Annotated in this window: 51 protein-coding genes, 2 pseudogenes and 1 other annotated feature; of the genes and pseudogenes, 20 read left to right on the top strand and 33 right to left on the bottom strand. The window is 41.6% G+C overall.

The genetic code is table 11. From position 1 onward, the window contains the following. The 3 genes and pseudogenes from AACQ38_RS19100 to AACQ38_RS19110 form a co-directional block, all read left to right on the top strand. A pseudogene (locus AACQ38_RS19100) lies at positions 1 to 150 on the top strand (IS630 family transposase); the annotation flags it as partial. 546 nt (positions 151 to 696) lie between these two features. Beyond that, the gene (yiaY, locus tag AACQ38_RS19105) at positions 697 to 1,848 is read left to right on the top strand and encodes an L-threonine dehydrogenase (protein WP_011145860.1); all 1,152 of its coding nucleotides are present in this window, start codon (positions 697 to 699) and stop codon (positions 1,846 to 1,848) included. Between the two features lie 76 nt (positions 1,849 to 1,924). Then, positions 1,925 to 2,155 carry a hypothetical protein gene (locus AACQ38_RS19110; RefSeq protein WP_125026222.1) on the top strand — a complete coding sequence of 77 codons (231 nt, stop codon included), beginning with the start codon at positions 1,925 to 1,927 and terminating at the stop codon, positions 2,153 to 2,155. Here the strand turns inward: AACQ38_RS19110 and hisIE are convergent. The 9 genes and pseudogenes from hisIE to hisL all read right to left on the bottom strand — a co-directional run bounded on the left by hisIE (position 2,130) and on the right by hisL (position 9,404). Then, positions 2,130 to 2,735 (bottom strand): bifunctional phosphoribosyl-AMP cyclohydrolase/phosphoribosyl-ATP diphosphatase HisIE, encoded by a 606-nt coding sequence (gene hisIE / locus AACQ38_RS19115; RefSeq protein WP_011145861.1) that lies wholly within the window; start codon positions 2,733 to 2,735, stop codon positions 2,130 to 2,132. The two genes, AACQ38_RS19110 and hisIE, sit on opposite strands and share 26 nt — an antisense overlap. Then, positions 2,729 to 3,505, bottom strand: a complete 777-nt coding sequence (gene hisF, locus AACQ38_RS19120) for an imidazole glycerol phosphate synthase subunit HisF (RefSeq protein WP_165578824.1) — start codon at positions 3,503 to 3,505, stop codon at positions 2,729 to 2,731. Before hisF ends, hisIE begins: the two co-directional genes overlap by 7 nt. Continuing rightward, positions 3,487 to 4,224, bottom strand: coding sequence for a 1-(5-phosphoribosyl)-5-[(5-phosphoribosylamino)methylideneamino]imidazole-4-carboxamide isomerase (hisA, locus tag AACQ38_RS19125; protein WP_011145863.1), 738 nt, complete (start codon positions 4,222 to 4,224; stop codon positions 3,487 to 3,489). Before hisA ends, hisF begins: the two co-directional genes overlap by 19 nt. Before the next feature lie 5 nt (positions 4,225 to 4,229). Beyond that, on the bottom strand, positions 4,230 to 4,835 hold the full coding sequence (gene hisH, locus AACQ38_RS19130; RefSeq protein ID WP_165578825.1) for an imidazole glycerol phosphate synthase subunit HisH: 606 nt from the start codon (positions 4,833 to 4,835) through the stop codon (positions 4,230 to 4,232). Next, a complete protein-coding gene (gene hisB, locus AACQ38_RS19135) occupies positions 4,835 to 5,902 on the bottom strand; it encodes a bifunctional histidinol-phosphatase/imidazoleglycerol-phosphate dehydratase HisB (RefSeq protein WP_165578826.1) in 1,068 nt (355 codons plus the stop codon). Before hisB ends, hisH begins: the two co-directional genes overlap by 1 nt. Next, positions 5,902 to 7,005 carry a histidinol-phosphate transaminase gene (hisC, locus tag AACQ38_RS19140; RefSeq protein ID WP_165578843.1) on the bottom strand — a complete coding sequence of 368 codons (1,104 nt, stop codon included), beginning with the start codon at positions 7,003 to 7,005 and terminating at the stop codon, positions 5,902 to 5,904. Before hisC ends, hisB begins: the two co-directional genes overlap by 1 nt. After that, positions 7,006 to 8,325, bottom strand: a pseudogene (gene hisD / locus AACQ38_RS19145) (histidinol dehydrogenase); the annotation flags it as partial. A gap of 6 nt (positions 8,326 to 8,331) precedes the next feature. Continuing rightward, the gene (hisG, locus tag AACQ38_RS19150; protein WP_041380016.1) at positions 8,332 to 9,231 is read right to left on the bottom strand and encodes an ATP phosphoribosyltransferase; all 900 of its coding nucleotides are present in this window, start codon (positions 9,229 to 9,231) and stop codon (positions 8,332 to 8,334) included. A 27-nt stretch (positions 9,232 to 9,258) separates the two neighbouring features. After that, positions 9,259 to 9,381: a sequence feature (His leader region), on the bottom strand. Further along, a complete protein-coding gene (hisL, locus tag AACQ38_RS24170) occupies positions 9,357 to 9,404 on the bottom strand; it encodes a his operon leader peptide (protein ID WP_109791964.1) in 48 nt (15 codons plus the stop codon). (Overlaps the previous feature by 25 nt.) 268 nt (positions 9,405 to 9,672) lie before the next feature. Here hisL and AACQ38_RS19155 point away from each other — a divergent pair, with 268 nt between their 5' ends. Next, positions 9,673 to 10,500, top strand: a complete 828-nt coding sequence (locus AACQ38_RS19155; protein WP_011145868.1) for an SDR family oxidoreductase — start codon at positions 9,673 to 9,675, stop codon at positions 10,498 to 10,500. A gap of 6 nt (positions 10,501 to 10,506) precedes the next feature. On the opposite strand, the gene AACQ38_RS19160 is transcribed toward AACQ38_RS19155, so the two are convergent. Further along, positions 10,507 to 11,127 (bottom strand): glutathione S-transferase family protein, encoded by a 621-nt coding sequence (locus tag AACQ38_RS19160; RefSeq protein ID WP_113024906.1) that lies wholly within the window; start codon positions 11,125 to 11,127, stop codon positions 10,507 to 10,509. Positions 11,128 to 11,351: 224 nt separating this feature from the next. Continuing rightward, a complete protein-coding gene (locus AACQ38_RS19165; protein ID WP_165578827.1) occupies positions 11,352 to 11,531 on the bottom strand; it encodes a hypothetical protein in 180 nt (59 codons plus the stop codon). A gap of 26 nt (positions 11,532 to 11,557) precedes the next feature. On the opposite strand from AACQ38_RS19165, the gene AACQ38_RS19170 reads away from it, so the two are divergent. Then, the gene (locus AACQ38_RS19170; protein WP_165578828.1) at positions 11,558 to 12,763 is read left to right on the top strand and encodes a serine hydrolase; all 1,206 of its coding nucleotides are present in this window, start codon (positions 11,558 to 11,560) and stop codon (positions 12,761 to 12,763) included. A 216-nt stretch (positions 12,764 to 12,979) separates the two neighbouring features. Here the strand turns inward: AACQ38_RS19170 and AACQ38_RS19175 are convergent, their stop codons facing one another. The 3 genes from AACQ38_RS19175 to AACQ38_RS19185 all read right to left on the bottom strand — a co-directional run bounded on the left by AACQ38_RS19175 (position 12,980) and on the right by AACQ38_RS19185 (position 16,226). Further along, on the bottom strand, positions 12,980 to 13,834 hold the full coding sequence (locus AACQ38_RS19175; protein ID WP_011145871.1) for a hypothetical protein: 855 nt from the start codon (positions 13,832 to 13,834) through the stop codon (positions 12,980 to 12,982). Between the two features lie 587 nt (positions 13,835 to 14,421). Then, entirely contained in the window at positions 14,422 to 14,760 is a 339-nt protein-coding gene (locus tag AACQ38_RS19180; protein ID WP_011145872.1) for a hypothetical protein, read from the bottom strand. Between the two features lie 1,151 nt (positions 14,761 to 15,911). Continuing rightward, entirely contained in the window at positions 15,912 to 16,226 is a 315-nt protein-coding gene (locus AACQ38_RS19185) for a hypothetical protein (protein ID WP_011145873.1), read from the bottom strand. Between the two features lie 713 nt (positions 16,227 to 16,939). Here AACQ38_RS19185 and AACQ38_RS19190 point away from each other — a divergent pair. Further along, positions 16,940 to 17,761, top strand: coding sequence for a hypothetical protein (locus AACQ38_RS19190; protein ID WP_011145874.1), 822 nt, complete (start codon positions 16,940 to 16,942; stop codon positions 17,759 to 17,761). 77 nt (positions 17,762 to 17,838) lie between these two features. Here the strand turns inward: AACQ38_RS19190 and AACQ38_RS19195 are convergent, their stop codons facing one another. The 3 genes from AACQ38_RS19195 to AACQ38_RS19205 all read right to left on the bottom strand — a co-directional run bounded on the left by AACQ38_RS19195 (position 17,839) and on the right by AACQ38_RS19205 (position 21,460). Then, positions 17,839 to 19,137 carry an HAAAP family serine/threonine permease gene (locus AACQ38_RS19195; protein ID WP_011145875.1) on the bottom strand — a complete coding sequence of 433 codons (1,299 nt, stop codon included), beginning with the start codon at positions 19,135 to 19,137 and terminating at the stop codon, positions 17,839 to 17,841. Between the two features lie 906 nt (positions 19,138 to 20,043). Continuing rightward, positions 20,044 to 20,652: an undecaprenyl-diphosphate phosphatase gene (gene ybjG / locus AACQ38_RS19200; RefSeq protein ID WP_109791965.1), complete on the bottom strand. Its 609-nt coding sequence runs from the start codon at positions 20,650 to 20,652 to the stop codon at positions 20,044 to 20,046. Between the two features lie 547 nt (positions 20,653 to 21,199). Beyond that, positions 21,200 to 21,460 (bottom strand): GrxA family glutaredoxin, encoded by a 261-nt coding sequence (locus tag AACQ38_RS19205; protein WP_011145878.1) that lies wholly within the window; start codon positions 21,458 to 21,460, stop codon positions 21,200 to 21,202. A 190-nt stretch (positions 21,461 to 21,650) separates the two neighbouring features. Here AACQ38_RS19205 and AACQ38_RS19210 point away from each other — a divergent pair, with 190 nt between their 5' ends. The 3 genes from AACQ38_RS19210 to rlmC all read left to right on the top strand — a co-directional run bounded on the left by AACQ38_RS19210 (position 21,651) and on the right by rlmC (position 23,715). Then, entirely contained in the window at positions 21,651 to 21,953 is a 303-nt protein-coding gene (locus tag AACQ38_RS19210; RefSeq protein ID WP_165578829.1) for a YbjC family protein, read from the top strand. Positions 21,954 to 22,044: 91 nt separating this feature from the next. After that, positions 22,045 to 22,557: a YbjN domain-containing protein gene (locus tag AACQ38_RS19215; protein ID WP_011145880.1), complete on the top strand. Its 513-nt coding sequence runs from the start codon at positions 22,045 to 22,047 to the stop codon at positions 22,555 to 22,557. A 24-nt stretch (positions 22,558 to 22,581) separates the two neighbouring features. Then, positions 22,582 to 23,715 carry a 23S rRNA (uracil(747)-C(5))-methyltransferase RlmC gene (rlmC, locus tag AACQ38_RS19220; RefSeq protein ID WP_165578830.1) on the top strand — a complete coding sequence of 378 codons (1,134 nt, stop codon included), beginning with the start codon at positions 22,582 to 22,584 and terminating at the stop codon, positions 23,713 to 23,715. Between the two features lie 53 nt (positions 23,716 to 23,768). Here rlmC and artM read toward each other — a convergent pair whose 3' ends face one another. The 5 genes from artM to AACQ38_RS19245 form a co-directional block, all read right to left on the bottom strand. Beyond that, positions 23,769 to 24,437: an arginine ABC transporter permease ArtM gene (gene artM / locus AACQ38_RS19225; RefSeq protein ID WP_113024912.1), complete on the bottom strand. Its 669-nt coding sequence runs from the start codon at positions 24,435 to 24,437 to the stop codon at positions 23,769 to 23,771. After that, complete coding sequence (gene artQ, locus AACQ38_RS19230) at positions 24,437 to 25,153, bottom strand: arginine ABC transporter permease ArtQ (RefSeq protein ID WP_011145883.1); 717 nt, start codon at positions 25,151 to 25,153, stop codon at positions 24,437 to 24,439. Before artQ ends, artM begins: the two co-directional genes overlap by 1 nt. 14 nt (positions 25,154 to 25,167) lie before the next feature. Next, a complete protein-coding gene (gene artJ, locus AACQ38_RS19235; protein ID WP_011145884.1) occupies positions 25,168 to 25,902 on the bottom strand; it encodes an arginine ABC transporter substrate-binding protein in 735 nt (244 codons plus the stop codon). Between the two features lie 19 nt (positions 25,903 to 25,921). After that, complete coding sequence (artP, locus tag AACQ38_RS19240; RefSeq protein WP_011145885.1) at positions 25,922 to 26,650, bottom strand: arginine ABC transporter ATP-binding protein ArtP; 729 nt, start codon at positions 26,648 to 26,650, stop codon at positions 25,922 to 25,924. A gap of 303 nt (positions 26,651 to 26,953) precedes the next feature. Next, entirely contained in the window at positions 26,954 to 27,853 is a 900-nt protein-coding gene (locus AACQ38_RS19245; RefSeq protein WP_011145886.1) for a lysine exporter LysO family protein, read from the bottom strand. 320 nt (positions 27,854 to 28,173) lie between these two features. Here AACQ38_RS19245 and macA point away from each other — a divergent pair, with 320 nt between their 5' ends. Then, positions 28,174 to 29,286 carry a macrolide transporter subunit MacA gene (gene macA / locus AACQ38_RS19250; protein ID WP_165578831.1) on the top strand — a complete coding sequence of 371 codons (1,113 nt, stop codon included), beginning with the start codon at positions 28,174 to 28,176 and terminating at the stop codon, positions 29,284 to 29,286. Continuing rightward, entirely contained in the window at positions 29,286 to 31,229 is a 1,944-nt protein-coding gene (macB, locus tag AACQ38_RS19255) for a macrolide ABC transporter ATP-binding protein/permease MacB (protein ID WP_011145888.1), read from the top strand. Before macA ends, macB begins: the two co-directional genes overlap by 1 nt. Positions 31,230 to 31,309: 80 nt before the next feature. Here the strand turns inward: macB and cspD are convergent, their stop codons facing one another. Then, a complete protein-coding gene (gene cspD / locus AACQ38_RS19260) occupies positions 31,310 to 31,531 on the bottom strand; it encodes a cold shock-like protein CspD (protein ID WP_011145889.1) in 222 nt (73 codons plus the stop codon). A 342-nt stretch (positions 31,532 to 31,873) separates the two neighbouring features. On the opposite strand from cspD, the gene clpS reads away from it, so the two are divergent. Together clpS and clpA are read left to right on the top strand one after the other, a co-directional pair. Next, on the top strand, positions 31,874 to 32,194 hold the full coding sequence (gene clpS, locus AACQ38_RS19265; RefSeq protein ID WP_011145890.1) for an ATP-dependent Clp protease adapter ClpS: 321 nt from the start codon (positions 31,874 to 31,876) through the stop codon (positions 32,192 to 32,194). 32 nt (positions 32,195 to 32,226) lie between these two features. After that, positions 32,227 to 34,503, top strand: a complete 2,277-nt coding sequence (gene clpA, locus AACQ38_RS19270; RefSeq protein ID WP_165578832.1) for an ATP-dependent Clp protease ATP-binding subunit ClpA — start codon at positions 32,227 to 32,229, stop codon at positions 34,501 to 34,503. A gap of 99 nt (positions 34,504 to 34,602) precedes the next feature. Here clpA and infA read toward each other — a convergent pair whose 3' ends face one another. The 5 genes from infA to trxB all read right to left on the bottom strand — a co-directional run bounded on the left by infA (position 34,603) and on the right by trxB (position 40,291). Further along, entirely contained in the window at positions 34,603 to 34,821 is a 219-nt protein-coding gene (gene infA, locus AACQ38_RS19275; protein ID WP_002211347.1) for a translation initiation factor IF-1, read from the bottom strand. A 156-nt stretch (positions 34,822 to 34,977) separates the two neighbouring features. Continuing rightward, the gene (gene aat, locus AACQ38_RS19280) at positions 34,978 to 35,670 is read right to left on the bottom strand and encodes a leucyl/phenylalanyl-tRNA--protein transferase (RefSeq protein ID WP_041380764.1); all 693 of its coding nucleotides are present in this window, start codon (positions 35,668 to 35,670) and stop codon (positions 34,978 to 34,980) included. Between the two features lie 6 nt (positions 35,671 to 35,676). Further along, positions 35,677 to 37,425, bottom strand: coding sequence for a heme ABC transporter ATP-binding protein/permease CydC (gene cydC, locus AACQ38_RS19285; RefSeq protein WP_165578833.1), 1,749 nt, complete (start codon positions 37,423 to 37,425; stop codon positions 35,677 to 35,679). A gap of 2 nt (positions 37,426 to 37,427) precedes the next feature. Further along, positions 37,428 to 39,197 carry a heme ABC transporter permease/ATP-binding protein CydD gene (gene cydD / locus AACQ38_RS19290; RefSeq protein WP_165578834.1) on the bottom strand — a complete coding sequence of 590 codons (1,770 nt, stop codon included), beginning with the start codon at positions 39,195 to 39,197 and terminating at the stop codon, positions 37,428 to 37,430. Positions 39,198 to 39,331: 134 nt separating this feature from the next. Next, complete coding sequence (trxB, locus tag AACQ38_RS19295; protein ID WP_011145895.1) at positions 39,332 to 40,291, bottom strand: thioredoxin-disulfide reductase; 960 nt, start codon at positions 40,289 to 40,291, stop codon at positions 39,332 to 39,334. Between the two features lie 498 nt (positions 40,292 to 40,789). Between trxB and lrp the strand changes: the two genes are divergently transcribed. From lrp to serS, 6 genes are all read left to right on the top strand, one after another. Next, entirely contained in the window at positions 40,790 to 41,284 is a 495-nt protein-coding gene (gene lrp / locus AACQ38_RS19300) for a leucine-responsive transcriptional regulator Lrp (protein ID WP_011145896.1), read from the top strand. A gap of 130 nt (positions 41,285 to 41,414) precedes the next feature. Beyond that, a complete protein-coding gene (locus AACQ38_RS19305) occupies positions 41,415 to 44,741 on the top strand; it encodes a DNA translocase FtsK 4TM domain-containing protein (protein ID WP_165578835.1) in 3,327 nt (1,108 codons plus the stop codon). 218 nt (positions 44,742 to 44,959) lie between these two features. Next, the gene (gene lolA / locus AACQ38_RS19310) at positions 44,960 to 45,571 is read left to right on the top strand and encodes an outer membrane lipoprotein chaperone LolA (protein WP_011145898.1); all 612 of its coding nucleotides are present in this window, start codon (positions 44,960 to 44,962) and stop codon (positions 45,569 to 45,571) included. A 7-nt stretch (positions 45,572 to 45,578) separates the two neighbouring features. Continuing rightward, a complete protein-coding gene (locus AACQ38_RS19315; protein ID WP_165578836.1) occupies positions 45,579 to 46,922 on the top strand; it encodes an AAA family ATPase in 1,344 nt (447 codons plus the stop codon). Positions 46,923 to 46,941: 19 nt separating this feature from the next. Then, positions 46,942 to 47,187, top strand: coding sequence for a hypothetical protein (locus AACQ38_RS19320; RefSeq protein ID WP_158538151.1), 246 nt, complete (start codon positions 46,942 to 46,944; stop codon positions 47,185 to 47,187). Further along, positions 47,154 to 48,443, top strand: coding sequence for a serine--tRNA ligase (serS, locus tag AACQ38_RS19325; RefSeq protein ID WP_165578837.1), 1,290 nt, complete (start codon positions 47,154 to 47,156; stop codon positions 48,441 to 48,443). The genes AACQ38_RS19320 and serS overlap by 34 nt, the downstream gene beginning before the upstream one ends. Before the next feature lie 95 nt (positions 48,444 to 48,538). Here the strand turns inward: serS and AACQ38_RS19330 are convergent, their stop codons facing one another. The 3 genes from AACQ38_RS19330 to AACQ38_RS19340 form a co-directional block, all read right to left on the bottom strand. Then, the gene (locus AACQ38_RS19330; protein ID WP_165578838.1) at positions 48,539 to 49,339 is read right to left on the bottom strand and encodes a BPSS1780 family membrane protein; all 801 of its coding nucleotides are present in this window, start codon (positions 49,337 to 49,339) and stop codon (positions 48,539 to 48,541) included. A 1,706-nt stretch (positions 49,340 to 51,045) separates the two neighbouring features. Next, a complete protein-coding gene (locus tag AACQ38_RS19335) occupies positions 51,046 to 51,648 on the bottom strand; it encodes a BPSS1780 family membrane protein (protein ID WP_165578839.1) in 603 nt (200 codons plus the stop codon). Between the two features lie 8 nt (positions 51,649 to 51,656). Next, complete coding sequence (locus tag AACQ38_RS19340) at positions 51,657 to 51,968, bottom strand: hypothetical protein (RefSeq protein ID WP_165578840.1); 312 nt, start codon at positions 51,966 to 51,968, stop codon at positions 51,657 to 51,659. A gap of 371 nt (positions 51,969 to 52,339) precedes the next feature. Here AACQ38_RS19340 and AACQ38_RS19345 point away from each other — a divergent pair, with 371 nt between their 5' ends. Beyond that, positions 52,340 to 52,819: an Hcp family type VI secretion system effector gene (locus tag AACQ38_RS19345; protein WP_165578841.1), complete on the top strand. Its 480-nt coding sequence runs from the start codon at positions 52,340 to 52,342 to the stop codon at positions 52,817 to 52,819. A 345-nt stretch (positions 52,820 to 53,164) separates the two neighbouring features. On the opposite strand, the gene AACQ38_RS19350 is transcribed toward AACQ38_RS19345, so the two are convergent. Both AACQ38_RS19350 and AACQ38_RS19355 read right to left on the bottom strand, forming a co-directional pair. Then, positions 53,165 to 53,914 (bottom strand): DUF4225 domain-containing protein, encoded by a 750-nt coding sequence (locus AACQ38_RS19350; RefSeq protein WP_165578842.1) that lies wholly within the window; start codon positions 53,912 to 53,914, stop codon positions 53,165 to 53,167. A 316-nt stretch (positions 53,915 to 54,230) separates the two neighbouring features. After that, positions 54,231 to 54,493 (bottom strand): hypothetical protein (locus tag AACQ38_RS19355; RefSeq protein WP_207631924.1); only part of this gene is annotated, 263 nt, incomplete at its 5' end.

Raw genomic sequence — 54,493 nt, forward strand, 5'->3', positions numbered from 1 at the left:
TATTCACCCTGGCTGAATAAAATTGAGCGTCTGTGGCAATCCTTACATGAAACGGTGACACGAAATCATGGCTGTCAGTATATGTGGCAATTGCTTGAGAAAGTGAAAACGTTTTTAAATTCATGTCTCTACAGGAATAGCAGAGAATAAAAAGAGTGAGTGTATTATAATTATGAAAAGTTATTTATACCCTACGGATTTCAAGATGCATCGCGACGGCAAGGGAGTGAATCCCCGGGAGCATAGCAAACTATGTGACCGGGGTGAGCGAGTGCAGCTAACAAAGAGGCAACTTGAAAGATAACGGGTATATTAATCTCAGCGATTATTGTATTTATTATATTGCCAATGGAATATATTACCAAGAGGGAAAATTATCAAATATCTATTTTAATAAACCTTATCTAACTCTACCGAGATATATTTATATTTTTTGAATTATGTGGTTTAAATAGAGCTATTATTTATGTTTGTTGCAAGAGCAATGATCTGTAGTTCCATTAGGTGATTTTTCAAATTTTACTTTTTATACCTTAAGGATTTCAATATGGATCGCGACGGCAAGGGAGCGAATCCCCGGGAGCATAGATAACGATGTGACCGGGGTGAGTGAGTGAAACCAACAAAGAGGTAACTTGAAAGACAACGGGTATATATATTTTCATTCTAAAACTATTTTAATATAAGGAATTATCAATGATGACTACGACTTTTTTTATGACATCGGTAAATATGTTTGGTGCGGGTTGTTTGGTTGAAGCGGTAAATACGATGAAAGGTGATGGTTATAAGCGAGCATTGATTGTGACCGATCGTGTTTTAAATGAAATTGGGGTGGCAGCAAAAGTTCAAGCTTTATTATCTGATGTTGATATTGAGAGTACGGTTTATGATGGTACTAATCCGAATCCGACGACAATTAACGTTGAGGAAGGTTTGGATATTCTGCGTCAGCATAATAGCGATTGCGTTATTTCTTTAGGGGGTGGTTCGCCACATGATTGTGCAAAAGCTATTGTGTTGGTCGCTGCTAATGGAGGCGATATCCGGGATTATGTCGGTATTGGCCGTTCATCTAAACCGCATTTGCCATTAATCTCAGTCAATACTACCGCGGGTACTGCGTCAGAAATGTCACGTTTCTGTGTTATTACCGATACTGAAAGCCATATTAAAATGGCCATTGCTGACAAGAAAATAACACCTGTTTTGTCTGTGAACGATCCGGAATTAATGGTAGGAATGCCGAAAGGGTTAACCGCCGCAACTGGAATGGATGCAATGACTCATGCGGTTGAAGCCTATGTTTCTCCTGCGGCTAGCCCAATAACGGATGCTTGTGCATTGAAAGCAATCTCAATGATTAGTCACTCTTTACGCCAAGCAGTTGCAGATGGGAGCAATATAGAAGCACGTGAAAACATGGCCTATGCACAATTCTTGGCGGGGATGGCGTTTAATAGTGCATTACTGGGGTATGTACACGCCATGTCTCACCAATTGGGCGGTACTTATGATTTACCACACGGCATATGCAATGCTGTTTTATTACCACACGTTCAAGAGTTCAACGCTAAAGCGGTTGCGGGTCGTTTGAAAGATATTGCCGCTGCGATGGGGGTAGATGTAAGCGCTATGAATGATCAGCAAGGGGCTGCGGCATGTATTGCTGAAATTCGTAAGTTGTCAAAAGATATTGGTATTCCGTCGGGTCTAGCGGAACTGAATGTCAAATTAGAAGATTTACCAGAGTTAGCAACTAATGCCTTGAAAGATATATGTTGTTTGACTAATCCCACTCAAGCTACCCATGAAGAAATTGTTTCGATCTTTAAAGCGGCCATGTGATTTATAAACGTTCATTTCGTGTAGATACCTATGCCTAATTGGGCGGGGAGCTGTCAAAAAGGCGACGTAGACGTCTATGTCGCCTGATAGTCGTTTTTCGTATGATTGGTTTTTGCCTTTTTATCTACCGGAAAAGCGCGGTGGATCACGGGCATATACCCAATGGATTTCAAGTTGCATCGCGGCGGCAAGGGAGCGAATCCCCGGGAGCATAGCAAACTATGTGACCGGGGGGAGGGAGTGCAGCCAACAAAGAGGCAGCTTGAAAGATGACGGGTATATCATCTTTCCCGTAATCGACGAATGACACAACTCAGATCCAGCTCTTGATCCTGTAGTAGAACCATCAGGTGATACATCAGATCTGCTGCTTCATTCGTTAGCTCTTCTCTATTATTCACTGCCGCGGCTAAAGCGGTTTCTAACCCTTCTTCACCCACTTTTTGAGCGATTCGTTTAGTACCGCTGGCATATAACTTCGCTGTATATGAATGGTCAGGGTCGGCTGTTTTGCGACTTGCCAGCAATTTTTCAAGCTGATAGAGAAATCCCCATTCAGTTTGTGCCGGAGCAAAACAACTGTGTGTACCAAAGTGGCAGGTAGGGCCGATTGGGTCTGCGAGTGCCAACAGGGTATCGTTGTCACAATCAGGATAGATATTGACCAAATTAAGAAAATGGCCGGAGCTTTCACCTTTGGTCCATAGACGTTGTTTACTGCGGGAAAAGAAAGTGATTTTGCCTGAACTGATAGTAATATTCAGTGCTTCTTTATTCATATAGCCCATCATGAGGACATCGCCGGATATAGCATGTTGCACAATAACCGGCATCATATAAGCGACTTTTTCCCAATCCAGTTTTTCGATTTGTTGTGCGGTTAGCAAGTTCTTATCTCCACGCCTTGTTGTGAAAGGTACTGTTTTAATTCACCGATATTAATAATGTGTTTATGGAATACAGATGCAGCGAGTGCACCATCGACATTTGCCTGTTTAAAGGCATCAAGAAAGTGTTCTGGTGCGCCTGCACCACCAGAGGCAATGAGAGGAACATGACAAACGTCACGCACCTGTTTTAGTTGAGTCAGATCGTAGCCATTGCGGACACCATCCTGATTCATCATATTGAGTACGATTTCACCTGCACCACGGTGTTGCGCTTCTTTTACCCAATTGAGGGTTTGCCATTGAGTGGCCTTTGTGCGTTTTTCGTCGCCGGTAAACTGATAAACCTGATAGCGACCTGTACTTTCATCAAACCAGGTGTCAATCCCTACGACAATGCATTGAACACCATAACGATCGGCCAAACGAGTAATTAAGGTTGGATCAGTCAGTGCAGGGGAGTTGATAGAGATTTTATCTGCCCCAAATGAAAGGATTTGCCCTGCATCTTCGACAGTTTTAATACCACCAGCGACACAAAAGGGAATATCAATCACCTCCGCAACTTTGGTGATCCAACTTTTATCGACTACCCGTCCATCAGATGAGGCAGTGATATCGTAGAAAACCAGTTCATCTGCACCTTCTGTTGCATAACGTTGGGCAAGTGGCACAATATCGCCGATAATTTCGTGATGACGAAACTGAATGCCTTTAACCACTTGCCCGTCACGAACATCAAGGCAAGGAATTATGCGTTTTGCCAGCATTGAATTGCCTCCTTCAGGGTAAATTTCTCATCAAGTAATGCACGACCAATAATAACCCCGGCTACACCGCTGGTAGGCAGAGAAGCGATATCATTTAACGTGCCGATGCCCCCCGAAGCCTGAAATACGATTTGTGGATAGTATTGGCAAATTGCCCGATATAATTCGACATTTGAACCAGTTAGCGTGCCATCGCGGGAGATATCTGTACACAGTACATATTTCAACCCGCAAGGCAGATATTGCTCAATAACCTGTTCCAGAGTGACGGAGGAATTCTCCTGCCAGCCATTGATGGCAACCTGTTTCATGCCTGTATCATTGATACGAACATCCAGCGCCAGCACAATATTTTCGGCACCATAACGTTTAAACCATTGGGTAACGAGTGCCGGTTGTTTTATGGCGATAGAGCCAATCACTATCCGGTTGGCACCCGCATCAAGCAATGTTTTCACATCTTCTTCTGTACGGATGCCGCCGCCGACCTGAACAGGTATAGAAACTGCTGCAAGTAATTTGCGCAGTAAAGGGATCTGGCGGGCGGATGGATCTTTAGCGCCGGTCAGGTCGACCAGATGGAGCAATTTTGCTCCCTGTTGTTCATATTGTTGAAAGTGGGACAAAGGATCGTGTTGATAATCCCGTTGTTGAGCATAATCCCCTTGATGTAACCGTACTACTTTGCCATCTATCAAATCTAATGCGGGTATAATCATTGTGCCTACATCTCCAGAAAATTCTTTAATAGTTTGGCTCCGGCAGCACCGGAACGTTCAGGGTGAAACTGTACGCCGAAGAAGTTATCTTTGGCGATTGCGCTGCTGAAAATATTGCCATATTCAGTTTGCGCAATGGTGTAGGTATTCAGCGGGATCGCGTAGCTATGGACAAAATAAAAATAGGCATGGTCTTCAATACCACGGAATAGCGGGTGCCCGGCTTTTGGCAGAACTTGGTTCCAGCCCATGTGTGGTAATGGAAGCCCATGCGTAGCCATTTTTTGGACGGGGGAAGCCATAACTTCGAGTAGGGTGACATTATTACCTGCAACATTATCGCTTTCTTCGCTGGTGGCAGCGAATAGCTGCATGCCAAGGCAAATACCTAACACAGGTTGGCTGAGTACTTTAATTAACGGTATAAGTTCCCGTTGTTTCAATTGATCCATTGCGGCACTGGCAGTGCCGACACCAGGTAAAAGTAGTTTATCTGCTGCCAGGATCGTTGCTGTTTCCTGACTGATTTCAGGTTGATAGCCTAATTTTCGGATGGCATAAGTTACCGATGACAAGTTAGCGCAGCCAGTATCAAGAATGACAACTTTCATCACAGAACCCCTTTGGAACTTGGCAATGTATCGCCTTCTACCCGAATTGCCTGACGTAGTGTTCGGCCAAAGGCTTTAAATAGGCTTTCTGCTCTGTGATGATCGTTACTGCCTTTCGTTTTCAGATGCAGTGTACAGGCCATTGCATAAGAGAGTGAACGAAAGAAGTGCTCAATCATTTCAGTGCTCAGATCACCCACCCGCTGGTGTTTGAATTCAGCTTTATATTCCAGATGAGGGCGACCAGAAATATCGAGAGCACAGCGGGCAAGGCATTCATCCATTGGCAACACAAAACCAAAGCGACAGATGCCCCGTTTATCTCCCAAAGCCAGTTTCAATGCTTCCCCCAATGCCAGACCGGTATCCTCAACGGTATGGTGATCATCAATACAGAGATCGCCTTTAACCTGAACATGCATGCGGAAACCACCGTGGGTAGCAATCTGATCCAACATATGGTCAAAGAACCCGACACCGGTATTGATATCGCTGCTACCTTCATGATCAAGCCAAACGTCAATGTTGATGGATGTCTCTTTAGTGATACGTTGAACATGAGCGTGACGGTCTTGACGGGTTAGTTGTTCACAGATAGCGAACCAGCCAAGGTTTTTCGGATGATAATGTAACCCCTGAATGCCCATATTTTTGGCCAGTTGCAGATCGGTTTCCCGGTCACCAATCACATAGCTGTTCGCGGTATCCATCAAGCCTTCTGTTAGATATTTTTCCACCAGTTTTATTTTTGGCTTACGGCAATGACAGTTCTCTTCTGGCTTGTGAGGGCAGATTAAAACTTCATCAAAATGGATGCCTTGAGAACTGAAAATCTGCATCATCAGGTTATGTGGCGGTTCAAATTGTTCTAATGGAAAACTATCTGTGCCAAGACCATCCTGATTAGTGATCATAATCAGCCTGAACCCCGATTTTTGCAGGGTAAGCAGAGCAGGAATAACCTCGGTTTCCAGTGCCAGTTTATCCAGACGATCAACTTGAAAATCTGTTGGCGGTTCAGTGATCAGCGTACCGTCCCGATCAATAAACAGGAGTTTCTGGTTCATCAGTTTGCTATCTCCTTTGGTTGTTCATTTACAGTGGAAAGGGCGCTGATGGCTTCAACCACTTGCTCACACTCTTTACGGCTGCCGATGGTGATCCGCAGGCAACCCTCTAAACCGGGCTGTTTGCGTTGGTCGCGCAGGGTGATGCCCTGATGCCATAATGTTTTGAAAACAGTTTCTGCGTCATAGAATTTCACCAATATATAGTTGGTTTCACTGGGGAATACTTTTTCTACGATGGCTAATTTATTCAGCGCCTGCTGCAAGTCATTGCGGTTTTCCCTGATCTCAACGACACGTTTTTGCATAATTGCGATACTTTCTGCTGTCAGTGCCTGTGCTGCAATATCTGCAACAGGCGTGGAAAGCGGGTAAGGTGCAATCACTTTTAACAATAGAGTGATGATATCCACAGATGCGAGAGTAAATCCACAGCGTAGACCGGCTAAAGCAAAAGCTTTCGAGAGGGTTCGCAAAATGACTAAATTTGGATAGTTTTTTAGCCAGCTTGCGATACTATTTTCCGGGCAAAATTCAATATAGGCTTCATCGATAGTGACAATGGCACGATTGGCGGTTAGTTCCAGAATTTTACGCAATGAATCAGGATTAATTGCGTTTCCTGTTGGGTTATTAGGGCTACAGATATAGATTAATTTTACCCGGTCGAGGTTATTTTCGATCGCTTCGATATCCAGTTGCCAATTTTCCAGTGCGGTAATTTTCTTTTGTTCGACACCAAAAGTTTCAGCGCTGACACTGTACATACCATAAGTCGGAGGGCAAAACAGCACTACATCTTGTCCGGGTTCACAAAATACGCGGATTAAAAGTTCAATGGATTCATCAGCACCACGGCAGGCTAGTACTTGCTCAGGTTGTAAACCGGCATAGGCGGCATAACGGCGGATAACCGAGGCTGGCTGGCAGTCAGGATAACGGTTTAATGTTTGCTCAGTGCATTGGAAATCAGGGGCTAGTGGGTATTCGTTGGCATTCAACCAAACATCACCCTTGCCGCCAAGGCGACGAGCAGACATATAAGGTGTTAATTTGCGGATATTTTCTCGTGCCAACAGATTGGCATCAAAAATGTTATTCATATTCACCCCTTGACCGGCAATATTCAGCGCCGCCACACGTAAAGTGACCGCGTTTTTATGAGCGGTCAGTTGTTCTGCTTGCGCCAGTGTTTCAATGGTCTGAGATAGGTTCAGTAGTCCTTGCGGCGTCAGTTGTTGAATTGTCATACGTTTTAGGAAATCTGCCAGACCAAGGCTGGAATAGGTTGAAGTGTAGCCATAAGTTGGTAATACGTGATTGGTTCCTGATGCGTAATCTCCCGCAGATTCTGGCGACCAGTCACCGAGGAAAACAGAACCGGCGCTAGTGATTTTTTCAACCAGTTGTTCTGGCTGGCGGGTTTGGATAATCAGGTGCTCTGGGCCATAGCGGTTGCTGATTTCTACGCATTGTTGCAGGCTTGTTGTCACAATAATCCGGCTATGTGCTAATGCCTTGGCGGCAATCTGGTTGCGGGGAAGACGGGTAAGCTGTTTTTCGATTTCCGTTATCACTTTTTTGGCTAACGCTTCATCAGGTGTAGCCAATATCACTTGTGAGTCAGGGCCATGTTCTGCTTGTGAGAGTAAATCGGCAGCTACAAAGACGGGGTTTGCTCCCGCATCGGCGATAATAAGCAGTTCCGATGGGCCAGCAGGCATATCGATGGTGGCACCATCTACGCGCTGACTAACTTGTCTTTTGGCTTCGGTAACATAAGCGTTACCTGGACCAAAAATCTTATCTACTTTGGGGACGGATTCTGTTCCAAATGCCATAGCGGCAATGGCTTGAGCGCCACCAATTTGGAATATTTCCGTAATTCCACACAGTGTGGCTGCATAGAGGATTTCATTGGCAATCGGTGGTGGAGAACAAAGTACAACTTTATGGCAGCCCGCTATTTGAGCAGGTGTTCCGAGCATCAAAACGGTAGAAAGTAATGGTGCAGAACCTCCGGGGATATAAAGCCCAACCGAGTCAATAGGCCGTGTTACTTGTTGACAATAGACTCCTGGTTGGGTTTCTACTTCGATCTTTATCGGCTTCTGCGCTTCGTGGAAAACGCGGATATTATTCATTGCCTGCTGCATTGCCTGTTTAATGTCATTATTCAGACTGTTTTCTGCGGCGGCTATCTCTTCCGGCGAAATACGGATATTTTCAATAACCGTTTTGTCGAAACGGCGGCTGAATTCACGCAGAGTGTGATCGCCATACTCTTTCACCGCATGCAGAATTTGCTCCACTGTACGGGAGATTTCTACGGAAGCTGAAATTGCAGGGCGTGTCAGTAAAGCGTTTTGCTGTTCATCATGGCACTCCTGCCAACGGATCAGGGTATCGAAATGGTCAGTCATTTTCGTTTACTCCATCATCTTTTCAATCGGCAATACTAAAATGGAGCTGGCACCAAGGGCTTTAAGTTTCTCCATCGTTTCCCAAAACAGTGTTTCACTGCTTACCATATGCATGGCAACGCGGTTCTGATCTCCCACCAGCGGTAGAATCGTTGGACGTTCCGCCCCTGGTAGCAGAGCAATCACTTCTTCAAGTTTTGCACTTGGTGCGTGCAACATGATGTATTTGGATTCACGGGCCTGAATCACCCCCTGAATGCGGGTCAACAGTTTCTCAATCAATTGCTGTTTATCGGCGGGCATTTCACCATCACGTTGAATAAGACAGGCTTTGGAACGGTAGATAATTTCTACTTCCCGCAGACCATTTGCTTCCAGTGTTGCGCCAGTTGAAACCAGATCACAGATGGCATCGGCTAACCCGGCACGGGGAGCAACTTCAACTGAGCCATTGAGCAGACAGGATTTAAAGAGGATTTTTTTCTGATCGAGATAACGTTTTAGCAGGTGAGGGTAAGAGGTTGCGATACGGGCATTTTGTAAACATTCGACGCCGGTATAGTTGTAGTCTAGAGGCGCGGCCAGTGAAAGGTGACAAGTACCGAAATCCAGACGGCGTAAGGTGAAATAACGAGGATTTTCTCCTTGAGCGCGACGGCTTAATAGCTCCTCTTCCAGCACATTTTCACCGATAATCCCCAGATCGACGACGCCATCCATAACCAACCCTGGAATATCGTCATCACGTACCCGCAAGATATCAATTGGCATATTTTCCGCGAATGCAATTAGGCGCTGTTGTTGCAGATTAATTTTAATACCACAGCGAGCCAGTAATTCTTGTGAATCTTCGCTTAATCGGCCTGATTTCTGCATTGCGATACGTAAACGTGATTTATCTAACATTTTTATCCCCACTTAAAATCGGAAACATAAAAAAAACCCCGGAAGGATCCTTCCGGGGGTTTTTATCGCATTCATGCCACCGGAAGACCCGTTAAACGTCTTCCAGCACACAACCGCCTGAAAGACTAATCAGGATGATGATGGTGGTAATGGCTAAATTGAATGCGGATCATAATGGTTTCTCTTTAATTTGTTATTGCTGCCAGTTGCTTTTATTCACTGACCAACAGAGATTAAATTTTTTGCTTGCTATTCAACCTATACGATTTGATGGACTAAAAGCAATCTATTTTTTTAACAGTAAATTTATATTGTAATAATATTTTGTTTTTACTTGAAATATTGTTTTCTATGGGAGAAATACAGTATCAATAATAACAGTGGCTTAATGTTCGGATTGTTTGCATAATCAAAGTAATATCAGGCATAGAAGGGGTGGTGATGAAAAAAGTTTCCATTATCGGTCTGGGTTGGTTGGGGATGCCATTAGCCAAAGCATTGAGTCGCAGTGGTATGCAGGTTGTTGGCAGCAAAACGACGCCAGATGGTGTAGAGGCAGCACGTATGTCTGGTATCGAATGTTATTTGTTACAACTGGAACCTCAGATCAATTGCGCGCTTGATGATTTAGAGCAACTGATGGTAGCTGATGTGCTGATCATCACTTTACCGGCAAGCCACACTGCGGGTGGCAGTTATAACTATGTTAGGGCAGTTCAGTTAATTGTCGATACTGCTCTCTCATACTCTGTGCCAAGGATTATTTTCACCAGTTCTACTTCTGTTTATGGTTTTGTTGCGGGCAATCTCAATGAAGATGCGCCTTTTTGCCCTGAAACACGTTCTGCTCAGGCATTGGTTGAATTAGAGAATTGGTTGCACAAACTGCCAAATATTTCTGTTGATATTTTGCGTTTAGCCGGTTTGGTCGGCAGTGGTCGTCATGCCGGGCGTTTTCTGGCGGGAAAAAAGGGAGTTAAAGGAGGGAATCAGCCGGTTAATTTAGTTCATCAGGATGATGTTATTTCAGCCATTAATTTATTAATTCAGAGGACTGAAGGTGGGCATATTTATAATTTATGTGCGCCTGTTCACCCAACCAAAGCTGAATTTTACCCTAAAGCCAGTAATCAGCTTGATTTAGTTCCACCTGAGTTTTTCAGAGAAGAGACTCAGATGGGAAGCAGAATTGTTGATGGTAGCCGTATTTGTCAGGAGTTGGGATTTAAGTATCAATACCCCGATCCTGGATGGATGCCAATGAGCTGATTTTTCTCAACTTAACTCAATCATGACAATTTTTTTGAACGCTGGTCTTTCTGCCATTAACTGATACCAGCGTTCAATATTTGGCAGAAATGGTCGTTTGATTGGAATATTAAGCCAAGGATAAATCATGGGTCCTAATGCAATATCAGCCATGCCAAATTTATCGCCAGAAAGATATTTCTGTTCTGCCAGGGTGTCATCGAGCACTTTCATCAATTTTTCGATTTCAGCCAAGGTTTGTTCTATTTGTTTTTGATCCCGCTCTGCTTCAGGTGTGCGAATAAAACCTATCATGAGTTGTCTGATATGAGGAAACAGATGTGAAGCAACCCAATCCATCCATTTATCTGCATTTGCTCTTTCCTGTAGGTCTTGTGGATAAAGTACCTCTTTACCAAATTTTGCTGCAAGATAACGAACAATTGCGTTAGATTCCCACAAGATAAAATCGCCTTCCTGTAAACAAGGGATTTTTCCATTTGGATTCATTTTCAGATATTGTGGGGCATCCAGTTTGCCAAATTTACCGCCAATATCTACTTGATTATACGGTATATCGAGTTCCTTCAGACACCAGAGCACTTTTTTTACATTGGAAGAGTTTTTACGGCCCCAAATGGTCAGCATGAGTTTTTCCTGGAATCGGGATGATAAGAAAATTGTCTATTTGTTACCAATATACCCGTCATCTTTCAAGTTGCCTCTTTGTTGGCTGCACTCGTTCACCCCGGTCACATCGTTATCTATGCTCCCGGGGATTCACTCCCTTGCCGTCGCGATGCATCTTGAAATCCATAAGGTATAACCACTATCAGATTAAATGAAAACTAATGATCAGCACAATCTTTATCCTATTTATGTTGGTTTCTTGTCGTACAACATTTTATATTAATATACCTGTCATTTTTCAAGTTGCTCCTTTGTTGGCTGCACTCACTCACCCCGGTCACATCGTTATCTATGCTCCCGGGGATTGGCTCCCTTGCCGCCGCGATGCATCTTGAAATCCATAGGGTATAAGAATTTGACATTTTTTCTTATTAAGTAAAGGGGAACGATGATGAAGAAAAGTTTGGCGATGGCGATAAAATGTGTTGTTGCGGTGCTGACAGTGGCATCAATGGTAAGTGCCCGTGTTTATGCATCGGATGAACCTGTCGTTCCGCCAGTGGATGCGAGAGCTTATGTGTTAATGGATTATGACAGCGGTAAAATTCTGGCGGCAGGTAATCCCGATGAGCGGCTTGATCCAGCCAGTCTGACAAAAATTATGACCAGTTATGTTGTCGGTCAGGCGATAAAAGCGGGAAAAATCACGCCGGAAGATATTGTTACTGTGGGAAAAGATGCTTGGGCGACGGGAAATCCCATACTGAAAGGTTCTTCTCTCATGTTTCTTAAACCCGGTGACAGGGTAAAAGTGATTGATCTGAATCATGGTGTTGTTGTTCAGTCTGGTAATGATGCCAGCATTGCTTTAGCTGATTATGTGGCGGGTAGTCAGGATGTATTTGTTAGTCTGATGAATAATTATGCAAAAGCACTTGGGTTGACTAACACCCATTTTCGTACGGTTCATGGATTGGATGCTGAGGGCCAATTCAGTACTGCTCGTGATATGGCGGTATTGAGTCAGGCCATGATCCGTGATGTTCCTGATGAGTATGCTCTGCATAAAGAGAAAACATTCACCTTTAATAAAATCCAACAGCCTAACCGTAACCGATTGTTGTGGAATAAGAATATGAATGTCGATGGTGTGAAAACAGGATATACCAGCGGTGCCGGTTATAACTTGGTTGCTTCAGCGACAGAGGGACCCATGCGGCTGATTTCTGTTGTGCTAGGAGCACCAAGTGATCGGATTCGTTTCGCTGAAAGTGAAAAATTACTTGCATGGGGACTCCGTTTTTATGAAACAGTGACGCCAATTAAAGCTAGCGAGCCGTTTGTTTCGCAAAAGGTTTGGTATGGCGGGCGCTCAGATGTTGCTCTTGGCGTGGAAAAAGATGCTGCGATCACCATTCCTCGTGGGCAGTTAAAAAATCTGAAAGCCAGTTACACATTAAATCAAACTCCATTAACAGCGCCTTTGACGAAAAATCAGGTTGTTGGTGTGATTAATTTCCAATTAGGGGATAAGGTAATTGAACAACGCCCTTTGGTGGTTAAAGAGGCGGTAGAGGAAGGTAGCTTTTTTAGCCGTATTTGGGATTTGATTGTGATGAAAGTGAGTGGTTGGTTTAAGGCGATTTTTGGTTGATTTGACATCAATATAAGGTTTATGTGGTAGGTTGGGTGGCGTTATATTTTTTTGATTTAGGGCGCGGCATTTTGCCGCGCACGCTTTATACCCGTTATCCTTCAAGTTGCCTCTTTGTTGGCTGCACTCACTCACCCCGGTCACATCGTTATCTATGCTCCCGGGGATTCGCTCCCTTGCCGTCGCGATCCATCTTGAAATCCATTGGGTATATACCTATTTTTTTTCATCTAAAGAGCAACATTTGCTATTTTTTACAACAGATCCGTTGTACCGGCCTTTGAATAACAAGACACCATCAGGTTTATCTTGCCAGTAAGCCCATAATTCGACCTCAGTTTTAACATGATGGCCGATATTTTCGTAACGAATATGCGTCGGTGATAAACCTCGATAGTTGCGGGTTGATGTTCCTTCATATCGGAGTTCATAGCTAGTAGCGAATCCTGTTAAATCGCCATTTCTGAATAGAATACAGGTTGCTACGTCATGAAACTCTACCCATCCGTTAAGTGGTTTATTTTCACCTTCAGTTTCTATTTCAAAAACAATGACATTTTTGCCAGTTTCAGTTTTGCCAAATACCATTAGTTTTCCATCTTCGATGGAGCGTAATAAGGATATTGAATTCTTTTCTGGATCTATAATTAAACCACCATATTCAACCCCATTGACATTGGCTGTGTAATTGGGAAAACGGCTAACATTGCCTCCGCCGAAAATAACAAGAGGTTCCTGAGGATTTGAAACATCAAGTTCACCGGCAAAAGGTCGGACGGCATCACCGTCAGAAAAAATTTTTTCACTTTCCCCAGTGCCGATAGCGCCATATATTTCTATTTTACTGTTCCAGGCAACTTCATCTTTTGCTATGGGAACAATAATGAGGTTCTCAGAAACTAAGATTGGTGGGGATTGGTAAGTAATCCCCTCAAAGATAACATCGTAAACATCAAAAAATTCAACACTGCCCTCAACAAATTTGACCGCCCTATGCCATGCTCCATCGTAGAAATGATCTGTTGCATAACCTGAGGATGGCTTTTTAATACGTTGGCTTTCTTCTGACATTTTATCACCTATTATGAAGAGAAGTGAGTGAGAGAAATAGATATTCAAGTATTAAAAATAGTAGTAAGCGTTATTGATATTTGTCAAGAAAATGGGCTTTAATTGGGTTTTTTATTATTTTACAGGTAATATTAGATAGGAGGATAATTTTTGATAAATTAAAATAGTAACGTTCAAAAATATATTTAATACAATTGTTTTAATACGTTGTTATTGAGGTGTTAAATGTATGATCAATAAATTTATTGTGGTTAATTTTAGGGCTATTATTGTCTTTTTATTATTTTTGTAGGTTTTTATTTTCTATTTGAAATAATGTTTAAAGTCATTAAATATAGATTGATGACATTAAAATAGCATTATTGAAATAAGATGTTATTTATTAATTACCGTGAATTTAAAACGGTGTTGCGGGAACAGGCAGAACCCTGTGGTTAAGGTTCTACCTAGAGAGGGGAGTATATGGTAGAAAATGTTTTTAGCTTTTACTCAACATTAGCTTTATTCTACCAGATAAATGCTATACCCAATTTATATTTTAACAATAAGGAATTAGGTGGAGCTATTTAACAATTTATGACTTTATCTTAAGAAGCCAATAATGTTGCGTTGTAGATATAATTGTAACCACCAGGAGAAACCGCTGATGAAGAAGTTATATTTACACGTTTGTTACTGCTGCAAGCGCTCAGAAGAAGATGATACAGTGCTGCACCTCTGTAGTCCTGAGCATTCCACCATAACAGATAGTTAAATTTGCCGTTAGGGAATTGCATAGTGACAGTCACTTGCAATTGGTTTTGATCAGGTGCAGCCTGAACTGAAGTTACTGTACCAACCGCAAAATAGTAATTAGGGTTTGGAGAAGTCTGTTCAGGTTTATTTTCTGTTACCACTTCATTAGAAGAAGGATTTGTATAGTTCATCGTGTTAACCTTTTAATTTAACGTAATTGAAAAATAGAATTCTTTACTAAAATGTACGGAGCAGTCATTTGTCCGCCGAAGAAATATAAGGTAATTGGTAATTGTAATCTATATTAAAAGTTTATCTATATTATATAATTATTGATGCTGTTAAAAAGTCGCCAATAATATATTTCCTCTAAATGGTTATAATAATCAAATGTATCACTCTAATCAAAAAATAATATTGATATTTATTTCCTGTTGTTGAAATGGAGAAATTAACAATCTGTTCCAGTAGGTATTATTTATGCAGGATATTCTTATTAATAGAGTATGGGTACGGAATGGGCGGCAGGAATTGAAGCGTACTAGCAGTATGTGGTGAATGATTTAAATTTTAATTTTCTAGTTGATATTTAAATAAAACATTATGAAATTATTCTTATCCTATAGTATCTTGCATGGAGATATATGACTGCAATCTTTGAAATTAATTTATTTAAATCTATTTTAGATTTAATAATACCTTGGTGTATGATATTTAATTAATAATTACAATATGGAAATATTATTGATGTAATTACATATGTTGTTAAGTATTCACTGTGTGCAATAAAGAGGCGTTGTTCTACCCTGTTTTTAAAGATTGAGCGGATGGTATGTGCTATTATTAAAAATAATTCCTAAAAGAAATTTTTTTGAGTGAAATTGAATTTTGATAATAATTTATTGATATTTTTATGTGAAATAGATAACCGGGTTAATTGATTTTAATTTATTGAAAGTTTGTTTTATATTATTTTTATGATTTTCTGTTTTTTTTATTAAATGTAGTTATGGCAGGCAGAGCGTTAATATTACGCTCTGCCTTAGATAGGGTAGAATGTGCCGTTATACCCGTTATCCTTCAAGTTGCCTCTTTGTTGGCTGCACTCGCTCACCCCGGTCACATCGTTATCTATGCTCCCGGGGATTCACTCCCTTGCCGCCGCGATGCATCTTGAAATCCATAGGGTATATAAAAGTCAGCTTCATTATACCAGAGAAATGTTGTGCCAAATTCCTATCACAACAGTACTGTATTTTGCGATCAATGAGATCGCTTTAATCAGATTGAGTCTCTATTAGGAGTCTATTATTTGGCTCAAGCATTTCAACAATCAATTATTTTACATAGAGATTTCTACGCAATTAATGTAATCGCAGCCGAGAGGACCCACTTTTCCTACGGTGCTAATTTTCACATCTTTCTTAGCGCAAAGCGCTTCCATCAGAACTTTATAAATCGCCATGCCTCTATTGTCTAGCAGATTCCATTTCAAAAGCATTTCTTCACATACGCCATCATGCATTAATACAGTCACCATAACTTGCATAACTTTGTCTGGCATAACTTTCATTGCAATGATTTTACAGCTACGTAGCATTACGTCATCTACTATATCTTTATCTTTAATTAAAGAAGGATGCATGTCATTAATCATAATGTAAACTCCAAAATATAATGTAATTAATTGATAAATAAGCCTATATTATCTCAGAATAAATAACGGAAAATCGTCCGTTTGAGAAATATAAGGTGGTTGGTACTTCTACTATAAAAGCAATCTACATAAGAAATTTTTTTTGCGCTAAAAATATAGGACAGTTAATGTTTTTAATTGGCATATAACATTTTCTCTAACACATATAACTATAGGTGCCATTTATAAGTTGTCAAATAAATTTGAAAAAAATATGTAATTAATTGATAAGTAGAGTCATATTGCCAAAAAATAGAAAATAAATTGTTAATGTGATAAATATAAAATAACCGGAATTTTTTGTATTTCATATAATTATATTAAATTAAAATGTTATTTGTAATTTATTTATTTTGAATGATTAGTTTGATAATTAAAAATTTAAATTATATTTTTAATTATTGTAAATAAATATGGTTAATTTATTTATTTGAAATTTATATAAATATTAATGCAAATGAGATGTTGTATGTGTTTTTTATAAAAAAAACTTTTCTTTATGAAGTATTGGTCTATTCTTTAAAAAACTCAATAATAAATAAAATAGCAATATAAATAACTATTTCAATATTAAGGATAAATTGTATTGGAGCAATTTTATATTTGTTAATAAAAGAATGTTATTAGAAATAAAATAATTAGAATTCATTATTCTATGATGAAAAGGTGGTTATATGTCATATCTTGATCCGTTAGCGCTTTCTATCCGTTTTGGAAATCGTAATAATTTAGGTGATGACAAACGGTGGGCGGATAAACCTAATCCTCTCCATAAGCTTAATCAGGAGCAATTTACTTACATTTATGAGGATAGCCTGCACTTTCTTTATGGTCGATATAGATTCAATCCAAGTAATGGACGAGATAACATTTTGACAGATATGCAGGTGTCGAAAATCAAGACCGGGAGATATATTGATCAATATGGTCATGATGAACAGTATGAGGTTCTTGGTCTCCTTGGTGGTATGGGGACATTTCCTTTACATTCAATATTCGGTACGTTTAGAACAGAAGAAGTAGATCTGATTAGTTACTATTTTTATATTGCATATGTATTGACGGGTAATTATTCAATTCATAATCGTTATTTTTACCAAGGTTATCCAATGGGGCCTAATAACGATGAGGGGTTAGATTATCTTCTTATGTGGAACGCCGTTGATATCATTCCATCACCGTATAAGCCGGGTTTGCCGCGATATTTCCCGTTGATTAACGGTTATATTCTCTTTCCTTCAGCAACTGAGGCGGTAGTTATCTCTAATATTTCTACCGATGCCAGGTTTATCCGTCTTGAAGAGGCTGGCAATAGGTTTCCTTTTACTGGAGAGATTGTGACCAAGACGCCTTATATCCTGACAGATAAGTTGCGGCAACAATGGGACGAAGAAGAACAGCAAGGGGTACCAATAGACGAACGTGGATATTTTAACGAAGACGATTTGTGGCAATATGATGAACAGCAGGGGAATTGGGTGAAGTGGGTAGTGTAGTTTAAATTTTTCCGCTAGCTAGCTCATGTCGTTATTCGGTTGCTGCCCGCTTGAAGAGAACAGCAACCAAATGTTTATTATGCAAACAGTGAGTAGAGGACAGCAGAGATAGCAACTAATCCCATAAAGACGACAAACAGATTACTCAGCTTGCCGCTATATTTGCGCATTGCAGGAACTTTGCTGATTGCATACATTGGCATAATGAACAACAACATTGCGATAATAGGACCACCTAATCTTTCGATCATTTCCAAAATACTTGGGTTCAGAGTAGCGACAATCCAAGTCGTTACTAACATGAAAATGGTAGTGATACGATTCAGCTTTTTAGGCTCAATAGTTTTACCTTGGTCACGCAATGTCTTAACCACAATACCATTAAAACCTTCACGCGCACCCAGATAATGGCCAAGGAAAGATTTGGTAATTGCTATGAATGCAATAAACGGAGCGATGTAGGCAACCACTGGTGTATTAAAGTGGTTAGCCAGGTAAGACAGAATAGAAATATTTTGTGCTTTGGCTTCTGCCAGATTTTCTGGAGACAGGCTTAATACGCAGCTGAATACGAAGAACATCACGGTTACAACCATCATGATATGGGCGTAAGCTAGAATGCGGGAGCATTTTTTCTCAGCATGCTCACCATATTCTCCACGTTTTGCCACCGCAAATGCCGAGATAATTGGCGAGTGGTTGAAGGAGAACACCATTACTGGGATCGCTAGCCATAGAGTAATGAGCAGCCCATGACTTGCACTCGATGCAGAAACGCTGATGTTTTCGAAGATTGCGGTATTCCAGTTAGGGATCAGATAAAACGCCAGTAGCATCAAAACGGCAACAAATGGGAATACCAGCACGCTCATTGCCTTAACAATAGCCTGTTCACCAAAACGGATGATGGTCATTACACCAGTAATTAGGATCAGAGCCAGCAGAGCACGAGGAGGTGATGGCAGGTGTAATTGGTGAACAATAAAGCTGTCTACGGTGTTGGTAATAGCAACGCTGTAAACTAAGAGAATCGGGTAGATAGCGAAGAAGTAGAGCAGAGTAATAAGTTTACCTGCCAGGTTGCCAAAGTGTTCTTCTACGACTTCGGTAATATCTTCGCCAGGGTTTTTACCTGATAGAACGAAACGACACATCCCGCGGTGGGCGAAGAAAGTCATTGGGAAAGCCAGTAGCGCCATTACCAAAAGAGGTAGTAGGCCACCAATACCAGCATTGATGGGTAAGAATAATACACCGGCACCAATCGCAGTACCGTATAAGCCAAGCATCCATACTGTATCTGATTTACGCCAGGTTTTATAATCGCTTGGGCTGGTCGCCTGCGATGCGATCGTACCTGTTTGAGTCATATCCATAGTTATCTCCGAGAATAACGCGGTAAATTAAAAAATGAAATTACAATGCCGCAAGTATGCAATAAATGCAAATACATGTGGCCTAACTCTTTCTTTATAAAAAATAAATTTTCTAAATATCTCTGGTGGTTATTTAAACGTTTTTATTACCACATTAACATCTTGGTCGAAAATTGGACTTTAAATTAACAAGCCAAAATTTTCGCTTTACTTTCTTTTTTGAAAGAAAGTCTGGAAATTTTAAGACCAGACTTTTGATAGCGGCAAGATAGCGATTTTTAGTGAATAGTACCGTGATCATAGTCTCAAATGCGGAATACATCCCGAAAAGTCATCATGTTACGAGATTTAGTGTAATTGTTGTCTAAATATTGCGTATTTCAATGAGGTCAAATTATAACCTCAATTTGCCCATTATTCAACTCTTATTATTTTCTTATGTTTTTGTTATTTCCTGTCTATTTATTTACATATTAATGAATGAAAATGGCAAATAGAGTAAATGGTTAATAAATTGATAAATATCAATTTTTTACCAGATTTTAAAATAGATATCTCTTATGTAATACTTGTATCTTTGTGAAAGATATAGATAAAACCAGAATAATAGATTAATAGCATCAATAATATGAATGAAAGATGTGCTAGCCATTCTTTGATCAAATTTTAATAATCTCTTTCGTTATATATCTATTTACATAGTGATTTATATAGATTTATTGATTTATATGAAAATCGTTGAGTTGAATTTAAGCGCAAATAAATGCTAGATAGGGTACAGGATATTACCCTGCTGGTTAACTCATATCCATTTTGGCATGTAAAATTAGTCAATAATTTCTAATAAAAAGACTTTGGTTGAGATAGCGTTCGTTTATCTCAAGTCACTAAGTTGCATTTATGTTGCTAACTTTTTATCCAGCCTTTACGGATAGGAAAAGCGCAGCAATGTTGGTACAGACTGTTCAATCTTTTTTGTAAACGTTCACCAAACAGGCTCCATATTATTTGCGCAAAAGTGCATCCCATTAGGCTGACGATAAATGCTCCGACCATATCCATCGGCCAGTGAACGCCTAAATAGACTCTGGCCCATGCAATTGCCAGTGCAATTGCCATCATGCATAAGCCCGGCCAAATCCTGTACCAGAATAAAAAGGATAAAGCGAAAGTGAAAACGGTTGTTCCATGGTGACTTGGGAATGAGGTTGTTGGCGCGTGAGGAAGAAAGTTATAACCAAAGCCTTCTGCAAAAGGGCGGTCGTGAGGGCAGAGTAAACCGATACAGTATGAGGTTAGCATAGCAAAACAGAAGGCAATGGTGGTTTTACTGACGATAACCCGATGATAAGGGCGAGTACGCTCTGAACCCCAGAACCAGAAACTAGCCAATATTAGAGGGAAAATAAGAACCAGGTATTTTGCAATGAACGTCGCCATTGCAATCATGGCTGGTGATGATTCAGGCGTAGCATTGAAAAAGGTAAACAGATCATGATTTATTTGTTCTAACAAATCGGGCCTCACATATAGTCACTTATGTACATCACGATAGTCGGACGCAAGAGAGTAAAGTTGGCTGACCTGAGAGTAAAGCGTAATTGTCTTAATTATTGGTGTTATTTATTTTTGGTTTATCTTTCCGTCAAGGAAACATCAGGCAGTCATCTGGACAAAAAATAAATAACACATTGATATATATTATAATAATCTTAAGATCAGCGTGTTGATAGTACCGGTGGTTGATAGGTTGATCATCTGTAGAATCGGTTATGTGTTTGTGAACGGTATACTCTTCAGACAATAAAAAAACCCGATAGTCTCGAACCAAAATGGATTGACTATCGGGTTCCTCAATATGGGGATATCAAAGAAAAGCAGTGGCATTAATTCAGACTGCGGTTTGGCAAAAAAGTTCTTCGTGATAAGAAAAAAAACAGATTTTTTTCAATTTGATGAAAATAACATTTTTTGCACAAATCAACCGAGTCCACTGTGATTAATAATCAATCGCGGTTTTCACCGCAACGAAAGCAAAACGAGAAGTTCGATTGAAGTTCGATTATTGTAGCAATTGGTGTTCTTTTACGTACGCTTCGAAGTCAGTGCAGCCACCGATATGTTTCTCATCAACAAAAATTTGCGGGACAGTTTCTACCGGTTTACCAACTGTTTTTTCCAGATCAGCTTTAGTGATACCTTCTGCGTGAATATCAACATAACGGAAGTCAAAGTCATCACGCTGTTCTTTCAGTCGTTCCGCCAGCTCTTTCGCGCGGACACAGTACGGGCAGCCAGGACGACCGAAAATCACAGTAAACATATAAATTCCTCTTGGTTATATTAAAATAATGCGGTGTGATGTGTTACTCATGCTTATTTGATGGCTACTATGCCTGTACTGATCGGTAAAAAAAAGCAGAAATTACCTTTTGTTTTAATTCATCATACCAATTTTGGTAACAGTGTTTCCGGTAGTATAATGTCGCATCAGGTTGTTAAGAGAGGATACGATGAAAAGTCATCAAGGCAGTATGAGTTCATTGGCAGATATGCCAAAACAGGTTATCCTGCTAGAAATTGTCGGCATTTTATGCTTGCTCCTGGCATATTTGACTATTAATGATATTGTCATCTTAACAGATTTACTAATGACGCCAGAAGCACATGTTGTTATGATTTTCATCAGCATAGGTTGTTTGGTTCCTGCTGCGGTTAATATCATTTGGCGTGCAGTGTATGGCCTCTCTTTTCTGGGAGTTGATCATAAAAAAGAGAGCAAAAATAAGGTAGAAGGTAGTGATAACGGTAAGTAAAAATAATTTATCAGTTATTGGTGATAGCGCGATAAAGAATTATTTCGTAAGCTATAGCGCTTTTTCATTTTCCGTTGTATGGGGTTGTTAGATGAGTTCACTTGTCATTCCTGACTTATCAGTATTGCGTGAGTGGTTGGATCAGCTCAAAATTTCCTACTTTGAGTGCGATTCATGCCAGGCGCTGCATCTCCCTCATATGCAGAATATTGATGGTTTATTTGATGCTAAAATCGATCTGTTGGACAATGTAATCTTGTTTTCTGCGTTGGCTGAAGTTAAACCAACCGCCATTATTCCTTTGATGGCTAATCTAAGCCAGATTAATGCCAGTTCGCTGACAATCAAGGCTTTTCTTGATATTCAGGATGAAAACTTACCGAAATTGGTGGTGTGTCAATCTTTCCTTGTTTCAGCCGGGCTGACTTTTTCCCAGTTTTCTCATTTCTTGCAACAAAGCGAAGAGCAGATTGCGGGTGTGATTTTTGAAATTCACAGTAATAACTTGTTGTATATTAATCGTGATATCGAAATCGAGGGTGACATTGAAGAGGAAGAGGAGTCACAAGCTCCTGTTAAGGCACCGACTTTTACTTTGCACTAATATTTTCAACACGGTCATCCAACAATGCAATGTGCGCATTATTCTGCGGGGCACTGTCACTCTTGTCAGTGGCTCGAAAAACCCTATTCTCAGCAGTTAGAAGATAAGCAGCAGAATTTAAAGCAGTTATTACCTCAAGCTATTGTGAAGCAATGGTTACCTCCGATTGCCAGCCAACAAGATGCCTTTCGTAATAAAGCTAAAATGGTCGTCAGTGGCAGTGTAGAACGCCCATTGCTAGGCATGTTGCATCGTGATGGCACGGCGGTTGATCTGTGTCATTGTCCCCTCTATCCAGCGCATTTTCAGCCTGTATTCGATGTTGTTAAATCGTTCATTGCGTGTGCCGGGTTGACACCGTATAACGTTGCTCGTAAACGGGGTGAACTGAAATATTTGTTGCTGACAGAAAGCCGTCATAGCGGTGAAATGATGTTACGTTTTGTACTGCGTTCTGAAACAAAAATTGCTCAACTGGAGCGTGCTTTACCCCGGTTGCATGAGCAATTGCCACAACTTACGGTGATCTCTGCCAATATTCAGCCAATCCATATGGCGATTTTGGAGGGGGAAAAAGAGATTCTGTTTACTGAACAAAAGGCGCTTAAAGAGCAGTTCAATGGCATTCCCCTTTACATTCGTCCACATAGCTTTTTCCAGACTAACCCGAAAATGGCTTCTGAATTGTATGCAACAGCAGGGCGTTGGGTTCGTGAACTGAAAATCAGTAGCATGTGGGATCTATTCTGCGGTGTTGGGGGCTTTGGTCTGCATTGCGCAGATAAAAATACCTGTTTAACCGGCATTGAAATCAGCTCAGAAGCCATTGATTGTGCTCGCGATTCGGCGAAAACTCTGGGTTTGGAAAACATCGAGTTTCAAGCTTTGGACTCAACTCATTTTGCTGTAGCAAAAGATCAAATTCCGCAATTGGTTTTGGTCAATCCGCCTCGTCGGGGAATTGGTAAGGTGTTGTGCGATTATCTCAGTAAAATGGCACCGGATTATATTCTTTATTCAAGCTGTAATGCTCAGACAATGGCGAAAGACATTGCTGCACTAGCTAACTATAGTGTAGAAAAGACACAGTTGTTTGATATGTTTCCTCATACCGAACATTACGAAGTTTTAACGTTATTGGTATTAAATCATAACTGAATAACGAAAGGATGTGTGGGGATGGGGTTCTAAAAGAGAACGCCCTATCCCGTTTAGTCATGGCGCTCAAAAGCAAGTGCACGGCGTTCAATCATCCGCATCAGCAAAGTCAGGATACCGTTAACACATAGATAAATCACCCCTGCGGCTATAAAAGCCATCACATCATAATTACGGCCAAATAGAAGCTGACTGTATCCCATTACTTCCAGCAAAGTAATCGTACTTGCGAGAGAAGTACTCTTGAAAATCAATACAACTTCGTTGGAATAGGAAGATAACGCCCGTTTAAAAGCATAGGGTAGCAAGATCTGCATAGATTGTGCTTTAGACATGCCTAATGCCTGACAAGATTGCCATTGACCCGCAGGAATGGCTTTTACTGCGCCATAGAATAGCAGAGTCGAGTATGCCGCACTGTTAAGCGCCAGCGTTACCATTGCGCACAGCCAAGGCTCAGACAGTAATTGCCAAAGCCACGGGTACGCTTTTATGGCTGGAAACTGCCCAGGCCCGTAATAAATGAGAAAGAATTGCACGAGCAAAGGTGTACCGGTAAACAGGGTAATATAGGCTTTTACCAGTTGTGTTAGTACCGGCAATTTCATGGTCAGAACCATAGTGAACAGAACAGACATCATGAAAGCAGCAAGGAGCGCTGTGACGGTCAGGCTTAGACTGGTTTGCAGACCGGGTAAAATTTGTTGAATATACTCAAGCATCAGGGAGCACTCCGATCAAAGCGAGTGGTATGCATCTCAATTTTCTTTAGAATAAACTGACTGATCAGAGTGATAGCCAGATAGATAAGCGCCACAATCATATACCAGGTAAAGGGTTCCTGAGTGCGTGTGGCAATGCTTTTGGTTTGCTGCATGAGATCATTCACACTGATAAGCGATACCAGTGCGGTATCTTTCAACAAAACTAACCATTGGTTACCGAGCCCTGGTAGAGCATGTCGCCACATTTGAGGCATGATCAGGCGGAAAAATATTTCAGCGCGACCAAGACCTAATGCTTGACCGGCTTCCCATTGGCCAATCGGAATGGCTTTTATCGCACCACGGAGTGTCTGGGATGCATAGGCAGAGTAGAGTAGGGAAAGTGCAATGACACCACAAAGGAATGGGCTGACATAAAAGTCTTGGATATCTATCTGAATTCTGGAGTGCCAGAAGATAAGATTAATGTCAAAGCCATCAGCCAGTGTCATGAGAAGTTGTGATGCACCGAAGTAAACGAACAGCACGACCAAAATTTCTGGCAATCCTCTGAACAGAGTGACCCAACAGGTGCCAAGTATGGCGAAGGGTTTCCAACGGGCTGATTCCCAGGCAGCAAATAGCATCGCTAAAATCAGACCAAGCACTAATGCAGACACGGCAAGGCCGACGGTGATGCCGGCGGCGCTTGTTAGAGATTGGAATTCATTCATGGAGATTCGGCTACTTATTTAAACCATTTTTCATAGATGATGTCATAAGTGCCATCTCGTTTGATGTCAGCGAGTGCTTTATTCAGCTTATCTTGTAGATCTTTGTTACCTTTACGCACTGCAATACCTAAGCCGATGCCAAAGTAATTTTTGTCAGTGACTTTGTTACCTACGGTACTTAAGTTTTCATTCTTTTTCAGCCACTCGTTAACAACGGCAGTGTCACCGAAAACGGCATCCAGACGGCCATTTTTCAGATCCAGAATTGCATTTTGATAGCTGTCATAAGGAACGGTTTTAATCTCTTTTCGTTGTTCCATCAGATACTTCTGGTGAGTTGTACCATTCTGGATACCCACAAGTTTGCCTTTCAGCTCTGCGGTGCTGGAGACTTTGCCTTTAACGGAGATAAAAACCGCGGAGTTATCGTAATAAGTGTTAGTAAAATCAACCTGCTTTTGGCGTTCAGGGGTAATATCAATCCCTGCGGCTAAAGCGTCGAAGCGACGGAATTTCAGACTGGGGATCAAGCTGTCAAAGGATTGGTTAGTGAAGGTACATGTTGCATTAATTTTCTCACAGATGGCATTGGCCAAATCGACATCAAAACCCTGAATTTTATTATTTGCATCGATGAACTCAAACGGAGGGTAAGTGGCTTCTGTGGCAAAACGAATGATCTCTTTTTCCGTGGCGGTTGCAGATAAAGCTACGGTGCCTAAGAGGGCTGCAAAAAGTAGTTTTTTCATCGCTATATCCTATTAATAGTTAGTGTGATAGATAATTAGCAAAGGCTTTGGTTTGTGGTTGCGTAAAATGGCTGATGTCACCTTGTTCTATAATGTGGCCGTTTTCCATATATACGACACGGCTTGCGGCCTTACGGGCGATTTCCACTTCATGGGTAACGATAATCTGTGTAATACCCGTAGCGGATAATTCATGGATGATATTGACAACCTGTGCTGTAATTTCTGGGTCCAGCGCTGCTGTTGGTTCATCAAATAATAAAACTTGTGGTTCCATCATTAATGCTCGTGCAATAGCAACCCGTTGCTGTTGCCCTCCAGATAAATGTTGTGGGAAGCGGCCAGCAAAATCATCTAAGCGCAAACGGGAAAGGAGCTTATCCGCTTTTTTCTGCGCTTGTTGCTTGGATAAACCCAGTACGCGACAAGGCGCTTCGATCAGGTTATCCATAACAGTAAGGTGTGGCCACAAGTGATATTGCTGAAAAACCATACCTACGTTCTGGCGTAGAGAACGAATCTCCTTTGTTCCCGGTGTTTGTTCGAAATCGAATTGATGATTAGCAATATGCAACTGGCCGGAGCGAGGTATTTCTAGCAGGTTTAGTACTCGTAACAATGTACTTTTACCTGCACCACTTGGCCCGAGCAAAACCATCGTTTCCCCTGAAGAACATTCAAGATTAATATCAAACAGTGCCTGATGGACACCGTAATAGCAATCGATGCTTTTTAATTGAATACTCATGCTTTAATTCTGAATAGTCAGTGATTTAGTCCGATGCTAAACCCGTTAGCATAATTATGCAATATCTTATGCACAGAATATTATTAATTGATATTTCAATTACATGTCTGATTAACGCGCTCTATTCTCTCCTTAGTGCAATTTGTCAATAAAAGCTTATTTATTCTATTGTCATACTGCGAAAAGATGAATAGGTCACAAATGGTCAGCATTAGGATAAGTAACTACTGTTGACGACTTATGACCATGAAGCGCCCGAACTGTTATTTATGACATCAAGTATTATTGTGGCTCAAATGCTGGTTAAGTAAAGAATGCGATCAGTAAAGGTGCGAGCAAACTCAGGATGAAACCGTGAACTATCGCTGCTGGAACAATACTGACGCCACCGCACCGTTGTAATATTGGCAAGGTGAAATCCATCGAAGTGGCACCACTTAATCCTAGAGCGCTTGAGCGATATCGATTGATTAGAACCGGAATTAGCATAATTGCCGCTAGTTCGCGAGCCAGGTCATTAAAGAATGCAGCACTGCCGATGACTGGCCCGTAAGCATCAGAAAGTAAGATGCCAGAAAGGGAATACCAACCGTAACCGGAAGCCAATGCTAAACCTGTTTTCACTGGCAGCCCAAGAATAAGTGCGGCAATTGCACCTCCGGTAAGCGCACTGACAGCAATGACAATTGCAATAATGGTACCGCGGCGGTTTAGCAATATCTGTTTCAGGCTCATACCATTGTTACGTAATTGAATACCGACGAGTAACAGTAAAACGATTAAGGCAATTTCACTGGCATGATTGGAGAAGTGCAACCATGACCAGCCAGTGAGCCCAAATAGGAAACCTAAAATCAGTACACCACATAATTTCAGTGATTCAAAAATCATATGTAAACGGGAAGGGGGTTTGTCCTGTTTATGCGGACTAACAACCCAAGGATCATGTTTTTCAAGCAGGAATAACGCTAGCATATTAGCTGTAAAAATACATAAAAAAAATGTTATCGCATATTGAAAGATAGAGAAGAGGTTACGGCCTAAATCGTCCAACAAAGCCAGGCTAATTCCCATTAAAAACAGGATGATATAGACCATTGCGTTAAGAAGGTGATGAACAGCACTTAACAGTGTCTTATTATTTAAATGGGTAAGATAGCCTAGCGTTAACGGCAAAAGAATGATCAGTAGTCCAGAGTACATAATTAACATCCTTTAAAACGATTAACGTCTTTTTATCCAAATTTAGTATAAAAATCGATTGTAAAGAGTATAAAAATAAAAGATAACAATTTTTTTACATTAAGAGAATAGCCAGGATAGAGTGAAATATGTTGTTGCTCAAAGAATTTTTTTATTCTTAAGATGAGTATGTTATTAATGAATTGCAACGGGTATAAAACGTAAAAAGAACGGCATCTATCTGGAATGGAATGAGTGGAAATCCTCGGTTTTCAAAGTATTGCAAGAAAATCAGTTTTTACCGTTTCTCTGAATCTAATGCTTAATATGGTGATATTTAAATGAATTTTATTCGTTCGAAACGTCGATGGATTGTGTTGTTAACTATTGTGACAGTTATCACATTGGTTCTGGGTCATTTTCTGCGTGGGCCAGAAACAATTAAATATCAGACAGTCCCTGTCATTAAAGGTGATTTGGAAAAAAATGTATTGGCAACGGGGAAACTGGATGCGGTCAGGAAAGTGGATGTTGGTGCACAGGTGAGTGGTCAGTTGCAGAATTTGCATGTTGAAGTGGGCGATAAGGTGGTAGAGGGCCAGCTACTGGCTTTGATTGATCCTAAGCCTGCACAAAACCAAGTAAAAGAAGTTGAAGCTACGATCAAAGAACTCAATGCTGATCTGATAGAAGCCAAGGCACAATTGAAATTAGCACAGCTTACATTAAAGCGTCAGAACAATCTGGCAAAAGTGCAGGCGGTCTCTCTCCAGGAATTGGATCAGGTTAAAACAGACGTTGAAGTGAAAAGAGCGAAGATAGAGAATTTGCTGGCACAAATCAGTAAAAATCAAGCAAGCCTTGATACTGCTCAGACTAATTTGCAATACACCCGGATTACCGCACCAATGGATGGCATTGTTGTCAATATTAAAACGCTTCAGGGGCAAACAGTCATTGCGGCACAGGAAGCCCCGACCATTCTGACATTAGCTGATCTTGGCACGATGTTGGTAAAAGCGGAAGTTTCGGAGGCGGATGTTATTTACCTGAAACCGGGTCAGAAGGCCTCTTTTACCGTATTAGGCGCACCGGATAAAAATTTTCCTGGTGTGTTGAAGGATATTTTGCCGACGCCAGAAAAGATTAATGATGCGATTTTCTTCTATGCGCGCTTTGAGGTGGCTAATCCCCAGCAACTTTTACGTTTGCAAATGACTGCGCAGGTGAAAATTCAACTCGATTCCTATCGTGACACATTAATGATCCCGCTTTCTGCTTTGGGTAAACAGGTTACACCGACTCGCTATGAAGTGGATATCCTGAATGGGGGTAAAGAAGAGAAACGGGAAGTGACTGTTGGTGTACGCAATGATGTAAATATACAAATTCTGTCTGGTCTGAAAGAGCATGAGCAGGTGATTACCGGTCATAGTGAAGCAGGGGATGAGTAATGAATGCGTTACTTGAGCTGAAAGGTATAGAGCGCAGCTATCCCGCTGGGGAGCAACAGATAAAAGTACTGGATGATGTCACCTTGTCTATTTACGCGGGAGAGATGGTCGCGATTATTGGTGCGTCAGGCTCGGGTAAATCGACACTGATGAATATTCTTGGTTGTCTTGATCAACCCAGTAACGGTGAATACCGGGTCGCGGGACAGAATGTTGCTGAACTGAATAATGATGAATTAGCAGCGCTGAGACGGGAACATTTTGGCTTTATTTTTCAGCGTTATCATTTGCTGACTCATTTAACCGCGGAACAGAATGTGGAAATTCCCGCTATTTACGCGGGAGCCGCTAAAGCAGCACGTCGCCAGAGAGCAATAGAGTTGCTTGGTCGTTTAGGGCTTGAAGATCGAATCTACTATCAGCCAGGGCAACTTTCTGGTGGACAGCAGCAGAGAGTCAGTATCGCCAGGGCATTGATGAATGGTGGTCAGGTCATTTTGGCTGATGAACCAACTGGGGCGTTGGATAGCCACTCCGGCGAAGAGGTGATGGCTATTCTCAAACAACTGTGTGAACAGGGGCATACCGTCATTATTGTCACTCATGATCCGAAAATTGCGGCGCAGGCACAACGAATTATTGAGATCAAGGATGGTCACATTATGAGTGACTCTGGTACGCAAGTGAGTAGAAAAATCACTCAAACTCCGTCGTTAACATCAAAAATATCGTCGATACGCCAGATCTTTGGGCGGTTTAATGAAGCTTTATTCATGGCATGGCGGGCAATGGTTGTCAACAAGATGCGTACCTTACTGACCATGTTGGGGATTATTATTGGTATTGCTTCTGTTGTGACTATTTTGGTTATCGGAGATGCGGCTAGGGCATCGGTGTTATCCGATATTAAAGAGATTGCCACGAACACCATTGATATTTATCCGGGAGAAGATTTCGGCATTGATGATCCGGTCAGTAAGCAGGCGTTGAAAATAGCGGATGCAGATGCGATTAAAGTGCAGCCCTATATTCTGGCTGTTTCTCCTGAAATTGAGGGTCAAATGCGTCTTCGCAAAGGGAACATTGATGTCTCTTCGAAAGTGACTGGTGTGGGTGATGAATATTTTCAGGTTTATGCTCTGCGTTTTGCCCAAGGGATAGGGTTCTCATTGGATATGATACGCCGTCAGGGGCAAGTTGTGGTTATTGATAAAAATACCCAGCGTAAGCTGTTTCCTCATCAGAAAAATGTGATTGGGGAGGTGATCCTGGTGGGTAATATGCCGGCCACGATTGTGGGGGTGATAGCTAACAGAGAATCTGCATTTGGTAATAGCAAATTACTGCATATCTGGTTGCCTTATAGCACAATGACCAGCCGTCTGATGAACCGAAGTTATCTGGACTCAATTACTGTTAGAGTAAAGGATGATTATAACTCTAAGGATGCAGAAAAGATGATTGTTCAGTTGCTGACTTTACGCCACGGCAAAAAGGATATTTTCACCGATAACGTGGACATGTTGGTAAAAGCTGCGGAAAAGACGGCCCATACTTTACAACTGTTTTTGACGATGGTGGCAGTAATTTCACTGATAGTTGGCGGTATTGGCGTCATGAATATTATGTTAGTTTCGGTGACTGAACGTACAAGAGAAATCGGTATCCGTATGGCGGTAGGGGCCAGAACCAGTGATGTGAGGCAACAGTTTTTGATAGAAGCTATCTTAGTTTGTCTGGTTGGCGGTGTTTTAGGCATTGGGTTGTCTTATACGATTGCATTTATTGCTCAACTGGCACTACCCGGTTGGCATTTTGTTTTCCAGCCCATTGCATTACTCAGTGCGTTCGCCTGTTCTACCGCAATTGGGGTGATATTTGGGTTTCTACCGGCCCGTAATGCTGCTCGTCTTGATCCAATCGAAGCGTTGGCAAGAGAATAAGCGGAAATAAGATGACGCCGCAGGTAATTGCCTGCGGCGTATGAAAATAATACCTGGTTATGACCCACAGGCCAGGCTATTTAGCCTTTGGGTTCGTTTTCAAGAGGAACAATAATACTGGCATGATTTCCCTTTGGTCCTAGGTGAACGCTGAAATTCACCTTTTGGCCCGCTTTCAGCGTCCGGTAACCGTCCATCTGAATGGTTGAGTAATGAGCGAATATATCTTCTCCGCCGCTTGCCGGGCAAATAAACCCAAAACCCTTAGCATTATTGAACCACTTAACAGTACCTGTCTCCATACTTCTACATCCCTCGTTTAATGATTTCGGTTGAGATGAGCCATTAATATAACAGTCGTAAACAATCACATGTAAACAGTGACATTATCTATGTTTGTTCACAAAACATACTGTAGTAAAAATCAAATTCTCGTCAAGCACAGAACAAATGTCTGGTTGTTTTGAATGACTAAAGTTTGATATAGATAACGATATGAGTTTCGTTCATGCACTTTTATGCTGAGTTTTCATAGGGGAATAGTCTGTGGTAAAAGGAGTTGCCCAGATAATGATAAGATAAGTGGCAACATAATTTATTTGCTGGCAGTGGCTGGTTTTAGAGATTAATCCGTTGGGAAAATAATGAACGAGTATCATAACAGTTTGAAAAGTAAGGAATCTGTTAAGGATGAGCGACAGCAAAAATTGCAGCCGCCGTCAATGTATCAGGTCATTCTTAACAATGATGATTACACTCCGATGGAGTTTGTAGTTGACGTATTACGAAAGTTCTTTTCTTATGATATTGAACGGGCAACGCAATTAATGTTGGATGTCCATTATCAAGGGAAGGCTGTTTGTGGGGTTTATACTGCTGAGGTGGCAGAAACTAAAGCAGCCCAGGTAAATATGTATGCCAAGGAGTATGGGCATCCATTACTTTGTACGCTGGAAAAAGTCTGACCAGGTATACTGATTTTTAGGGGGAGGTGCTTATGCTCAACCAAGAGCTTGAACTTAGTCTTAATATTGCCTTTGCTAAAGCACGGGATAACAGACACGAGTTTATGACCGTGGAGCACCTATTGCTGGCGTTGTTAAGCAATTCATCAGCGCGTGAAGCATTGGAAGCCTGCAAGGTCAATCTGGCTCAATTGCGTAAGGAGCTGGAGAATTTTATTTCACAAACGACACCGTTGTTACCTGAAAATGATGAGCGGGAGACTCAGCCAACGTTGAGCTTCCAACGTGTTCTTCAGCGCGCGGTATTTCATGTTCAATCCTCTGGGCGTTCAGAGGTTTCTGGTGCTAATGTGCTGGTGGCTATCTTTAGCGAACAGGAGTCTCAAGCGGCTTATTTGCTGCGTAAACATGATGTGAGTCGTCTGGACGTGGTTAATTTCATTTCTCACGGAACTCAAAAAGAGGACTCGGAATCGGATCATCAGGAGACGGGCACGCAATCAGCAGAAGAGCAGCTTACAGGAGAGGATCGGTTGGAAAATTTTACAACTAACCTTAATCAACTCGCTCAAAGAGGACAGATTGATCCATTGATTGGCCGCCAGGATGAGTTAGAAAGAACAATTCAGGTATTGTGTCGCCGCCGAAAAAATAACCCATTGTTGGTCGGAGAGTCGGGGGTTGGTAAGACAGCCATTGCAGAAGGGCTGGCGTGGCGGATTGTGCAAAAAGATGTACCGGAAGTGATGGCTGATTGTACGATTTATTCGCTGGATATTGGTTCATTGCTAGCGGGAACTAAATATCGTGGCGATTTTGAGAAGCGCTTCAAAGCATTGTTAAAAAACCTTGAGCAGGATAGAAAAAGTATTCTATTTATAGATGAAATCCATACCATTATCGGTGCGGGGGCTGCGTCAGGGGGGCAGGTCGATGCGGCTAATCTGATTAAGCCATTGTTATCCAGTGGACGTATCAGAGTGATTGGTTCTACAACCTATCATGAATTCAGTAATATTTTTGAAAAAGATCGGGCGTTAGCGCGTCGTTTTCAGAAGATTGATATTGTTGAGCCTTCACCCGAAGAGACGGTACAGATTATTAGAGGGTTGCGGCCAAAATATGAGGCGCACCATGATGTACGTTATACCACGAAAGCTATCCGTGCTGCGGTTGATTTATCGGTGAAATACATTACTGATCGCCACTTACCGGATAAGGCGATCGATGTGATTGATGAAGCTGGGGCGCGTACCCGTCTGGTGCCGATTAGTCGCCGTAAAAAAACGATTAATGTGTCGGATATTGAATTCGTCGTTGCCCGGATTGCCCGGATTCCTGAAAAAACCGTTTCTGCCAGTGATAAAGATGTTCTAAGAACATTGGATGAGCGGCTGAAAATGTTGGTATTCGGTCAAGATAGCGCGATTGCGGCATTGACCGAAGCCATTAAGATGAGTCGTGCAGGGTTGGGGCAGGATAATAAACCGGTGGGTTCTTTCCTACTTGCAGGTCCGACAGGCGTAGGGAAAACGGAAGTCACCGTACAGCTTGCTAAGGTGTTGAATATCAAATTATTGCGTTTTGATATGTCAGAATATATGGAGCGCCACACAGTAAGTCGTTTAATTGGTGCACCACCGGGATATGTTGGTTTTGATCAAGGAGGATTGCTTACGGATGCGGTGATTAAACATCCTCATTCCGTATTGCTGCTTGATGAGATTGAAAAAGCACATCCAGATGTATTTAACCTGTTATTGCAAGTCATGGATAACGGTACGCTGACTGATAACAACGGGCGCAAAGCGGATTTTCGTAACGTCATTTTAGTCATGACAACGAATGCGGGGGTACGTGAAACACAACGCAAATCCATTGGATTTAAGCAGCAGGATAACAGCTCCGATGCACTGGAAGAAATTAAGAAAGTGTTTACACCGGAATTCCGTAACCGTCTTGATGGTATCATCTGGTTTAATACGCTTTCCATTGAAGTCATTCAACAGGTAGTTGATAAGTTCATTGTCGCCTTGCAGGCACAATTGGATGAAAAAGGCGTTTCGCTGGAGGTCAGTGCGGATGCTCGTCAATGGCTATGTGATAAAGGCTATGATAAAGCAATGGGTGCTCGCCCAATGGCGCGGGTCATTCAGGATAGCTTGAAAAAACCGTTGGCAAATGAACTTCTATTCGGCTCATTAGTTCACGGTGGCTCGGTGAGTATTGGCCTGGATAAGGCAAAACGCATACTGACCTACGATTTCAGCAATGCTTATAAGCAGAAGCCGGAAGATGTAGTGCACTAATAGAAGAGCGACACCACAGGTGAATACAAAGTTGTAAGATACAAAGTTGTAAAATACAAAGTTGCTACCTGTGGTGTAATACCTAAAAACGGTAATGAATCAGCGGCTACGGAAGACGATACGGCCTTTGCTCAGGTCATATGGGGTCAGCTCAACTGTAACCTTGTCGCCTGTCAGGATGCGAATATAGTTTTTACGCATTTTACCTGAAATGTGAGCAGTGACTACGTGCCCGTTTTCTAATTCAACGCGGAACATAGTGTTTGGTAGTGTGTCTAGCACAGTACCTTGCATTTCAATATTGTCTTCTTTGGCCATCTAATCCTCTAAGTTTAATAACCATCGTTTTTAACGGGCAAGATAATGCCGAAAAACCCTCATTATGTAAAGGAATGTTGTATTTTAACCCGCTATTTTGCAAATAGTGCATAGTGATATTTATGTTATCAGCAACATGAATCGGTCAAATGTTGATTATAATTCCAGTACTTGTTGTAACCAGCAACCAGCTTTTAATGACCGATTTCTGAATTGATAAAGATACTGAATAAATTCTTCTCTGGGGATCTCTTTTGCTCCCAGTGAAGCTGTGTGATGGTTAAGCACTTGGCAGTCCAGTAATTCACCACCGTGTCGCAGAAAATGGTGATAGAAGGCAATGAACGCACATTTGGATGCATTCTCCATTCTGCTGAACATAGACTCACCGCAGAATAGTGTGCCAACGCTGACACCGTACAAACCACCAACAATCCGCTCATTGTGCCAGACTTCTACTGAATGTGCTTGTCCTGTCTGATATAATTTTTTATAGCCTTGTTGGATATCTTTGCCTATCCATGTTCCTTCCTGCCGTTGAGCGCAGAAATGGACCACCTGTTCAAAAGCATGATTCACCGTAATATGGTATGGGGTATTGCGCAGAAACCGGCGTAGGGTTCGGCCGATATGCAATTCACCCGGAATGATTACCGCACGTGGATCGGGGGACCACCAAAGTGGCATTTCACTGGGTAAAAACCAGGGAAAAATACCTTGATGGTAGGCTGCATTTAATCGCTTAGCGGATAAATCCCCCCCGACTGCCAGTAAGCCGTTAGGCTCCGTTAATGCTTCTTTCGGGTGAGGGAAATCATATGAATCAGCATTCAATTGAATTATTGGCATCATGTGCTACTGCCCCGGTTCAAGACGAATCTGATGTTGCCGCTGATAAAACTGATAATAACGACCCTGCTGAGCCAGTAATTCATTATGCTGCCCTTGTTCAATAATAGTGCCGCCATCCATGATGTAAATACAGTCCATATGGTCAAGCCCGTACAGGCGGTGGGTGACAATAATCAGTGACTTATGCTGACAATGCTGACGCAATAGAGATAGAATTTGCTGTTCAGTATCCGCATCGAGCCCTTCCGTAGGTTCATCCAGTAACATCAGTGGTGCCGAGTGCAGTAACGCTCTGGCAATTCCCAAGCGGCGCTGTTCACCGCCTGACAACTGACGACCGCCTTCGCCCATCCAGCAGTTTAGGCCCTCATTGGTTTCCAGTAGATTGCTTAAACCTACCTGTTTCAGCACAGTTTCTAGTTCATTATCGGTTGCATTTGGTTTTGCCAGTAATAAATTCTGTCGTAAAGTATGACTGAACACATGAACACGTTGTGAAACAACCGATATCATACTGCGCAGAGTTGATTCGTCATAAGCAGTAATAGCATGCTGATTCAGACAGATTGAGCCTGAATCAATATCCCAGGCCCGGGTCAGTAATTGTAGCAAGGTAGATTTACCACAACCGGTTTTGCCTAACAGTGCGATATGTTCTCCTGCTTTCAAACAGAGAGAAACATTTTTCAGGACGGCCATTGGCTGATCAGGATAAGTGAAACTGATATTTTTGATATCAATACTGGCTTGAGCTGAACTTTCCGGCCCTGATGTAGGAAACATGACTTCCGGTTCTTGTTGCATCAATTGAGAAACACGGGTTGCAGAGTTAATGACCTGTCCTAGATGTTGGAATGCAACAGTGACAGGGCCCAGGGTTTCAAATGCGGCAAGAGAGCAGAAGACAAACAGTGCAATTAGTGCCCCCGGCTGGCTGTTTCCCCCCACGCCGTTAGCTGCCAGCCATAATATCAATGTGACAGTCATACCGGTGGCAAAAATCATGATTGCCTGTGACAAGCCGGTTAGGCTCGCTTGCTGTTGCTGGCATCTTAACCAACGTGACTCGATATCAGCCATTGACTTGCGGAAACGGCCAACAGCACTGAATACCATCAATTCGGCTTGCCCTTGCAATGCCGCTGTGAGTTGGGTGCGGTATTGACCACGCAGAATAGTCAGATTGCGACCAACGGATTTACCTGCGTTATAAAATACTGATGGCAGCAGGATCAACAGAGCCAGCATAATACCGCCAAGGGTATAGGCTAATGTGAGATCGAGAAAGCCAAGGCCGAAAGTGAGGACCATGATAACGATAAAAGCTGATAATATCGGCGAAATCACTCGTAAGTAGAGGTGATCCAGTGTTTCAACATCAGCAACTAGTCGGTTTAATAATTCGCCTTGGCGAAAACGAGCTATTCCTCCCGGTGAAAGTGGCAAAATTTTCTGAAAGGCAAAAACCCGTAAATGTGCCAATACCCGGAAAGTGGCATCATGGCTAACCAACCGTTCAGCATAGCGTCCGGCAGTTCGAAGAATGGCTGAGCCACGGACACCGGCAGCCGGTAGCATATAGTTGAATGTATAACCGGCAAGACCTGCTAGTGCTGCGCCTGCAAGGAACCAGCCAGAGAGGGTCAGTAAACTTATGCTGGCGAGTAGTGTAACAGTGGTCAGAACCATGCCTAAACTGATAAGAAACCAATGACGACGATAGAGCGCCAGAAAAGGAAGCAATACCCGCATAACTACAGCTCCTCACTTCGATGGGATAACAGGCGGGTGAATACCCCTTGAGATTGGCTTAGCGTCTGGTAATCTCCCTGTTCAATAATCAACCCCTTTTGCATGACCCAAATCTGATCATATTCCAGCGTTTCTTCCAATTGATGGGTAACTAGCAGGGTCGTCTGATGATGAGATGCCTGATTGAGTGTTGCCATCACCTGTTGTTCGCTATGCGCATCCAGGCTGGCACCAGGCTCATCCAGTAATAATAACCGGCAAGGTTTCAATAGGGCACGGGCAACCGCGATACGTTGGGCCTGACCAACGGATAATCGTGCTGCATTATCACCGATAATGGTATTCAGCCCATCGGGTAAATCGTGAATAAATTCGGTGACGCATGCTTGTTCCATAACCTGATGGATTTGTTGTTGATTGGCATTAGGTTGGTTCAGACGAATATTATCAAGCAAAGTCTGCTCAGGCAGATGTGGATTTTGTCCAACCCAGCTCAGTTGGTTACGCCATCTCTGCTGATCCAACTCACGCAGTTCGGTGCCATTAATTTGTATTGAACCACGATAGGGCAGAAACCCTAACAGTAAATTCAAGAGGGAACTTTTACCTGCTCCGCTTTGACCAACTAATGCCACCCGTTGATTTTTCTCTATAGTAAAATTCAACGGGCCAGCAAGCCGGTTGCCGTCGTGGGCCAAAATTTCCAGATTATTAGCAATGATGGTCAACGGATCTTGGGGGGGAAGTGTTTTATCACCACTAGCAGGTGCATATTCACCATCACTGCTCAATAAAGTCACTAATGCTTCGGCGGCCCCAACCGCCTGGGCTTTAGCGTGATAATAAGTACCCAGATCGCGTAATGGCTGGAAAAACTCTGGGGCGAGGGTTAACACCAGAAAACCGGCAAACAGAGTAACGCCCATCCCGTAACTGCCAAAATTAAGCTCCCCCAAATAGGAGAAACCGAAATAGACAGCGACAACGGCAATAGAAATGGCAGCAAAGAACTCCAGCACCGCAGAAGAAAGGAACGCTAATCTCAGCACTTCCATCGTCCTGTAACGGAAGTTTTCGGTGGATTCGCTGATTTGTTGTGTTTCTGCTTTGCCGCGATAAAACAGGCGCAACGTTTCTAACCCACGTAGCCTATCAAGAAAATTACCGCTTAACCGCCCTAGTGCGACAAAATTACGCCGATTAGCGTCTGCGGCACCTAAACCAACCAGTGCCATAAATAGCGGGATCAGAGGAGCAGTAGCGAATAAAATTAGCCCGGCAGCCCAGTTAACAGGGAATAGGGTGATCAGAATAAGAATCGGGATTATGACGGCAAGAGACATCTGTGGCAGATAGCGAGAGTAATAATCCTGCATATCTTCTATCTGCTCAAGAATAATGGTTGCCCAGCTACCGGCTGGTTTGCCTTTAACCCACATTGGGCCAAGTTGTTCCAGCTTATCCAATACCATAGCGCGAATTTTCTGACGCACGATTTTGCCACAAATAAAACCGATTCGTTCCCGAATAGCACTGATGATAGCTCGTAACGCAAAGGTGGCTGCTAGCAACCAAAATTCGTTCGTGATGTGCTCGCGTGGAAGATTATCCATGATTAAAGCTTGCAGAATTGAGGCCAGTAGCCAGGCTTGAGCAATAATCAATAATCCACTGATTAAGCCAAATAACATGGACAGGCGGAGCCAGCGTTGGGCCGGGGCACTTTGCTGTTTCAGCCAGCGAACCAATTCATACTGTCTTGTTTTATCCATAAGGAAAAATTCTAATTCAACAGGTGAGGGTAATGGTGTACCAAAAGGCTGGACATATCCTATGTGTCAGCATCCTGCTGATATGTTACATGTTAAAAAGCGCTACCGAAATAGCGCCTTGAAAGAAAAAGAATTTATTTAGCGGCTAGCCCATCCAGGAAACGTTCTGCGTCGAGGGCTGCCATACAACCTGTACCAGCGGAGGTAATTGCCTGTCGGTAAGTATGATCCATGACATCACCGGCGGCGAATACACCGGGAATGGAGGTCTGAGTGGCGTTACCCTGTAAACCGGATTGAACTTTAATGTAACCATTATCCAATTCTAATTGGCTTTCAAAAATAGCGGTATTGGGAGTATGGCCGATGGCAATGAAGGTGCCGGTAACAGCCAATTCTTCTGTAGCGCCACTTTTGGTATCGCGTAGGCGAACACCGGTAACGCCCATATCATCACCGAGTACTTCATCCAGAATCCGATCAGTATGCAGGATGATATTGCCATTTTTGACTTTATCCATCAGGCGACTGATCAAGATCTTCTCTGAACGGAATGTATCACGGCGATGAATTAGGTGAACTTCCGCTGCAATATTTGCCAGATATAAGGCCTCTTCTACCGCGGTATTACCACCGCCGACAACGGCGACTTTTTGGTTACGATAAAAGAAACCATCACAGGTTGCACAGGCTGAAATACCACGACCTTTGAATGCCTCTTCAGAAGGTAAACCTAAATAACGGGCAGAAGCACCTGTTGCGATAATCAGTGCGTCACAGGTATATTCTTGCTCATCACCATAAAGGCGTAAAGGCCGGCTTTGCAGATCAACTTTTTGAATATGGTCAGAAATGATTTCGGTTTGGAATTTTTCAGCATGTTGGTGCATGCGTTCCATTAACCCTGGGCCGGTCAGACCTTCCGGATCACCGGGCCAATTTTCGACCTCGGTGGTTGTAGTCAATTGACCGCCTCTTTCAACCCCGGTAATAAGAACCGGATTTAAATTTGCTCTGGCAGCGTAAACCGCGGCAGTATAGCCTGCTGGACCGGAGCCAAGAATAATAAGTTTGTGGTGTTTGGCGGCGCTCATGAATACCTCATTTCCATATTATCACCTATCGAATATCGAACGATTGTAGGAGAAATAGGAGGGTAAAAAAAGTTAAAAGACTCATGTTACTAACGATTTTACCGATAGATATTAACTAACAATGATTTTAACCTGAGAAAAGTGTCCTTTTAGTGCGGTTTGGATTTTATTTGCTCATTTTCAATTAATGGTAGACTATCGAAACGATTAACTGAAAATTTGTTCCACAGGTTGTTCTGATTTTTGCTCATTTACTTTGACAATCGGCTGTGCATTTGCGAAAACATCACTGTAAGAGATAATTATCCACCTCGCTAAATTCGTTTCTATAAAAATCGACATGCGGATAATTCCCTCTAGTAGCATTAAAAAAATGGCCTGTGAGTTGCTTTACGCTGTATAGAGCGAGGCTTTAACTTTAAGACATCTTTTCCAACTCAAACTCAAGAGATAGGGGAAAATGTTATGGGTGTAGGAAAATAAAGAGAGATCAACAAGATGATAGATAATAAAAAACGTCCGGGAAAAGATCTTGATCGCATAGATCGTAATATCCTAAATGAGCTACAGAAAGATGGGCGAATTTCTAACGTAGAACTGTCTAAACGGGTAGGTTTATCTCCAACCCCATGTTTGGAGCGTGTTCGTCGTCTGGAACGTCAAGGGTTTATTACTGGATACACGGCATTGCTGAATCCTCACTATTTGGATGCATCTTTGCTGGTATTTGTTGAAATTACCTTAAACCGCGGCGCTCCAGATGTTTTTGAACAATTCAACGCTGCTGTACAAAAATTGGAAGAGATTCAGGAATGCCACTTAGTTTCTGGTGATTTCGACTATCTATTGAAAACTCGCGTACCAGACATGTCAGCTTATCGTAAGTTGCTAGGCGAAACTTTGTTGCGTTTGCCAGGTGTTAATGACACTCGCACATATGTTGTGATGGAAGAAGTTAAGCAGAGCAATCGTCTGGTCATTAAGACTCGCTAAAATCTTACCAAAAATGTACAGGTGCAAAACTGGAAAAACTTAGGTACACTCCTGTTTATGCATACAGTTCCAACGCTGAGCTATCTCGGCGTTGTTCCGTTAAATCAACAGGAAACCTGGAGAGCCTTTCTTGAGCCAGGAATATACAGAAGATAAAAATATTAAATTACAGAGACTGAGTAGTGGGCGCAGGCTGTTAGAAGCTGTGCTGCTTGTCATTGTTATCCTAGCGGCTTATCTGCTGGTCGCACTTGTCAGTTTTAACCCTTCTGATCCCAGTTGGTCTCAGACTGCATGGCATGAGCCGGTGCATAATTTGGGGGGGGGTGTGGGTGCATGGCTGGCCGATACGCTGTTTTCTGCATTTGGCATTCTGGCTTATGTCATCCCCCCAGTGATGATATTGGGTTGCTGGACTGCTTTTAAGCAACATGATGACCGAGAGTATGTTGATTTCTTTGCGTTGGCTTTGCGCGTTATTGGTGCATTGGCAATCGTTTTGACTTCATGTGGATTAGCGGCACTGAATGTTGACGATCTCCATTACTTTGCTTCCGGCGGTATTATTGGCAGTCTGTTTAGTAGTGCGATGTTGCCTTGGTTTAATGAATTAGGTGCAACTTTGGTCTTGCTGTGTATTTGGGCAATTGGGTTGACGTTATTTACTGGTTGGTCATGGTTAACCATTGCTGAAAAGACGGGAGCAATCATTCTGGGAGCAATAGGATTGATTACCAACCGCAGCCGTAATGAACAAGAATATACGCCATACGATGAAACGGCTATTGCGCGGGAAGATCTCGCCGATGATAAAACAGAACCTGAATTCACAGCGGCTGGTATTGATCATGATGATGTGCTATTTACAGCACCTTCAGCCGTAGAGTTAGCAAAAGCTGAACTGGACGAACCCGAATCGGTGAAAGCAGAAATCGAAATCGAACAAGAACAGCCAATAGATATTCCTACCACTAATATGGCTAATATTGATGCTGAACCTGAAATTCGGGTTAATACATCAGATGATGGTATTGTCCAGTCTCAGCCATTAGTGGAAGAGAGTGAAAAGAATAATAACGACGAACCTGTTCGTTATACGTTTGAAATTCCTGCTGAGTACCATTTTGAGCCTATATCTGAATTTAACCGTCAAGGGACGCCGACATTTGAACCCGTCGAAAATAGCCGGAACAGCAGCGACACCTTCACTTTTATGCCTGAAACAGAACCAAAAAATGTTGTAGCAGCAACTTCTGCAACGGTTATAACAGGCAATTCTCAGGTTAAGCAAGGAATCGGGCCAGAACTGCCTCGTCCTAATCCTGTCCGTATTCCAACCCGCCGTGAACTGTATGGCATTAAAGTGCCTTCACAACGTCTTGCAGAACAACAGCGTGAAGAAGAGGTCAAACAACAAGTCGGTGGAGCGGATGATGATATTGAGTCTGATAAACAGCAAGAAGTGTTGCTGAGTCAGCAGTTTCTTGAACAACAGCGCGAGCGTTATCGTATTACGACGGATACAGAAGAACAGGCCCCAATCCAGCTTCAGATAAGACAGAACCCATTTGAGCCGGAAAATCAGCCTTCGGTGGAAGAACGGGCTCAAACAGCGACCGAGACTGTTAAACAGACAGTTGAGCAGCCGCAATATAAGCGTTATCAGGAGCAAGGTCATCAGGAGAAAAAAGAGCTTTCTGCTCTGGAGAGTTTATCGATTTTAAATAATTTTTCACCGGTTGAAGATTTAGTTGAAAAAGAGCCAGCAGAGCCGCTATTTATGCCTTCTGTTCACTCAGCACCGGAAAATCAATTAGAACGGCCTACAGAAATTGCTTTTGCGCCAGCACCTGTACACAATGTTGTGCAGCAACCGCAGCAACCGCAGCAACCGCAGCAACCGCAGCAACCGCAGCAAGATAGCTTATTTCATCCGTTTTTGGTTCGTAACGATCAACCGTTGCCAAAACCGACGACACCAATGCCTTCGCTCGATCTGCTAACCAGTCCTTTAGCGGAAGAGGAACCCGTTGATATGTTTGCCCTTGAGCAAACGTCCCGTTTGATTGAAGCGCGTCTGAGTGATTATCGAGTTAAAGCTGATGTCGTGGGTTTTTCACCCGGTCCGGTGATTACCCGGTTTGAATTGGATTTGGCTCCAGGTGTTAAAGCATCACGTATTTCCAACTTATCAAGAGATTTAGCACGTTCTCTATCAGCGGTTGCTGTGCGTATTGTTGAAGTGATTCCGGGTAAACCTTATGTTGGCTTGGAATTGCCGAATAAAAAGCGCCAGACGGTCTATTTGCGTGAAGTATTGGATTGTGAAAAATTCCGCGATAATCCATCCCCACTGACAATTGTGTTGGGTAAAGATATTGGCGGCCAGCCGGTTGTTGCTGATTTAGGTAAAATGCCGCACTTGCTGGTGGCGGGTACAACCGGTTCGGGTAAATCTGTTGGTGTTAACGCCATGATCCTCAGTATCCTCTATAAAGCAAAACCAGAGGATGTCCGCTTTATTATGATTGACCCGAAAATGTTGGAGTTGTCGGTTTATGAAGGCATTCCTCACCTGTTAACCGAAGTTGTTACCGATATGAAAGATGCCGCTAATGCACTGCGCTGGAGTGTCGGTGAAATGGAACGCCGTTATAAACTGATGTCTGCATTGGGTGTGCGTAATCTGGCGGGTTATAACGAAAAAGTTAAGCAGGCAGAAGAGATGGGACGCCCAATTCCTCATCCATTCTGGAAGCCGGGTGACAGCATGGATGTTACTCATCCGGTGCTGAAAAAAGAGCCGTACATTGTTGTCATGGTCGATGAATTTGCTGACTTAATGATGACCGTCGGCAAAAAAGTTGAAGAGCTGATTGCCCGATTAGCACAGAAAGCACGTGCTGCTGGTATTCATCTGGTTCTGGCGACTCAACGCCCATCTGTCGATATTATTACCGGCTTGATTAAAGCGAATATTCCGACTCGTATTGCCTTTACGGTTTCCAGCAAAATTGATTCCCGCACCATTCTTGATCAAGGCGGAGCTGAATCCCTGTTGGGCATGGGAGATATGCTTTATCTGGCACCAAACTCCTCGATTCCGGTGCGTGTTCATGGTGCATTTGTTCGGGATCAGGAAGTTCATGAAGTGGTGAATGATTGGAAAGCCCGCGGCTGTCCAGAGTATGTTGACAGCATTCTCAGTGGTGGTGATGATGCTGAGGGGGGCTCAGGTTTTGATAGTGATGAAGAGCTAGACGCCCTGTTTGATCAGGCCGTTCAATTCGTGACGGAAAAGCGACGAGTTTCGATTTCTGGTGTCCAGCGTCAATTCCGTATTGGTTATAACCGAGCGGCGCGTATTGTGGAACAGATGGAGGCACAGCAGATTGTCAGCGCTCCGGGTCATAATGGTAATCGTGAAGTATTAGCGCCACCACCACATGAGAGCTGATATACCCGTTATCTTTCAAGTTGCCTCTTTGTTGGCTGCACTCGCTCACCCCGGTCACATAGTTCGCTATGCTCCCGGGGATTCGCTCCCTTGCCGTCGCGATGCATCTTGAAATCCATAGGGTATATGAATATTGAACGTTGAAGACCCTGATAATGGATCACTTGAAGTAATAACGTTGAGAAAGAAGTAATAACGCTGAGAAAGGTATCTCTGACATGAAAAAGCTGATATTGATTGGTTGTTTAATGGCTGGCATGAATATCAATGTGGCATGGGCGAATGCTAGCCAAAATTTGCAGGAACGTTTGGGTAAAGTAAATAGTTTTCATGCTAGCTTTACTCAAACCGTCACCAGTGATGATGGGGCAACAATTCAGGAAGGTGAGGGGCAATTATGGGTTAAACGTCCAAACCTATTTAATTGGCATATGACATCACCTGATGAAAGTGTTTTGGTATCGGATGGTAAAACATTGTGGTTCTATAATCCGTTTGTTGAGCAGGTAACGGCTAATTGGTTGAAAGATGCCACAGGTAATACGCCATTTATGCTAATTACTCGTAACGATGCTAAAGAATGGTCTCAATATAAAATTAGCCAGCAAGGGAATGATTTTGAACTGACGCCGAATAATGTCACTGGTAATCTGAAACGTTTCTCGATTACCGTTACGACGGATGGCACTATCCAAAAATTTTCTGCTATTGAGCAGGATGGACAAAAGAGTGCTTATCAATTAAAAGGGCAGCAAAATACCCATGTAGATGCGGCAAAGTTCAGTTTTACGTTACCGAAAGGCGTTACGCTGGATGATCAGCGCCAGTGAGGTTTAAGTGAACAACTTGTCACTCGATTTTTCTCAAAATGAATTCCGGCCATTGGCCGCGCGTATGCGGCCGATGACATTAGAACAATATATCGGCCAGCGGCATTTACTCGCTGAGGGAAAACCTCTGCCAAGGGCTATCCGGGCTGGGCAACTGCACTCCATGATTTTATGGGGGCCACCGGGGACGGGCAAAACAACATTAGCTGAAATTATTGGGCATTATGCTCAGGCTGATGTTGAACGGATATCTGCGGTCACTTCCGGCATCAAAGAGATACGTGAATCGATTGAAAAAGCGCGTCAGAACCGGAATGCAGGGCGTAGAACTATCCTGTTTGTTGATGAAGTACATCGATTTAACAAAAGCCAACAGGATGCTTTTCTGCCACACATTGAAGATGGCACGATCACCTTTATCGGCGCTACGACAGAAAACCCCTCTTTTGAACTGAATTCTGCATTACTTTCACGGGCACGTGTCTATCTGCTTAAATCATTGATAACAGAAGAGATTGAGCAGGTGCTTGAACAGGCCATGAGTGATAAAGAGCGCGGTTATCATGGTCAGAATATCGTTTTGCCCGAAAATACCCGTCACATGATCGCGGAGCTGGTTGCTGGCGATGCCCGTCGTTCATTGAATTTGCTGGAAATGATGGCGGATATGGCAGAAACCAATGCTCAGGGACAGAGGGTTTTGACACCGGCGCTATTGAAAGAGGTCAGTGGAGAGCGAAGTGCTCGTTTTGATAATAAAGGTGATCGTTATTACGATTTGATTTCAGCATTGCATAAATCCGTTCGTGGCTCTGCCCCTGACGCTGCGCTTTACTGGTATGCGCGGATCATTACCGCCGGCGGTGATCCGTTATATGTAGCCCGTCGTTTATTGGCTATTGCTTCCGAAGATGTTGGTAATGCCGATCCTCGGGGAATGCAGGTAGCTATTGCTGCATGGGATTGTTTTACGCGTGTCGGGCCGGCAGAAGGTGAAAGAGCGATTGCTCAAGCTATTGTTTACCTTGCCTGTGCGCCGAAAAGTAACGCGGTTTATACCGCTTTTAAAGCAGCGATGGCTGATGCGAAAGAAAAACCTGATTATGATGTTCCTGTGCATTTGCGCAATGCACCGACAAAATTGATGAAAGAGATGGGGCTTGGCGAAGAATATCGTTATGCCCATGACGAACCTAATGCTTATGCGGCGGGTGAAGTTTATTTTCCACCTGAGATACGGGAAACCCGCTATTACCATCCGACTAACCGAGGGTTAGAAGGTAAAATAGGCGATAAACTCGCCTGGCTTGCTGAACAGGATCAAAATAGCCCGATAAAACGCTATCGCTAACGTTATTGTTGCGGTAAGGTTGACGGGTAAAAATACCTTATGGCCCATCAACTTGTGTGGGCTTATTCATATCATCTATACCCTATGGATTTCAAGAAGCATCGCGACGGCAAGGGAGCGAATCCCCGGGAGCATAGCGAACTATGTGACCGGGGTGAGTGAGTGCAGCCAACAAAGAGGCAACTTGAAAGATAGCGGGTATAACTTAATAACGACAAGCACAGGACTAGCATGCTCGATCCAAACATACTGCGTAATGAGCTAGGCGCAGTCGCCGAAAAACTGGCTCGCAGGGGCTATACCCTTGACGTGGATACGCTGCGCAAACAAGAAGAGCGCCGTAAAGTTTTACAAGTTGAAACTGAAACCCTGCAAGCAGAACGTAATTCCCGATCGAAAGCTATTGGTGCAGCAAAAGCCCGTGGTGAAGATATTGATCCACTGCGTCAGGAAGTGAACCAGTTAGGTGAAAAGTTGGATACAGCGAAAGCTGAACTGGAAAAACTTCAGGCTGAAATCCGTGATTTGGCTTTAAGTATCCCTAACATTCCAGATGATTCTGTACCGGTAGGTAAAGATGAGAACGATAATTTGGAAGTGAGCCGTTGGGGTGAGCCAGGTAAATATGATTTTGAGATTCAAGATCATGTTTCATTAGGTGAATTGACCAATGGTCTGGACTTTGCTGCCGCGGTTAAACTAACGGGTTCACGTTTTGTGGTGATGAAAGGGCAAATTGCTCGTCTGCATCGGGCGTTGGCGCAATTTATGCTAAACCTTCACACAGAACAGCATGGCTATTTGGAAACTTATGTTCCCTATTTGGTAAACCATGAAACCTTATATGGTACGGGTCAATTGCCGAAATTTGGTGAAGATCTTTTCCATACTAAGCCGCTGGAAGAAGAGGCGGAAAGCCATTACGCGCTGATCCCAACTGCTGAAGTTCCGATAACCAACTTGGTTCGTGGTGACATTCTGGATGAAAATGAACTGCCATTGAAAATGACCGCTCATACCCCCTGTTTCCGTTCAGAAGCGGGTTCTTATGGTCGTGACACCCGAGGTCTGATTCGTATGCACCAGTTTGATAAAGTTGAACTGGTTCAGATTGTTCATCCTGATGAATCAATGGATGCATTGGAAGCATTGACAGGGCATGCAGAGAAAGTACTGCAATTACTGAATCTGCCATATCGTAAAGTTTTATTGTGTACTGGTGATATGGGTTTTAGCGCGTGTAAAACTTATGATTTGGAAGTGTGGTTACCGGCTCAGAACACATATCGTGAAATCTCTTCCTGTTCTAACATGTGGGATTTCCAGGCGCGCCGTATGCAAGCACGTTTCCGTGGTAAAGAAGATAAGAAAATTCAATTACTTCATACCCTGAATGGCTCTGGTTTGGCAGTTGGCCGTACTCTGGTTGCCGTTATGGAAAACTATCAGCAAGCCGATGGTCGTATTGAAATACCGGAAGTATTGCGTCCATATATGGGTGGTTTGGAATATATTGGTTGATTATTGTATTAATGGAAAGCGCCAGATTTGGCGCTTTTTGCTTCGTTTTTATTGATTTTTTTGTTGAAAATAAAATTATTAGATTTAATAAAGACTTAAATAATTAAAGAAGATAATTTCTCCTTTCCAATAAAAATGCTACGGTATGAGGAATAATAGCTGACTAAAAATAGGGGAATGGTTATTAAAAGGCCCAAACCCAAAGTCATGATAGAAATTATGAACATTACTGCCATGACCATGAAGAATAAGAAACCGGGTAATAAATTCTTCTTCACAGCTTCCAAACTCATTGACACGGCAGCCCCAAATTTCAAATTATGAATGACGATTAATGCTGGTGCGAACCAGGTTAAAGCAGTACCAAAAATGTTAAAAATAATCAGAACAAAAGCACCAAGATATAATGGAGAGAGATCATTTGGGAATACTTCAACTGGGATCTCATCATATTGGTTATCTAACAATATATGAGCCATTGTACTACTGCTGATAATAAACATTGCGACAATTCCAAGAAGCATGATGCCAAATGATAAAGCGCCAATGCCAAGCAGTGATACAAAGTTTTTCTGAAATCCGCTGAATAACAGCCCTAGTTCAAATTCTCCGGTAGTTCTCTGTTTTTCACACACGGCAATAATACCACCCAAAAATACTGGACCAAAAAGTACAGTAAATACCCCAAGGAAAGGAATAAGCTGTAAAACAAATATGATAATGAAATAAATGATACTAAGTAGTATCCACATACCCAATTTACGTTTGACGATACCCCATGCTTGACTAATCCATTCCATACCTTCTGTGCTACTGAGGGATTGACCACTAGGGATAAATACCTCCTGATTGTTGTATATAGCTTTGGAATTAAAACTTAGGTTCTTATTATCCATGTATTTTTCAATTTAAATATTGATTTGTAATTTATTTGGTTTCTTTTTCTGTCTGCACCTTGAAAGTCACGGTCAGCCGTAAAAAGCTGGCAAGTATATTATAATGATTTTATTAAATAACAAGTACTAAATAGGAGTAATTACCTGACAATGTGGTGGGTTTATAAGCAATATTTTGCTATTTATTTTTTTAACTTGATCAAATGGTTTTACCATTTCCTAAATAACTAAGTTATCTCTGTAATATATTGTATCTTATTTTATAGAATTTAATTAATATTTATATTTCAATGCTGGTTTTTGATAGTCAATTATTTAACTGGTTATGAAAAAATTACTCTTGTGGTTGAAAACGCGATTAAAGCCGTTTCCTTTGGAAAAATAGATTGTTTGATCAAACTATTCACACCCTTATTTTCTGGGTTATATAAGCATTAATAAATCAATTTTTGTTTTCACTGATAAGCTTTATCAAGGGAAGGTTTTGTGCTGTTATTAAAAACCATTGTTTTAATCTTAGGTTTTAATTGACATAAGGTTTTAACCATTTTTTACTACTTTGAATATCTGCTTTTTATTAAGTTTAATCATTATGAAATATCGTGTTTTACGGTTAAACAACATTAATCATACTTGCTTTATCTTTACTGACTCTGTTTTACCTTTATTTTATCTTGATAAATCAGCCAGTAAATAGCTTGATGATATATCCCCGTCATCTTTCAAGTTGCCTCTTTGTTGGTTGCACTCTCTCACCCCGGTTACATCGTTATCTATGCTCCCGGGGATTCGCTCCCTTGCCGCCGCGATCCATCTTGAAATCCATTGAGTATAAAGATATCCCTATATGTTATTCTCGAATAATCCTTTTCTTTTTTAGGGTTTAAATCCTGATACATTAACCGTTTTATCCATTTTTTATTAAGTTATCTCTATGGCTTGCTGTATAAAATAATGGCGAGAAAACACCTTAATATCAATCTATTCGGATAATATTCCTTTGCATGCTGATTTCTTTTCAATTCTCTATTAATAGTTAATAACCTTCGATTAAGTATAACTAATTGCCTTTATAAAAAATTGCACTATAGTTAAATCTTCCTGCCACATAAAAACCTTAATCTCTCTGTGTTCGTGCTTTTAAATGGTTATGGCAGTTTAAATAAATGTAAAATGAGAGGGGGATAAAATCGTCGATAAATGCATTAAACACGACGGGGAATAGGCTGTTTTTAGCGCCTGTACTTTTTTAAAAACTGGCATTAATGGTATTAAAATCAAGGCCCATTTCTTTAATAGTTTTTAATATTGTTAAACTTTTTTATTTTTTGCGGTTAATCTGGTTAATCTAAGGATTTTCCGGCTTCTTTTAATGATTTATCTGATTTTGCGAAAATGTATTACGACTACGTAAAATCTTTTGGTTAAGCAAGTTTGCTTAATGCGGTGATTTGTTGTTTTTCCACTTTGTTAAAAAATTTAGACCTTGTTTTTCCTGATGTTTTTTCTTCTAATATTAGTATAACCTCGGATTTTTTTACTCGTTTTAAATGATCCTTAAGTGGTTGACGCTCTGCGGTAAAAATGTAGCCTCTAATAGCAATCAAACGAGTTAAATCGGGAAAATGGCAGGAGTTTTCCCATCATAAAAAAACAAACCTCGTTTAAAATAGCGAGGCTTGTCAACCTAAGTATTTTTTAGTCGATTAAAATGTGGATGATTTCTCCTTACTGATAAAAATGCTGCGGTAGGAGGAATAATAACTAACTAAAAGTACTGGTATAGAGATTAGAAAACTTAAACCAAAAGTCATTACCGAAATTATGAAAATGAGCGCGGAGGTGATAAAGAATAATAAACCAGGTAATAGATTTTTTTTCACTGTGGCTAGGCTCATTGATATGGCGGCCCCAAATTTTAAATTATGGATAACAATTAGCGCTGGTGCAAACCAGGTCAATGCGGCATTCACAATTGAGAAAACCATCAGAATAAAGAGACCAAGAAGTAATGAGAACAGGCTATTTTGAAGCATTTCGACTGAAATTTCACCATGTTGAGCGGCTAATAGAATATGAATTACGGCACTACCACCGGCAATAAACATTGCGATAACACCGAGGAGTATAATACCAAGCGTTAAAGCACCAATGCCGAGCAGTGATGCAAAGTTTTTCTGAAATCCGTTGAATAACAGCCCTAGTTCGAATTCTCCGCTAGTCCTCTGTTTTTCGCACACGGCAATTATACCGCCGATAAATACTGGGTTCAGAAACAAGGTAAATATTCCAATAAAGGGAATAAGCATGAAACCAGCTATACATATAGAATATACCCGTTATCTTTCAAATTGCCTCTTTGTTGGCTGCACTCACTCACCCCGGTCACATAGTTACCTATGCTCCCGGGGATTCGCTCCCTTGCCGTCGCGATGCATCTTGAAATCCATAGGGTATAGATAATATAGAGTAGTATCCACATACCCCACTTGTTCTTGACAAGTTGCCATGCCTGACCAATCCATTTCACACCCTCTGTGCTACTGAGGGACTGACCATTAGGAATAAATACTTCCTGATGGTCATTAGTCATAGCGTTGGAGTTAGAATTTAAGTTTTGATTATCCATATAATTTTCCAATTAATGTGTTGATGCATGATATTTAAAGTCACCGGCTTGACTTTATCTCGTAAGATACAGTCAGATTGAGAGATTAGGTAAATATATTATATTAATTCTATTGTTCAACAAGCATTAAATATAAGTAACGACCAGAAAAGATAAATAATTTCCTACAAAGTATTGCTAAGTGTTTTTAATTTTATCAAATTGATAATAATTGTAATAAAGTGTTTCAATGTTAACTGACGGCTGAATTTAATTAACTTCTACCCCATGTAATCGGAATAATTTTAATTCCATTGAGTGTTTTTTTCTGTAGAATGAAAAGCACTAATAATAGTTAGTAGTTGGCATTTTAACGCTGAGAAGTAGCATATATGTCAGGCTTAATTTATTTAACTTTAAAGGGCCGTAAGCAGGGCCTGATATCGGCAGGTTGTTCGTCGATAGATTCAATAGGAAATAAAGGCCAATTAGATCATACAGACCAGATATTCATATATAATCTCAATCATTCTTTAACTTGGGATCAGCATGCCAAGCACCATCCCATAACATTTAAAAAACCTGTTGATAAATCGTCACCGCTTTTGGGAATAGCGATGTCAGAAAATGAAGTATTGGACGGTATGTTTGATATTTATAGAACGAATCAATCCGGGATTCAGGAGTTGTATTACACTATAAAGGTAATTGAGGCGACGATAGTTGATTTAGCTGTTTATCACCCCCATTCGATAACACATGCTGGCGCACAGCCGCAGGAAACGATATCTTTACGTTATAAGAGTATCACATGGACTCATCATATAGCAGGGACAAGTGCTTATAGTATTTGGGATGATCGCGTTTATTAATTTATTTGCCGGTAAAATAGTGTTGTTTTACCGGCAAAATTACCATTTGTTTTTCCTATAATGCCTGCTGTGTGCGATCATAAATGTGATATTACATAATATGGCTAGTACAATAGAACTATAAAATACAAAATCATCATATGAAGTAGGCACGCTAAAAAATGGAATGCATCCGGTATGAAAAACATGTAGATGGAAAAGATCAGATGCCATCATAAGTAATATAGCTAATAAATTAATATAAACATCATAGGGAATTAAAAGTTTTTTAAAAGAAAAATATAGAGGATAAAGTGCAAGTAAAGAAAAAATAACATATAAATAGTCAACCATTCTCTTCTTCCTTCAATATGATCTATATTGCCCATAAACGGTATTCATGTCCCCTAAGACTTCAAGAGTTATTTCTTTATAACTCATAGTTTCCATACCTAGTCGTTTTAAGCTAACAAGTAGATCAGCATTAATATACCGATATAATCGTTGACTATCTGGTTCAAGCTTGTAGCCAAGTAGTCCATTAATAGACATACCAACATCAACCGATGTATATACCACATCAGCATCGCGTTTATCCATTCCAAAAGCTTTTTCTCCAACCCCTTCATAGACGAATTTAACTGGCCCAGTATAGCTTTCGCGATAAAGGATATAATAACCACTTTCAACAATATTATTGAAACCATGAGCCATCAATGGTGCTCCAAGTGCTGCTCCAACACCGGTATCAATAGCAAGAAATCCACCCATGAGTTGTATACTACCAGATATAAATCCAATCCATGAGACAATCAAATTAACTGTCTCATCATTCCTGCTTCTAGCATTTTCACTGTTTACCTTTTTCTTTACAACAATGGCTTGCCTTACACTCTTTTGAGAAAGCGTTGCATCTTGATCTTCTAATGATCGGGTTTCTTCGTCTAATAAAGCTATTGCTTCAGAGATTGAGATCTCCCCGGTATTTATCTTTGATGTGTTTTCTTGGCAATAGGCCATGACTTCACCGATAAAATGGTCTTTGGCCAGACTCCATTTTACATATTTATCGGCAACTCTGTTCATAAGCATCATCAACTCATTTTGTTTATCCATTTAAATTTTTAGGAGTTTTCTTTCTTCATTGGTACTGTTATCCAAGTATCCTCTGGCGGAAGGATTTCTTTCGTAAAATTCATCTAAAGCATCCATAATGAGTAACCTGTTTCTTTGAAATTTAGTTTAACATAGCGTTATGTACTAAAAGTATACAATTGAAATTATAAGTCAAGGTTTATTTTTACTTGTAAGAATACTTTTTTGGGCGTTTTAAGACGTAGGATTATTAGCAAAATCCGTTATAAGTTTTTCTCAATGCAAATATTAATTCTTTATCTATTTTATTGATATATTTATTTGTTTAAGAAAAATGTTATTCAATTTCTTTATTTAAATTAATAATTTGATTATTTTCGACGTTTGATGAATTTATTATTGGAAAAAATATAAGTAATCGATGTTTTGATAAGATGGTTGTTATTATGCGAATGCAAGTTAAAAACTGATTTAAATGAATGGCTTTCATAAAGTAGTTGTTGTAAATATAATATTTTCTCGTTTTTCCTTTTCTGATATTTGATTCTTTAGGCTCTTCTATTAATGCATTCGGTAAAGATTTGCCTGAGAAAATATGGG

It is taken from the genome of Photorhabdus sp. RW14-46, assembly GCF_963887965.1.
Lineage (GTDB): Bacteria > Pseudomonadota > Gammaproteobacteria > Enterobacterales > Enterobacteriaceae > Photorhabdus > Photorhabdus laumondii.

Coding starts and splice junctions, on each gene's coding strand:
- yiaY (WP_011145860.1), top strand. CDS start 697: ATGATGACTACGACTTTTTTTATGACATCGGTAAATATGTTTGGTGCG.
- AACQ38_RS19110 (WP_125026222.1), top strand. CDS start 1,925: ATGTCGCCTGATAGTCGTTTTTCGTATGATTGGTTTTTGCCTTTTTAT.
- hisF (WP_165578824.1), bottom strand. CDS start 3,505: ATGCTGGCAAAACGCATAATTCCTTGCCTTGATGTTCGTGACGGGCAA.
- hisA (WP_011145863.1), bottom strand. CDS start 4,224: ATGATTATACCCGCATTAGATTTGATAGATGGCAAAGTAGTACGGTTA.
- hisH (WP_165578825.1), bottom strand. CDS start 4,835: ATGAAAGTTGTCATTCTTGATACTGGCTGCGCTAACTTGTCATCGGTA.
- hisB (WP_165578826.1), bottom strand. CDS start 5,902: ATGAACCAGAAACTCCTGTTTATTGATCGGGACGGTACGCTGATCACT.
- hisC (WP_165578843.1), bottom strand. CDS start 7,005: ATGAATAACATTTTTGATGCCAATCTGTTGGCACGAGAAAATATCCGC.
- hisG (WP_041380016.1), bottom strand. CDS start 9,231: ATGTTAGATAAATCACGTTTACGTATCGCAATGCAGAAATCAGGCCGA.
- AACQ38_RS19155 (WP_011145868.1), top strand. CDS start 9,673: ATGAAAAAAGTTTCCATTATCGGTCTGGGTTGGTTGGGGATGCCATTA.
- AACQ38_RS19160 (WP_113024906.1), bottom strand. CDS start 11,127: ATGCTGACCATTTGGGGCCGTAAAAACTCTTCCAATGTAAAAAAAGTG.
- AACQ38_RS19165 (WP_165578827.1), bottom strand. CDS start 11,531: ATGTCAAATTCTTATACCCTATGGATTTCAAGATGCATCGCGGCGGCA.
- AACQ38_RS19170 (WP_165578828.1), top strand. CDS start 11,558: ATGATGAAGAAAAGTTTGGCGATGGCGATAAAATGTGTTGTTGCGGTG.
- AACQ38_RS19175 (WP_011145871.1), bottom strand. CDS start 13,834: ATGTCAGAAGAAAGCCAACGTATTAAAAAGCCATCCTCAGGTTATGCA.
- AACQ38_RS19180 (WP_011145872.1), bottom strand. CDS start 14,760: ATGAACTATACAAATCCTTCTTCTAATGAAGTGGTAACAGAAAATAAA.
- AACQ38_RS19185 (WP_011145873.1), bottom strand. CDS start 16,226: ATGATTAATGACATGCATCCTTCTTTAATTAAAGATAAAGATATAGTA.
- AACQ38_RS19190 (WP_011145874.1), top strand. CDS start 16,940: ATGTCATATCTTGATCCGTTAGCGCTTTCTATCCGTTTTGGAAATCGT.
- AACQ38_RS19195 (WP_011145875.1), bottom strand. CDS start 19,137: ATGGATATGACTCAAACAGGTACGATCGCATCGCAGGCGACCAGCCCA.
- AACQ38_RS19205 (WP_011145878.1), bottom strand. CDS start 21,460: ATGTTTACTGTGATTTTCGGTCGTCCTGGCTGCCCGTACTGTGTCCGC.
- AACQ38_RS19210 (WP_165578829.1), top strand. CDS start 21,651: ATGAAAAGTCATCAAGGCAGTATGAGTTCATTGGCAGATATGCCAAAA.
- AACQ38_RS19215 (WP_011145880.1), top strand. CDS start 22,045: ATGAGTTCACTTGTCATTCCTGACTTATCAGTATTGCGTGAGTGGTTG.
- rlmC (WP_165578830.1), top strand. CDS start 22,582: ATGCAATGTGCGCATTATTCTGCGGGGCACTGTCACTCTTGTCAGTGG.
- artM (WP_113024912.1), bottom strand. CDS start 24,437: ATGCTTGAGTATATTCAACAAATTTTACCCGGTCTGCAAACCAGTCTA.
- artQ (WP_011145883.1), bottom strand. CDS start 25,153: ATGAATGAATTCCAATCTCTAACAAGCGCCGCCGGCATCACCGTCGGC.
- artJ (WP_011145884.1), bottom strand. CDS start 25,902: ATGAAAAAACTACTTTTTGCAGCCCTCTTAGGCACCGTAGCTTTATCT.
- artP (WP_011145885.1), bottom strand. CDS start 26,650: ATGAGTATTCAATTAAAAAGCATCGATTGCTATTACGGTGTCCATCAG.
- AACQ38_RS19245 (WP_011145886.1), bottom strand. CDS start 27,853: ATGTACTCTGGACTACTGATCATTCTTTTGCCGTTAACGCTAGGCTAT.
- macA (WP_165578831.1), top strand. CDS start 28,174: ATGAATTTTATTCGTTCGAAACGTCGATGGATTGTGTTGTTAACTATT.
- macB (WP_011145888.1), top strand. CDS start 29,286: ATGAATGCGTTACTTGAGCTGAAAGGTATAGAGCGCAGCTATCCCGCT.
- cspD (WP_011145889.1), bottom strand. CDS start 31,531: ATGGAGACAGGTACTGTTAAGTGGTTCAATAATGCTAAGGGTTTTGGG.
- clpS (WP_011145890.1), top strand. CDS start 31,874: ATGAACGAGTATCATAACAGTTTGAAAAGTAAGGAATCTGTTAAGGAT.
- clpA (WP_165578832.1), top strand. CDS start 32,227: ATGCTCAACCAAGAGCTTGAACTTAGTCTTAATATTGCCTTTGCTAAA.
- infA (WP_002211347.1), bottom strand. CDS start 34,821: ATGGCCAAAGAAGACAATATTGAAATGCAAGGTACTGTGCTAGACACA.
- aat (WP_041380764.1), bottom strand. CDS start 35,670: ATGCCAATAATTCAATTGAATGCTGATTCATATGATTTCCCTCACCCG.
- cydC (WP_165578833.1), bottom strand. CDS start 37,425: ATGCGGGTATTGCTTCCTTTTCTGGCGCTCTATCGTCGTCATTGGTTT.
- cydD (WP_165578834.1), bottom strand. CDS start 39,197: ATGGATAAAACAAGACAGTATGAATTGGTTCGCTGGCTGAAACAGCAA.
- trxB (WP_011145895.1), bottom strand. CDS start 40,291: ATGAGCGCCGCCAAACACCACAAACTTATTATTCTTGGCTCCGGTCCA.
- lrp (WP_011145896.1), top strand. CDS start 40,790: ATGATAGATAATAAAAAACGTCCGGGAAAAGATCTTGATCGCATAGAT.
- lolA (WP_011145898.1), top strand. CDS start 44,960: ATGAAAAAGCTGATATTGATTGGTTGTTTAATGGCTGGCATGAATATC.
- serS (WP_165578837.1), top strand. CDS start 47,154: ATGCTCGATCCAAACATACTGCGTAATGAGCTAGGCGCAGTCGCCGAA.
- AACQ38_RS19330 (WP_165578838.1), bottom strand. CDS start 49,339: ATGGATAATAAGAACCTAAGTTTTAATTCCAAAGCTATATACAACAAT.
- AACQ38_RS19335 (WP_165578839.1), bottom strand. CDS start 51,648: ATGCTTATTCCCTTTATTGGAATATTTACCTTGTTTCTGAACCCAGTA.
- AACQ38_RS19340 (WP_165578840.1), bottom strand. CDS start 51,968: ATGGATAATCAAAACTTAAATTCTAACTCCAACGCTATGACTAATGAC.
- AACQ38_RS19345 (WP_165578841.1), top strand. CDS start 52,340: ATGTCAGGCTTAATTTATTTAACTTTAAAGGGCCGTAAGCAGGGCCTG.
- AACQ38_RS19350 (WP_165578842.1), bottom strand. CDS start 53,914: ATGGATAAACAAAATGAGTTGATGATGCTTATGAACAGAGTTGCCGAT.